Genomic DNA, 54,032 nt, shown 5'->3' with positions numbered 1-54,032 from the left:
GCCCGACGACACGACGCCGCCCGGCGAGTTGATGTAGATCGAGATCTCCTTGCTGGGATTCTCGGATTCCAAGAACAGGAGCTGCGCGCAGACGACGCTGGCCATGCCGTCATTGACGGGACCGACCAGGAAAATGATGCGCTCCTTGAGGAGGCGCGAATAGATGTCGTAGGAGCGTTCGCCGCGATTGGTCTGCTCGACCACCATCGGCACGAGGTAGTTGTTGTAGATCTCGACTGGATCCCGGTCTCTCATCATCCACTCTCAAAGATGTTGCGGGCGGCCCGACGCGACGCGCGCCTGGCGACCTGGCGTCGCCGAGCCGGCGACGGGCCGACTCACGGATAGGCGATCTTAGCGAGTGGGCCGGTTCTGGCAAACCGTTCCGACGCCAAGCGCCGGAACGACTCGCCAAATCCTTTCCATCGCTTAGTCGCGACGGCCCTTGAGCTCCGCCTCACCCTCTTCGGCGAACTTCTCAGGGGAAACCTTGCGCTCCGCCACCTTCGCACGCTCGAGGATGAAGTCGACGACCTTTTCCTCGTAAAGCGGGGCGCGGAGCTGGTTGAGGGCTTCGGGCGAGCGCTGATAGTACTCGATCACCTGCTGCTGCTGGCCGGGATAACGCTGCGCCTCCTGGATGAGAGCGCGGCTCAATTCCTCGTTCGGCACCTGGATATTATTCTGGCGACCGACTTCGGAGAGCAGCAAGCCCAACTTCACGCGGCGCGCGGCGATGTCGCGGTATTCCTTCTTCAGCTCGTCTTCGCTCTTGCCCTTGTCCTCTTCGTCCAATCGGCCGGCCTTCATATCGGCTTCGATCTGCTGCCAGATGGCGCCGAATTCGGCCTCGACCAGAACCTCAGGCAAGGTGAAATCGTGATTGTCGGCCAAAACGTCAAGGAGCTTCCGCTTCACGCGGGCACGGGAGACCGAACCGTATTCGCGCTCGATACGCTCGCGGGCCTGCTTCTTCAACTCGGCCAGGTCGGTGAGGCCCAGGGATTTCGCCAGTTCGTCATCGACCGGCACGTCCTTCAGCACGCGCACTTCCTGCACCGTGACGGCGAATTCAGCCTCCTTGCCGGCGAGATCGGTATTGCCGTATTCGGCCGGGAAAGTGACCTTCACGGTCTTCTTGTCGCCCTTCTTCACGCCGATGAGCTGCTCTTCAAAGCCCGGAATGAAGCTGCCCGAACCCAGTTCGAGATAATGGCCGTCAGCCTTGCCGCCTTCAAATTCGACGCCGCCGATCGAGCCCACGAAATCGATCACCGCGATGTCGCCGCTCTTGGCCGCATAATCATCAGCGGCGGTTTCCGACGCGCGCTGGCGCTTGGCGATGCGCTTCAGGCTGTCATCGACTTCGCTTTCCGGCACCTCGACCGAGACACGCTCAAGCGAAACGGTGGTGAAATCCATCGGCGCGATTTCGGGGATGACTTCCAGCGCCACCGAGAATTCGAGATCGGCATCGGCTTTGAACTCGCCGACGAGTTCGACCTTGGGCTGACCGGCGGGACGCAGGCTGCGCTCGGTGAAGAGCTGCTGCGAGCTCTGCTGCACGCTCTCTTCCAGAACCTCGCCCAAGACTGATTGCTCGTAGCGCTGCTTCAGCAGCGTCATCGGCACCTTGCCGGGGCGGAAGCCGGGGATCTTCAGCTTGTGGCCGAGCTCGTTGAGCTTGCCGTCGACCTTCTCGCGCAACTGGGCAGCCGGGACGGCGATCTTGTATTCCCGCTTCAGACCCTGGTTCAGGGTTTCGGTGACCTGCATGACAGTACACTTTCAGAACTGGAGGTTTATCTAACGGCGATCGACTGGGACCACGGCTGCTCTTGGCGCTCAAGGAAACGACCTCAACCCGATCTCGTTCGCGGGTCCCCCTCGGATTCCGGGACCATTGACGAGATTGGTGCGGGCGGAGGGATTTGAACCCACACGACTTGCGTCACGGGAACCTAAATCCCGCGCGTCTACCAATTTCGCCACGCCCGCGAAGGTCGTTAGAGCTGCCACAGCATAGCTCGCGGCCCCGGCATATCACCGGGTCCGGGGCGGGGATGTAGCCCACCTAACCCCGCGTCACAAGCGAAAAAGACCCCGGATGGCGGCCCTGTCAACCATGCTGGAGGCCCGCGGGGAACCCGTCCCAGCGCAGCCGTAGCCAACGCCCGCGATCACCGACCCCCTCGCCGACCTCCCGCCAGCCCAAACGGGCATAAAAAGCCCGGGCCGAAACATTCACCTCATCGACCTTGAGCTCCAGCGGCCCCCGGTCCAGCGCCTGAATTGCGGCCAATAGGGCACGGCCGGCACCGCGCTTTTGCTGGGCCGGGAGAATGTACAGAGAATGGATGAAGTTTTCATTCCAATACACTGAAACAAAACCAATTATTACTCGATCCAGCAAGCAAACCCGCTGTTCCTCGCCAGCGCAAGCGCGAAAATAGGCCGCCCTGTCCCGGGAAGTCGCCGGTTCGTCAGGGAAAGCCGCGGCGAGGGCCGCGTCATAGACCAGCGCGCATTCCTCCGCGTCCGCCGGTCCGGCCAGCCGCACCTCGATGACGGGATGGTTCATGATTCCAGGAGGCGACGGATTTCGGGAATACGTTCCGGGAGATCCTCGGCAATAAGGCCCGGCCCGGCGGCAAAGCCGGCCTCGCTGTGGAACCAGACGGCCGCAGCGGCAGCCTCGAAGGCCGGCATCCCTTGTGCCAGCAGCCCCAGGACCAGCCCGGCCAGGACGTCGCCCGAGCCTGCCGTGGCCAGATGGGGGCTCGCTTCCCGGTTGATGAGGAGCCTGACCTGTTGCGCATCGCCGATGGCGGAGGGCGGTTGAGCGATGACCGTATCCGCCCCCTTGAGCACGATCGTGCAGCGGGAGCGCTCGGCCGCGAGCCGTGCCCGCTCGGCTTTGCCCAGTTCCACGTCAAGATCGGGAAAGAGGCGGGCGAACTCGCCCTCATGCGGCGTGAGGACAACATCCGCTCGGCCGAGACCAAAAAGCTCCTGGGGACGGTCGGCAAAGGCGGTCAATCCACCGCCATCGATCACGGCCGCGCGGGCGCTGGCCAAAGCATTCAGCACCGCCTCGCGCGTGGCGTCGTCCGGCAGCATGCCGGAGCCCACCAGCAAGGCGGTGATGCGGCTGTCCATCAGGATCTCGACCACATCCTCGGCGCGCGCTGCCGGCTTGGCAATGAGGCCCGGCTGATCGGCCATGTAGAGGGGCAACACCTCGGCCGGTGCTGCCACCGTCAGCATACCGGCGCCAATCCGCCGCGCGGCGCGCGCGGCGAGGCGCCCTGCCCCCGGCATCGCCTGGCTACCGAAGACCAGCGCATGGCCGCGGCTGTATTTGTGATCGAGCGCGCCGACGCGGGGCAGATGCATCAGCCAGACATCGAGCCCGTTGGCGCGAATATCGACCGCAGAGCGCGACTGTGCCTCGCGGCCGCAAGCGGCATCGAAACCGAGCGGTGCAACGACGAGACGGCCAGCATGCAGGCGTCCCGGCAGCAACAGGTGCCCCGGTTTCGGCCAACCGAAAGTCACCGTATCGCTGGCCGCGAAGGCCGCCCCGAGTACCTGGCCGGTATCGGCCGAAATGCCGCTGGGGATATCGACGGCAACAACCGGTAACGAAAGCTGGCGGCAGCGATGAATCGCCGCGACCGCCATGTCATCCAGTGGCCGATCCAGACCGATGCCAAAGAGCGCATCGATTACGAGGCTCTCCGGCGCGAGCGCGGTGGCAAGAGTTGCGTGATTCATCGGCAGGGTCGTGCCTTGCCAGCCCGCAGCAGCTTTCGCCGCGTCGTTGCGATAACCATCGACGGGGCGCATCGCCAGCAAGGTGACGTCGCGGCCGGCCTGACGCAGGAGCTCCGCGACAATGAAGCCATCGCCGCCATTATTGCCCGGCCCGCAAAGCACCGTGACTTTATGCCCGGGCCAAAATTGCTGGACATGATCGGCGACGGCGCGGCCCGCGTCCCGCATCAATGCGAAACTGTCGACACCGCGATCGAAGAGAGCCTGCTCGGCAGCACGCATTTGAGCGCTGGTCAGCACCAGATCGAGCGGGCCGGACATGTTCTTTGCATCCGGTGCCATCGGCGGCGCTCAGTTGATCACGGTGCGGCAGAATTCCTCGCTGTAGCGCGCGCGGATCTTGTCGCACATCTCCTGCGCCTCCTTGAGGGTCGCAAAAGGGCCGGCGTAGATGCGATAGGCGTCGGAACGGCCACCGATGATGAAGGGCCGCATCTCGTATTTCAGGTTCGCGAGCAACGAGCGATACTTCTCGACCAGACCGTCATAGGCCGTGCGTGCGGATTCTGGCGTCCCCCGCTCACCCAGCCAGACACGGAAGACCTTCGGCTTGGGCGAGGTGATCTCGGCCAAGGGTAGCAATGGCTCCACGCCCTCGACCGTCAGGTCTTCGGATTCCGGCGCCGTCTCTTCCTCAGCCGGCGCCGCATTCTCATCGGCCGCAGCCTGCTCGTCGACAGCCGGCTCCTCCACCGGCGCTTCGCTGGATTCGTCAGCATGTGCGTCCGTTTCGTCAGCATGCGCATCCGCGGTTTCCGCCGGCTGCGTTTCCACCGGTTGCTCGGCCTCGGCATGGGCTGCGGGGGCGTGGGCTGCGGGCGTTTCGGAAACTGCCGCCTCTTCCGTCGCTTCAACCGCCTGCTCGTCCTCCAATACCCCCGTCGCCGAGGCGACGCCCTGCGCCACTGTTTCCGCAGCCGGCTCTGCCGCAGGTTCCGGCGCATGAGACTCTGCCGCTTCCGGCGTTCCTTCGTGGGAATCGGCGGCGGGCGGTGGCGTGGCGGGTTCGGCCGGTTCTTCCGCGCCCTGCGCTTCCGCCGACTGCGTTTCCGCCGGCTGTGTTTCCACCGGCTGCTCTTCTGCCGCATGAGAGTCTGAGGTGGCGGGTTCGGCAGCGTGGGATTCGGCAGGAGCGGTAGCGTCAGCGGCCTGTGCGTCGTGCGCAGGCGCGGCGGGCGTTTCCGCGGGCTCGGCGGGCATTTCTGCGGGCTCGTCCGATGCCGCCGCTTCCGGCGCTTTCGGCTTGGGCAATTCGGTCAGCTTCTGCCTGGCGTTGAGGTTGCCGGCCGCCGCGGCCTTTTCCAGCCATTGATAGGCCAGATCGGAATTCTGCTGGACGCCGCGCCCGGTACGATAAAGCTCGGCAAGATCGATTTGTGCCTCGGGAAGTCCCGCCTCGGCCGCCTTGGCGATCCAATAGGCTGCCTGCTTGTCGTCCATGGCGACGCCCACGCCTTGCGCATAGAGCAGGCCGAGATTGTACTGCCCCTGAACGCTGTTCGCCTCCGCCGCCGCGGTCCACAGCTTGGCTGTTTGGGCTGGATCGCGCGGGACACCCTCGCCCCGCATATACTGAACGCCGAGATTGAACTGGGCGGTGGCATTGCCCCCCTCAGCCGCCTGCTGCCAATAGGCGATCGCCTTGCTCTGGTCCTTGGCGACGCCGCGCCCTTCGGCATAAAGCATCGCGAGGTTGTTCATCGCCGGGGCGAATCCCTGCTCGGCGGAGGCCTCGTACCATTTGCGCGCGCCTTCCAGATCGGCTTTGGTGCCGCGGCCGCTTTCCAGGAGCAAGCCCAAGCCATGCTGTGCCCGTTTGTCGCCGGTAAGCGCCGCCTTCTGCCATTCGGCATAAGCCTGCTCGAAGGCACCGGCATTGAACGCATCGAGACCGGTGCCGTAATCGGCCCGTGCCGGGGTCGCGGAAAGCAAATGGAGGCCAAGCAGTGCCACGGCCGCAGCAATCACGCCCCGTCCCATGCCTGAGCGTCCCCCGGTAAAGCGCGTACCGCACCGGATGGCTGCGGTCGCCAGAGCGAATCGATTCCATATCATGGCGGTCAATATGCCGCCCGGCGCGGGGCGGCGCAACGCGGGCCGATGTCCCAATGTGGGCCTGGGCAACAGGCTTTAATGCCGTGCGTCGCGACCAGGATCCACAGGAGAGACAATCTGGGCGAAGGTTCCCGGTGCCAGGGGCCCGGCATGGTGGTGCACCATGCGCCACCCACCCGCCTCGCTGGCAAAGACGTTGGTGCAGGCGAAATGAGCCTTTCCGACCATTTCGATGCCGCAGACGATGCCAAGGCCCCCCACCAGGGCCATCTGCCGCGGGACGAAGGTCATGTCAGGAATGGCCCCATGGCTGAAAATCTCGGTCCAACTGGCGACGATCTCGCCCCTGGTCAGGATCGGCGGCCAGCCCGGATGACAGCAGAAGACCGGTGTGTTTTCAGCCCAGAGGGCCTCCATCGCATCGGCATCAGCCTCAGCAAAGGCTCGGTAAAAAGCGTCATTGGCGGATTGATAGGTCGTCTTGTCGGTGGTCAGCCGCGAAATGGTCATCGCCGGTATCCCTGAACGGGTGTCGCCACCGCCAGTCTAGCCTCAGATGTGGCTGGCACCACCATTCTGCGTGCCACCGCCCGCGCCGCCCGCGCCACCCTTGCCACTACCACCACGCCCGGTGCTGCCACGATCACGGCCGTCACCGCCCCGGTCCCCCGGCCCGTCATCGCCTTCCTCTATGCCCGCTTCGTCCTCGACGGGCAAATTGAGCGCCGCGAAGCCGGGTGGCAGTGACCTGACCGGGGCGCGCTGGGTGGCGCAATCCGGCGAGACCGTCACCTGCATACCGGTCATCGCCATCTGGCTACCCCCTGCACCACCGCAGGCACTGATTTCGACCGCGCCGGAAATGACGTTCACCTCGGTACGACCATCCGGCCAGACAAAGATCACCAATTCTGTCCCACGGATCACCATGGTGGCTGTCGGTGTCTTGAGGCGCACATTTTCCTCGGTCGTCATGTGGCCGCCGACATAGCGGAACGCCCCCACGGCGAAGGACATCTCGCCCGCACCTTCCGTGCTGCTGGGATCGTAGACGAAATCGTCCAGCCGCACTTCGGCGCCCGGTCCCACATCGATGCGCGTTGCATCGAGGAATTGGAGGGAGGTCGCACCCGTGGCGCCCGTCGCCACGGTATCAAGCGCGAATACCTTGTCGCGATAGCGAATGGCGCGGAGCTGGGCGGCGCCGTCCGGGCGCGCCACGGCATCCCGATATTCGCGCTGGACGACGGCGCCGATTTCCTTTTCCGCCGCCGCACCCGCGGAAGCCATGCATGCCGGTCCGGCCGCAATCAACAGCAAGGCGCAAAGAGCGCGCGGAGAAACGACGCGCCCGAAGGCGCCAATACCTGATTTCATGATCTTTTCTAACTTGCGACCGAGGGCGGCGGGAGGCCAACCATTGCCGGTTAGTCGCCGCTCTCCCGCTCCGGGTTCAATCGATGCGCCGCTATGTGCGGCCGGTCACTCATACATGACCGGCAGACTGTCCCATTCGCTGATCTGGGTGCCGTTCCAGGCGGCCAGCACCAATTCCGGCGCGCGCTCGGGCAGATGGTCAAGGACCATCACACAGAGTATCGCTGCAAGAGCCAGCCAATGTTTGTATTTGCGCGCCATATTGGTGCCTTTGGTGAAAAGCGCGGCCACGAGGCAACCGCTTCACCCAAGCAATATGCGGCTGAACTCGTTAATTTGCTGTGACCGAGGACACAGGGAAGGTCCAAAAAAAACGGCCGACCCGGTTGGGGTCGGCCTCGGATGAAATCAACAGTTCGGTTGAACTGAGAGATTTGAGCTAGAGGTTGTCATCTCCATTTTCATTCGGATCAGTCTCCGAGGCAGGCGGCTCTGGATCCGGCGCAGGCGGATCCGGTTCGGGGTCTGTGCCCTCGTCGCCGCGATTTTTGCCTTCCTTGTCGCCGGGGCCGCCGCCTTCGCCGCCGTCACCCCCGTCGCCGCCATCATCACCGCCGGCAGCCGTCGCAAAATCGGCAAGATCGGCCGGGACGTCGAGATCGGTCACATCCGTCACCGGACGCGAGGTCGTCACCACGGCCTGGCAGGTGAGCGGCACGATGACACGTTGACCGGCGGTGGCCATGGCCGCCACCGGCTTGTCGCAAGGTTGAACTTCCACGGCACCTTCGATCACATTGATCTCGGTGGTACCGTCCAGGCCGACAAAGATGATCAGTTCCGTCCCGCGGATGGTCATCGTCGAGGTCGGCGTGATCAGCTTAACGTTCTCTTCCGATTTCATGTTGCCGCCGACATAGCGGAAAGCACCGACCGCCATGGAAATCTTGCCGGCGCCGATGGCGCTGATGGGGTCGAAGACGAAATCGTCCAGCTTGACCATGGCATTGGGCCCCACATCGAAGCGGGTTTCGTCGAGGAAACGCATCGAGGTGGCACCCTCCTCGCCGGTCTCGACCGTATCGAGGGCCATGACCTGGTCCTGGAAGCGGATCTCGCGGGCATCCGCGCCGCCATCCGGCGTCGCCACGGCGCCCTTGTAATCCTCCAGAATCACGTTGCCGATCGTATCGGCTGAAGCGCTGGAACAAAGGAACGCGGCAAATGTCGAGATCGCCAGCGAGCATGCCGCCGGGCGGATAATGGCCGGCCAGAAACCGCTGGAACGGCGTGCACTAATCAGCAAGGACTTCATGGCGTCGTTACCTCCAGTCGAAGCAGATGGCCGCACAGGTCATCCGCCGCAGCCGCGCGGATCGCCGGCGCGGCATGTTGCGTTATTGACACTCATTGTTAACGAATTAATAACGAATTTTATTCTTTGTCCGGATGCCAATCCAGTGACGGCGCACACGAATCAATACAAAATACTGTGCGCTCGCCCGCTTCGCAAAATTTTAGGGAGCAAACGCTTACCCGGGCCGTGCTTGACCTGATCGATCTTGCGCCGCAACATCGCCCCCGTTTCGTTCCCCCACCCGCGCCGAAAGGACCAGCCGCATGATCGGCCGCCTCAACCATGTCGCCATCGCCGTGCCGGACCTCACCCAGGCGACGGCCCTTTATCGCGACACGCTGGGGGCCAAGGTTTCCGCGCCCGTGGCACAACCTAAGCACGGCGTTACCGTGGTTTTCGTTGAATTGCCCAATACCAAGATCGAATTGCTGCACCCCCTTGGCGAAGCATCACCCATCGCCGGCTATCTGGAGCGCAACCCTGCCGGCGGCATCCACCACGTCTGCTATGAGGTTGACGATATCCTCGCCGCCCGGGATCGCCTGAAGGCGGCGGGTGCGCGGGTGCTGGGCGATGGCGAGCCCAAGATCGGCGCCCATGACAAGCCGGTTCTGTTCCTGCACCCCAAGGACTTCCTCGGCACGTTGGTGGAACTGGAACAGGCATAGGCACCCGATCATGACCGGCATCGCATCGCAGTTCTTCATCTTCCTGATCATCTGGTGGCTGGCCTTGTTCGCCGTCCTGCCCTGGGGCGTACGCCGCCAGGAAAGCGACGAGGTGGGCCATGATCCCGGGGCCCCAGCCAATCCGATGCTACTGAAGAAGGCCGCTATCACCACGGTGATTGCCGTCGTGATCTGGGGCGCCTATTTCATCGCCTCCCACTATTTCGGTTTGTCGATCCTGGAACTGACCGGCGTCGCCAGGCCTGCCTAGGGAAAGTGGTGTGAGGCATCAGATATGAGTGGTTACTGCCGCGTGGCGCCCGGGCACGAATTTCATGGCCCCTATCATGCCGGCCATTACGGCTTTCCAATCGCGGATGACGATCTGCTGTTCGAGCGCCTGGTATTGGAGATCAATCAGGCCGGCCTGTCCTGGCTGACCATCCTGAAGAAGCAGGATTCCTTCCGCGCCGCCTACAGCAATTTCGAGATCGCCAAGGTGGCCCGTTATGGCGACAAGCAGCGCGCACGCCTGCTCAACGATGCGGGCATCATCCGCAACCGGCTGAAGGTGGATGCCTCGATCGAGAACGCCAAACGCATTCAGGCGCTGCAACGCAGCCACGGCTCGTTCGCGTCATGGCTCGCCGAGCATCATCCGCTGGCCAAGCCAGATTGGGTCAAGCTGTTCAAGCGGGAATTCGTCTTCACCGGCGGCGAAATCGTGGGCGAATTCCTGATGTCGATCGGCTATCTGCCCGGCGCCCATGCCGAGGATTGCCCGGTCTATCGGAAGATCGCGCGGCAGAAACCGGCCTGGATCCAGGCGGCGGCCAAAGGAATGAAGTACTAGCCCCGGTCGTCCCCCCCCCCCCCGGTCGCCCGGGCCACAAATGGAAAGAGGCAGACCCATCGGATCTGCCTCTCGGACCTACAAATCGAGGTCCCCCCCCACCGCAATCAATTTCGTCAGTGTCGTCCCAGAACTTGGACCGTGCGGTCGCTTTTTTATGGCCTTGCTTTGGCAGTCGCGCCAGCTCCCCTAGCCAGCGGACAGAACCCTAACCAAAATTTTTCCCGAAGTCACGGGAGCATTTCACAAAAATGGCACTTTTCATTTGGACAAACTCAGGCGGCACAGCCTTCCTCTCGATCTGGACGCACATGGCGAATTATGTGAATTTTCATTATTTTATAAATAGATAGATCGATTTCGAAAGATGGCGTGACAATCCCGTCCCGATCATCTTTTTCGAATCATTTTCGCTTTGGTCATCGCCAGGTGCGAATGCGGATCAAAGAACGGCACAGATTCGCGGAACGTCATCCCGATTATCGTCCGCTAAACGGAAGCCCCGGCGGCAAGTGCTCTCGCATCGCCACCACCAGACGAAGTCGCCGGCCGCTCCGCCGGCGAAAGCATTCGCAACCAGTCATTCAACTGCGCCAGTTCCGCATCGGGCTTTTCTTCACCCACATCGAGCCTGCCTGCGTAGATGACGCCATTGTCGCCATCAAGCGTCAGAAAATCGCCGGGGCTGAAACGATGGCCGCCAATGGCGCAGGACATGCCATCAGGAGCAATGGAGAGCGCATCGCATCCGACCAGACAAACCTTGTTCAACTGGCGTGCGATAACGGCCTCATGCGACGTTCTACCTCCATGGGCGGTGAGGATCGCCACCGCGGCATTCATGCCAGCGATATCGTCAGTGGTGGTGTCATTTCTTACCAGAATCGCGTCTACGCCCTGCCCGGCCCAGGCAACAGCCGCCTCGGCGGTGAGTGCGATCCGCCCGGAGGCCACGCCAATGCCGGCGGATTTGGCAGTCGCCAAAGGTTCCCCAACCACGCCGAGCAAGCGCCTCCGGGTCAGCTTCTCCCAGGGAACGTTACCAAGGCGATTGACGGCTTCGCGTGGCTCGATCAAACCTTGCCGGGCCAAGTCGACGGCGATCTTCACAGCGGCCCAATCCGTGCGCTTGGCGCGACGGGTCTGCAACAGAAAGACTTTGCCGTTCTCGATGGTAAACTCAAAATCCTGCACGTCACCAAATGCAAGCTCCAGGCGTTCGCGAATGGCCATCAGGTGCTGAAAGGCATCCGGCAGGAGAGCCTGCAGCGTATCCGCCGCATCGACAGGATAGCGGCCCGAAACGACATCCTCACCCTGCGCGTTGAAGAGGAATTCCATATAAAGCTCGTTCGAGCCATCGGCTGGATTGCGCGTGAAACCAACGCCGGAGCCCGATCCGCTGCCGGCATTGCCAAACACCATCCGCTGTATGGTCACGGCTGTGCCGGTCAGGCCGTCCAGATTGTTGAGCCGGCGATAAGTCACCGCCCGTTCGCTTTCCCAGGAGCGGAAGACCGCTTCCACCGCCCCGGTCAGCTGCTCCATGGGATCCTCAGGGAAAGGCTCGCCAACCAATTCATGGAAATGGTGGAGTTGCGCCAGCGTGAGCGTCCGCAAGGCAAGCGTATCCAGATCACCGACAACTTCCGCGCCGGAAATACCGAGGGCCTCGTCCCTCAAGGCATCGAAGCCGGTCGCCGGCACTCCTTTGACCACCTCCGCAAAAGACTGCACAAGACGGCGCAGCGAATCCCATGCCAGGCGCGGCTTTCCAGTCACGGCAATGAGTCCGGGCAGGGTCCGCGTCGTCAGCCCGATATTGAGCAGCGTTTCCATCATGCCTGGCATCGACGCCGCGGCACCGGAGCGAACCGATAGAAGCAAGGGCCTGCGCTGGTCGCCGAACGACAAGCCGGAAAGATTTTCGAGACGGCGTACATGGGTCAGCAATTGTTCCGGCAGGTCACCGTTTATTGCGTGGCCGTGCTGAATCCAGTGCCGGCAGAATCCGGTCGACAGCACAAAAGCCGGCGGCACCGGCAAATCAAGAGCCGCCAAACGCATGAGGTTAAACGCCTTGTTTCCGACCTCGGGCAACAAATCTTCGGCTGGCGGCGGGGTATCGCTGTCGATCGGGTAGATCTTTGGTTTCATGGCATCAACCTTTCAAGCGCCCTTCCAGGACATGATCGCTGAGCGTGAGACCGGCATGCATCAACGAATCACCAACCGCCTCGAGATTGGCCGCGATCTCGTGTTCCAGCAGCAAGCCGCGCGCATCCAGCGGTGATTTCACGAGTGATTCGAGCGCTTCGCGCGCAACGGCGTCGGTCGCATGCTCCATGTCGCGCAAGCAATCGACCAAGGTCAGAAGATCGCGCACGTCCTCGCGGGCAGCGCCGCGGTGGAGATGAATGGACAGCGACAGCGCCCGGACATAATCCTCCACGCCGGAAACCAATTGACGCACCAGTTCCACGATTGGTCTTTGCGCGGTCAGGCGCATGTGCGGCGGCAGCAGACTGATGGTGAACATCACTTCTTCCAAGGCATCGGCTGCATCGTCGGCGTGAACCAGCACACTCCGCCATACCGGCTCGGCACCATTGCGTGCCACGAGCGTCCGGACTTGATTGACCAATCGGTCGGCATCGCTTTCCCATGCCTTGGCACGACGGCGGTACGTGAGCCGATCCTCCGGCGTGATGCTTTCGATCCGCATGATGGCGGCCTGAATAAGATCCACCAGATCATGCAGAAGCGCAGCGTGGTCGAGCGCAAAAACCAGGACTTGGTCGGATGCCGTCTGCATGCGCGCCATCAAATCCGCGCGAATCTGCTGGGCGACGAACTCGGCGCTCCGCTGCGCCATCAGCGCTTCGGTACAGGTGCGAAACACATTGCGCATGAAGGATTGGGTGTCGGCGTCGCCCAAAACCTGGTCCAGCGGTCGGCCGATGCCCAGGTTCTTGCCTGCGCCCTCAAGCGCTGCGAAGATTAAATTCTCGCCGCCCAGCTTGAGAAAGCCGCGATGCCCGATCCGCTGATCGGCGGCCCATCCGAGAAGCTCCAGCGCCGCGGCCTTGCTCATGAAATTGCGCAGACGTTTGCGCGCCTTATTCCAATCAATGAGAAAAACCAGCGCCGCACCGATCGCTGACAATGCGGCATCGCGCTGCTTTGCATCCTTGGCGGTAAGGACGCCCGTTGTCTGATAAAATTCATCTTCTTCGAGCCCCGCAACGTGCCGCTGGCGCGTATCGGCCCAGCGCATGCCGGTGCCTTTCAGTCGGTCCTTGAAAAAACGCAACCGGCGGGCATGCACGTCCGTATAGGTGAGACTAACGGTCAACTCATCGACATGCACCACCAGGACATGGGCATCAGTGGTACCGATATCGTTCTGAATGACCAAGCCATCCTGGGTCCGCGTAGCCGTCGTTCCAAGCCCGGGATGATCAAACTTGAGCGGCGCGGTCCGGTTTAGGCCACCCATGAAGGCCATGATGGGTGCTCGATCAGCATTGGTTATGCGATAGACCCGGGCACCATCGATCGATTCTTCGGCAATGCTCGCCTGGAGAGCATTCAAGCCCTTGTGCATATCCATCAAAAGCAAGTGCAGAGAGTCAGCCGACTGCCTCTTCGCATGAGTCAACTCGCTGACCAGGCCGGCGGGAAGCATATCGCCGTCCATCGCCGGCAATTTCGAAAGGGCCTGAAAACGCGCCTGAAAACCCCCGTGAAGCGCACCGTTTGCGGCGCCCTCACCGCTCGCTGCAAACGGAGCCAGCATGGTCGAAAGATCGGCGAGGACCAGATCGAGAGCCGCCTTGACCCCGGGAATATGATAATAGGCGCCTTGTCGGGTGGCCCCTTCCGAGCCGGACTTCAAAAACGAAGCATCTATTCCCGCCAGACGCGGAATCTCGATCGCGCCAGTCGGTCTGCTGCCCGGATGATCGGCTTGTGACGCGGCACTTTGCAGCCAGGAAAGCACTGCCTTGATGCGGTCGTTGGCTGAAAGGGCGCGATCGATCAGATCCGGCAGGAGCAACGCGGTCTCTTCAAGCGCCTCGGCGATCAATGTTTTCTGTACCATCGCGTCAGTCCGTCAATGGAAGGTGAGATTGCCCCGTGCGATCACGCAACGACATGATAGCCGGCGTCGATGAAAGTGATGTTCCCCGTAATGTTAGCGGCGAGGTCGCTAACCAGGAATGCGGCCATTGCGCCCACATCGCCGACATCAGCCAACTGACGGGCGGGCGCGCGCCGTGCCGTGGCATCCACCAGTGCGGAAAATTCCGGAATGCCAGACGCCGCGCGTGTCACGATTGGCCCCGGCGAGAGCACATTGACGCGAATGCCGCACGGACCGAGTTCATTTGCCATGTAAATCGCCGCGCATTCCAACGCGGCCTTCACCGGCCCCATCAGGCCGTAATTGTCGACCACCTTCTCCGCGCCATAATACGAGACGGTCAATAAAGCGCCGCCCGACGCCATGAGCGGTTCGGCGAGGCGCGCCATACGCAGGAAAGAGTGGCAGGAGATATCCATCGCACGCGCAAATCCGTCGCGCGAACTATCGATCAGGCGGCCATTGAGATCAACCTTGGGTGCATAGGCGATGGAATGCAGGAGAAAATCGAGCCGACCGTATCGTTGCGCAATGGCATCGAAAGTGGCCGAAAGCTGCTCCGGCTGCTCGACATCGCACGGCAAGACCAATTCCGCGCCAAGTTCCGACGCCAGAGGCGCCACATAGCTATGGGCCTTGTCGTTGAGATAGGTGACCGCCAGGCTGGCACCCGCCTGGCGAAACGCCTTCGCGCAGCCATAGGCAATGCTGCGATCATTCGCTATTCCGACTACCAAACCGATCTTATTCGCAAGGCTCAGCATTTCTGTGTCTATGCCTCCAGAACATAAGCGCCGGGGGCCGCGCCAAGGCCGGGGGGCAAAACCGCCGCAGGTATGACGCCGGTACTCGAGTGGCGCCGCAGCCAATCACTCCATGCCGGCCACCAGGAACCCTCTTGCGCTGGCTCCCTGCCGATCCAGCTACCGGGATCGAGGTATGGTTCGAAAGGGCCACTGGTCGACAGACGATAGTGCCGCCTGGCATGCCCCGGTTCGCTGACAATGCCGGCGTTATGGCCACCATTTGTCAGCACAAACGTGACTTCGGCGCGACTGAGCAGGCGAATCTTGTAAACTGATTGCCACGGCGCCACATGATCGGTCTCTGTACCGACGGCGAAGATCGGCGTACGGATATCGGACAGAACGACGGGCCGCCGATCGACCAGGTAATGCCCCTGGGCAAGCTCGTTCCTGATGAAAAGACGGCGCAGGTATTCCGCATGCATGTGTTGCGGTAACCGCGTGACATCGGCATTCCAGGCAGTGATATCCGTACCACTGTCTCGCTCTCCCAGCAGATATTGCCGGACGAAGCGATTCCAAATCAGATCGTTGGCACGGAGCAGTTTGAAAGCGGCTGACATCTCCGCCCCGTCGAGATAGCCGCGCTGCCACATGACATCCTCGAGGAACGCCACCTGATCTTCGCTGGTAAAGACCTGAATTGGGCCGGCCTCGGTAAAGTCGGTCTGCGCGGCAAGGAGTGTCATGCTGGCCAGCCGCCCATCGTTGTCGCGCGCCATACGCGCCGCATCGATGGCAAGCAGCGTGCCGCCCAGGCAGTAACCACATCCATGAACCGCTGCGCCAGGGCGAATGGCGGCAATCGCCTCCAGCGCGCACGCTATGCCCTGCTGTCGGTAATCGTCCATGCTCCAATGCCGGTGAGCCGAGCCGGGATTGCGCCAGCTGATCATGAAGACGGTAAAGCCCGATGCCACCAGATGGCGCACCACCGAATTGTGTTCCGTCAGATCGAGGACGTAATATTTCATGATCCAGGCCGGAACGATCAGGATTGGCTCGCGCGCAACCTCGGCAGTCATCGGCGCATATTGGATGAGTTCCATATGCTCGTTTCGATAGACAACCACGCCGGGCGTGGCCGCCAGATCGTGACCTATCTTGAAGCTCCGCTGCGGAAGCACCGCTTCGCCGGCCGGCGACCCCAAATGGAGATCATCGATCAGATTTGCAAAGCCGCGCCGCAGATTCGCGCCTTGACTGACGAGTGTGGTGCGCAAAACTTCCGGATTGCAGATCGGCTGGTTGGCGGGAGATATAAAGTCAAGATATTGGCGCGCCAGGAAAGCAAGTACCCGTTGATGGCTCGCCTTCACGCCGCTGACGCTGCCGGTGGCCACGCCCCACCATTCCTCCCAACGCAGGTAGCTTTGATAGAAAACGCTAAAGGGTGTTGCCTGCCAGTCCGGCGCCGAAAAACGGCGATCCGTGGGGGCCGGTTGCGAACCTTCCTCGCTGGGCAGGAATTGACGCCCGACGGCATCAAGATCTGCGAGCTGGATCTCGCAGATCTTGAGCCACAATTCCATCCGCAACCCAGGCGCGTTCGCAAGATGCAACAGCCAGTCGGTGAGGGCGAGCGACACAATTGTCGGGCTGAACGATCCGGTTAATTGCCCCTGCAAGGCGTGCAAGAATCTATCAAGATCGGCAAGCTTCGGCGCTTCAGGACGCGACAAATCTAGTGCCATGGCCGCGGAGGAAGGATCGGCACCTTTCTGCTGGGTTGCCACCGCACCCGCCGTGTGGGCAATGCCGTCGTCCATCTCTCACTTACCCCACGAATATGGTGGGCCAAGGATCTGCCCCCGGAATGTCCGGTACAGCAGCTTGATTGCGGATTTATGGCTGGCGACCGGACAGCAAGAAGATTTCGTCAAAAATCGACGAAAAAATCATAATGCGGTTAATATATTGATATAGATCAATTTTTATAGAGAAAATGGGGCGAGTGACGGGGCACGATCCCGCAACCTCTAGAATCACAATCTAGCGCTCTAACCAATTGAGCTACACCCGCCACCGGGGGCCGCCGCGGCCCTGTCTCCAGGGTCACCAGCCATGCCGGCAGCGATGTAGCCGACCCCTCCCCGCCCGTCAAGGATTAGAGGGGGCGCCCCGGTTACCGGGCATAGCCCTACCTGTCGCCCTGATATAACTATTCGTCGCCTGGAGCCTGTCACAGGGCGGCGCCGGACCTAAACTGCGAAACCGTTCCGGGCTGGGCGATCCCAGGCCCGGTAGTTCATTTTTCTCGGGGAAGACCAATGCTTCAGCTTGCCAGCGGCATGAGCCGCCTGGGTACCGAATCCGCTTTCGAAGTCCTGGCCCGCGCCAATGCCTTGCGCGCCCAGGGCCGCAGCATCGTCGCCCTCTCGATCGGCCAGCCCGATTTTCAGACCCCGGCCCATATCGTCGAAGCCGGCATCAAGGCCCTGCGCGACGGCCATCATGGCTATACTCCGGCCAACGGCATTCCGGAAGTGCGCCAGGCCGTGGCTGACGACCTCAACAAGCGTCATGGCATCAATACGGTCGATCCCAACAACGTGCTGATCGTGCCGGGCGGCAAGGTCACCATGTTCTTCGCCATCATGATGTTCGGCGAGCCGGGCGCGGAGATCATCTATCCGAACCCAGGTTTCCCGATCTATGAATCGACCATCAAATTTTCCGGCGCGACACCGGTGCCGCTTCCGCTCCTCGAGGAGAACGGCTTCGGCTTCAAGGCCGAGGACGTGCTCTCGCGCATCACGCCGAAGACCCGCCTCATCATCGTCAATTCGCCCGCCAATCCGACCGGCGGCATCGTCGAGAAGGACGAGATCGACAAGCTGGTGAAGGGCCTGGAGCAGCATCCGAACGTCGCCATCATGTCGGACGAGATCTATTCCGAGATGCTCTATGACGGCAAGGTGCATACCTCGTTCCTCAAGTATCCGCAGATCGCCGATCGTCTGATCATGCTGGATGGCTGGTCCAAGACCTATGCCATGACCGGCTGGCGCATGGGCTATTCGGTCTGGCCGAAGAGCCTCATCGAGCATGCGACGCGCCTGTGCATCAACGTGCATTCCTGCGTCAACGCCTCGGCGCAATGGGCGGGCCTCGCGGCCCTCACCGGTCCGAAGGACGAGGTTGCCAAGATGATGGTGGCCTTCGACGAGCGCCGCCGCTTCACCGTGGCCGAACTCAACAAGCTGCCGGGCGTGTCCTGCATCACGCCCTATGGCGCCTTCTATGCCTTCCCGAACATCAAGGGGACCGGCTTTAAATCCAAGGCGCTGGAAGTGGCGCTGCTGGACGAGGCTGGTGTTGCCAGCATCGCCGGCACCAGCTTCGGCGCCTATGGCGAGGGGTATCTCCGCATCTCCTACGCCAATTCGATCGAAAATATCGGCGAGGCGATCAAGCGCATCGGCGGCTTCCTGGAGAAGCGCAAGGCTGCGTAAGCCCTTATCGACCCAGTTTCAGGTAAAACGGGCGGGATGTCGGAAGACATCCCGCCCGCTGCGTTTCAGCTTTTAAGAACGGCCGCAGCGGCCGCTTCGCCAGCAGACATGGCCCCCTCGAACCAGCCGGCACCTTCCGGCGCCGTGTCCGAGGTCGCAAAGGCCAAGCGCCCGCCGCCTTGCCACACTTCATGCGCAAAGCTGTCGACGATATCGGCCGGCGGCCCGACCCAGGTACCACGTGCCCAGGGATCGCCGCACCAATCGTGCCAGTCCCAGCCGATGAGTTCCGCCTCCGGCAAGAGGCGCTGCAGCGTATCGACGACATCGGCACGGCGGTCCGGATGCCAGGTGCCGTCATCGAGGCCGAAGCCGACAGCCAGGGTATGGCCGGCGCCATCCTCGAAAGCCGTGAAGAGCCATTGCAATCCAGCGCCACCGCCTGTCGCCAGGACGCCAGGTGCGACACCGGCGATGCGAAGCCACAATTTGACGGCACGGCCGTCATGGCCACGGGCGGCGACCTGTGCTTGTTGCGGCGTCAACGCGTTCCCGAAATCGATTCCGCCGAGCGTATTGACCGGCAAAGCGACGATGGCAGCACCGGCCCGCAAGATCCTGCCATCGCGTGCCGTCACGACAATGGAGTCATCGTTCCGGCGAATGCTCACGACGGGAAAGCCAAGATGGAGGTCGGCACCAGAGGCAGCAATCATCCGCTCGACGAGCGGTGTCACACCCGGCGACAAGGTGTGTGTCAGCACCTGCATGATGCTCTCGGGCGTGCCATCGACATAGCCACAGGAGGCAAGCAATTCGCCGGCCGAGACGCTCGCCGGATCGCCGGAACCGGAAACGGTCCACCACGACATGAGCTGGGCACGCGTCGGCGCCGCGACGGCATGACGCTGGAAATACGCGGCCAGGCTGATACCCAGCAACGGTCTGCCGGCGACATCATCGGCTCGCCCGGCCTTGATGCGCTTGGCATCCACCGCGATCTGGGCAATGACACGGTCATAGTCTGAACGTTCGGCGGCAGAGACCGGTGCGTCCTCACGCAAGGTTGTGCCGTCATGCCATCGCCGATGCCGGACCGGAACGGTCTCGACCAGATCTATGCCGTGCCGCCGGCAAGCCTCCTGCATGCGCCTGTGCCAGGGCGTGATCCAGGAACCGCCGAATTCGAGCACCTTACCCCCGCCGCCGAAAGCTCGGGTAAAACCTCGGCCGCCGACCCGATCGGCCGCTTCCAGAAGGGCGATGCGATGCCCGGCAGAGCCGAGAATTTCGGCGGCGTGTGCGCCTGCAAGACCGGCGCCGATGATCAGAAAATCGTATTCCATGGCGGCGATGCTGCCCGTCCGCGTCAGGCTTAACAATGGTAAAAAATTGGTTGCCTCAGATTTGAACACAGCCGCCTAATAAACAGGCATCGACCGCCATGCCATATCTTGTTATCGTGTTAAATCAAACACTTAAAGAGTGGCACGCGCCTTGCTCAATCGCGCCGGCACCCTCGTCGTGAGGCAGTTGAGTACCGGCAACCAAAATTGGGGAATCCCATGAAGAAAATCGAAGCCATCATCAAGCCGTTCAAGCTCGATGAAGTGAAAGACGCCCTCCACGAGGTTGGCATCCAGGGTATCACCGTGACCGAGGCCAAGGGTTTCGGCCGCCAGAAGGGTCACACCGAACTCTATCGCGGTGCTGAATACGTCGTCGATTTTCTGCCGAAGATGAAGATCGAAGTGGTGCTGGACGATGCCCTCGTCGAGCGTGCCATCGAAGCCATCCGCCAGGCTGCCGCGACCGGCCGCATCGGCGACGGCAAGATTTTCGTCACCAACATCGAAGAAGTCGTCCGCATCCGCACCGGTGAACGCGGCCTGGACGCGATCTAACAGAAACCCAAAACATTACCTGAGAAACGCAAGGAAACACCCATGTCCGACATTAAGACAGTGCTTGGCCTGATCAAGGAACACGACGTGAAATACGTCGATTTCCGCTTCACCGATCCCCTCGGCCAGTGGCACCATCTCGCTCATCACGTCTCGACCGTGAATGAGGACCTGCTGACCGAAGGCGTCATGTTCGACGGCTCGTCGATCGCGGGTTGGAAAGCCATCAACGAGAGCGACATGACGCTGGCCCCGGATCTCGGCACCGCCGTGCTCGATCCCTTCGCCGCGCAGACCTCGCTCATCATCTATTGCGACATTCTGGAGCCGCTGACGGGTCAGAATTACGGCCGCGACCCGCGCTCGATCGCCAAGCGCGCCGAAGCCTATGTGAAGAGCTCGGGCGTGGGCGATACCGTCTATGTAGGCCCCGAAGCCGAGTTCTTCGTGTTCGACGACGTGCGCTACAAAGTCTCGATGAACAAGACCTCGGTCGAGTTCACCTCGGAAGAAGCGCCCTATGTCACCGACAAGCGTTTCGAGGAAGGCAATCACGGCCACCGCATGAAGGTAAAGGGTGGTTACTTCCCGGTGGCGCCGCTGGATTCCGCCGGCGATCTCCGTGCCGAGATGTTGACGACCCTCGCCGCGATGGGCGTCGAAGTCGAAAAGCATCACCACGAAGTGGCACCGTCGCAGCATGAGCTGGGCGTGAAGTTCGGCACGCTGGTGCAGTGCGCCGACGCGATGCAGAAGTACAAGTATGTCGTGAAGAACGTCGCGCACGCCTATGGCAAGACCGCGACCTTCATGCCGAAGCCCGTCAAGGGCGATAACGGTTCGGGCATGCACGTGCATCAGTCGATCTGGAAGAACGGCCAGCCGCTGTTCGCCGGTAACGGCTATGCGGATCTCTCCGAGACCTGCCTGTTCTATATCGGCGGCATCATCAAGCACGCGAAGGCGCTCAATGCCTTCACGAACCCGTCGACCAACAGCTACAAGCGCCTCATCCCCGGCTTCGAAGCGCCGGTGCTGCTGGCCTATTCCTCGCGCAACCGTTCGGCCTCCTGCCGTATCCCCTATACGGCCAGCCCGAAAGGCAAGCGCGTCGAGGTCCGCTTCCCGGACCCGACCGCCAACGTCTACCTCGCTTTCGCAGCGATGGTGATGGCCGGTCTCGACGGTATCGCCAACAAGATCCATCCGGGCGATCCGATGGACAAGAACCTCTACGACCTTCCGCCGGAAGAACTGAAGCAGGTTCCGACCGTCTGCGGATCGTTGCGCGAAGCGCTTGAAGCCCTCAACGCCGACCACAGCTTCCTGCTGAAGGGCGACGTCTTCACGAAGGACTTCATCGATTCCTATCTCGAACTGAAGTGGGAAGAGGTCTACGCCCTCGAGCACACCCCGCATCCGATCGAGTTCCAGATGTATTACTCTTCTTAAGAGATCCTTGCGGCAGTAAGAACTGAAGCGGCTGGGGCAACCCAGCCGCCTTTTTTTGTGCATTGCGGAGGATCATCCTCCTATGACTTACGCGAATGAGGCCTTTAAGGAACCATTCACTAAAATTGATCAAGATCAGGGTCAGGCATCGTAAGGGGAGAAACGATGAACACCCGCATGTCCTTGCGCACCCGCTTGTTGATCGCCGGCATTGCTGCCGTCGCCGCCATTGTCGTGACCGCCGCCGTCGGCTTGTTTGGCATGATGCGCAGCAATGAGGGATTGGAAGCTTCCATTACGGCAACCAGTGCCGTCCTGCATCAGAAGCAAGCGGACATGATGCATGATGCCTTGCGCGCGGACGTGCTCTTTTCCCTCGTTACCGGACCCTATGGGAGCCCGGAGGATCAGGAGACCATTCGCGTCGACCTTGCAGATCACGTCGCCAGCTTTGATAAATCGATTGGCACCCTGCGGGGACTGGACCTGCCGCCCGATCTCCGCAAGGCGGTCGAAGACGTGCTGCCAGCCCTGGAAGCCTACATCACCTCCGCCAAGGAGATTACCGAATCCGGGTTGAAGGATACCGTCGCTGGGCGCGAGCGTTTCCCAGAATTCATGAAGGCCTTCTCTGATCTGGAGGAGCGCCTTGAAGTACTCGGCGAAAATATCGAACGCTTCGGCAACAGCGCCGGCAACAACGCCCTGACAACAAACGGCCAACTGATCGTCACGCTGCTGGTTGTCTCGGTCTTCGCCACGATTCTGCTGATCGCGGTCAATTGGATCACGGCCGGCCAGATCTCGCGACCCATTCTTGGCATGGTCAGCGCCATGCAGCGTTTGGCCGGCGGCGACCGCGCGATCGAAGTGCCGGGCCTTGGGCGCGGCGACGAGGTCGGCCGCATGGCCGAGGCCGTGCAGGTCTTCAAGGACAATGCCCTTGAAGCCGACCGTCTCACGTCGGCGCAATCCCACGACCAGAAGATGCGCGAGGAACGCACGCGGCAATTGGAGACCCTGTGCCGGGATTTCGACCGACAGGTGACTCAGCGACTGCAGGCGGTCATCGCCGCCGTGGGTGAAATGGAAGGAACCGCGCAATCCATGTCGCGCGTGGCGGAGAATACCGCCGCGGAAGCCAATCAGGTCAGCCATACATCTGAGGCGGCGAGCGGCAGCGTCAACGCCGTGGCGGCCGCCACGGAAGAGCTCGCCGCCTCGATCGCCGAGATCGGCCAGCAGATGTCCCGCTCGCGCGAGATCGCCGGACAAGCCGCCAATCAGGCGGTTGCCACCAATGCCCAGATCAAGCAATTGGCCGAAGCGGCTCAGAAGATCGGCGCCGTGGTGCAGCTCATCACCGATATCGCCAGCCAGACCAATCTCCTTGCCCTCAACGCCACGATCGAAGCGGCGCGTGCGGGCGAGGCCGGCAAGGGTTTCGCCGTCGTGGCCTCCGAGGTGAAGAACCTCGCCACCCAGACCGGAAAGGCGACCGACGAGATATCGCAGCAGATCAATGGAATTCAGAGCGAGACGGGACAGGCCGTGAAGGCTATCGAAAACATCGCCGGCACGATCGACGAGATCAACCAGATCACCAGCGGCGTCGCTGCCGCTGTCGAGGAGCAGAGCGCCGCCACCAAGGAAATCGCGCGCAGCGTCGAGCAGGCGGCAAGCGGCAATCAGGACATGTCGACCCGCATCGCCACGGTCACGAACGCTGCGAATGAAACCGGCGTCGCTGCCGGCCAATTGCTGGGCTCCAGCAGCTCGCTTGCCAAGGAGGCCCAAGACCTCCGTCAGGAGATCGAGCGCTTCCTCTCGACGATCAGGGCGATATAGGCGTCAGCCGCGGTAGCTCGCGGCGACCTTGCAGTAATGCTCGGCCGAATAGCCGAAATAGGCCATTTCCTTTTCCGACAGCGGACGCATCAGCTTGGCGGGTGAGCCGGCCCAGAGTTCGCCCTTCCTGACGCGCTTGCCCGGCGTCACCAGGGCACCGGCCGCCACCATACCCCCGCTCTCGACCACGACGCCGTCCATGATGCAGGCTTTCATGCCGATGAAGGCGCCGTCTTCGATCGTGCAGGCATGCAGCAAGGCCATATGACCGATGGTGACGTCGGCGCCGATCACGGCTTTGGTACCGGCAGCTCCTTCACGTTCATGATTGACGTGAATGACCGTGCCGTCCTGAACATTGGTGCGGGCGCCGACACGGATCGAATTGGAGTCGCCCCTGAGCACACAGCCGAACCAGATCGAGGCCTCAGGCCCGATCTCGACATCGCCGATGACGACCGCATTTGCCGCAATGAAGGCATCGCCGGCGATCTTCGGAAGAATGCCCTTGTAGGGCAGGATCATGCCGCTCATCTCGCGCTCCTTCAGAGATCCAGCATCAATCGGATGTTCTGCACGGCGGCACCTGAGGCGCCCTTGCCCAGATTGTCGAGCCGCGCGACCAAAACCGCCTGACGTGCCTCTTCATTGGCGAAGACACGCAGTTCCAGCCGGTCGGTGTCGTTGAGCGCTTCCGGCTCCAATTTGCCGCTGGCTTCGGCATCGATCACCTTCACCAGATCAGCACCGGCAAAATGCTGCGCCATCGCTGCCTTGAGGTCCGCAGCCTTGGGCTTTCCCGGCAGCGTCTCGAGATGAAGCGGGATCGAGACCAGCATGCCCTGCCGGAAATGACCGACCGATGGCACAAAAAGCGGGCGCCGCGTGAGTCCGGCATATTTCATGAGTTCGGGAACATGCTTGTGCGAGAGACCGAGCGCATAGAGTTCGAAGGCGGGGCCGCCATCTTTCTCATGGGCTTCGATCATGGCCTTGCCGCCGCCGGAATAACCACTCACCGCATTGACGGTGATGGGATAATCGGCCGGCAAAAGGCCCGCCTCGGTCAATGGGCGCAGCAAAGCGATGGCGCCGGTCGGGTAGCAGCCGGGATTGGAGACCAGCCGGGCCTTTGCGATCGCCTCGGCATGGCCTTTCTCCAATTCAGGGAAGCCATAGGCCCAGTTTGGCGCCACGCGATGCGCCGTGCTGGCGTCCAGCATCTTGGGCGCCTTGTCGCCGAGTTCGGCAGCCAGCGCCACGGATTCCTTGGCGGCATCGTCGGGCAGGCACAGTACCACCAGATCGACTTCCGCCATGATCGCGCGGCGCGCCGCCGGGTCCTTGCGCTTGTCGCCGGTGAGGCTCTTGAGTTCGATGCCAGGGACATGCGCCAGGCGGTCCCGGATACCCAGACCCGTGGTGCCAGCTTCGCCGTCGATGAAAACTTTCGCCATCTCCACCCTCTCGTTATCCGGCTGGATATTGCCCAAAGAAAAAGGGGTGCGCCAGAGCGCACCCCTTTGCCAATTCGATTTGGCCTGTGCGCTTAGCGCTTCGAGAACTGGAAGCTGCGGCGCGCCTTGGCGCGGCCGTACTTCTTACGCTCGACGGTACGGCTGTCGCGGGTCAGGAAGCCTTCGGCCTTCAGAGCACCACGCAAATCCGGCTCGAAATAGGTCAGCGCCTTGCTGATGCCGTGACGGACGGCACCGGCCTGGCCCGAGAGACCGCCGCCAGTGACCGTCACGTTGACGTCGAACTGGCCGGCACGGTTCACGATGCCGAAGGGCTGGTTGATCATCATGCGCAGCACGGGACGGGCGAAATAGACCGTCACGTCACGGCCATTGACCGTGATCTTGCCGTTACCCGGCTTGATCCAAACACGGGCGATGGCGTCCTTGCGCTTGCCGGTCGCATAGGCGCGGCCCTGAGCGTCAACCTTGCGCTCGTATTTCGGCGCGGTCACGGCTTCGGCATTCACGACACCACGGGTGGCGGCGCCGAGATCCTTCAGGTCGGAAATCTTCTGCGGTTCTTGCGCCATGATTACGCAATCCTCTTGTTCTTCGGGTTCATCGCCGCGACGTCGAGCGTCACCGGCTGCTGGCCCTCATGCGGATGAGCGGTGCCGGCATAGACGCGCAGGTTCTTCATCTGCTGGCGACCGAGCGGGCCGCGGGGGACCATGCGCTCGACGGCCTTGATGATCAGGCGCTCAGGATGCTTGCCGCCCAGGATCTTGCCCCAGCTGCGCTCCTTGATGCCGCCCGGATGACCAGTGTGATAATAGAAAATCTTGTCTTCAAGCTTGTTGCCGGTGACGCGCACCTTGTCGGCATTGATGACAATGATGTTGTCGCCGCAATCGACATGCGGCGTAAAAGTCGTCTTGTGCTTACCGCGCAGATGGTTGGCGACGATCGACGCCAGACGGCCCAGAACGACGCCTTCGGCATCGATCAGAACCCACTTCTTCACCACCTCGGCCGGCTTGGCGGAATAGGTCTTCATGACTCATCACTCAAGCGTAATTGCCGTCGAAGGGCCCACCCCTTCGCTCTCTGGCGGGGGTGATACAGAGCACCGCGCGACCTGTCAACGGGTATGTTCGCAGCGACCTCGCGTATATCAATGAAATCAATTACTTAAATAAACGGTACCATAATACCAGAACACATCTCTATGTTGTTCTGGACTTTTTCGAAGACCCTGTCAATTATGCTGCAAATCAATCACTTAAGGTAGGGAATGGTGCCGAAAGTGGAGTACGGGGCGCTTTCGGACGAGGCGCTGGCACAACAATTCATGCCCCGGATCGCAGTCCCGGACCATGAAAAATGGCTGGCGGAGGATCTCGCTCTCTCCGTCCCTGTTCAGCAATCCAGGAATGCGCAGCTGAACGTCCGCTACGGCCCGGGGGCACGTCAGGTGCTGGACATCTTCCCGGCCCGGGCCGCCAACGCCCCAATCCTGGTCTGGATCCATGGCGGCTATTGGCGGGCCCTTTCCAAGGACCATTACAGTTTCATCGCCCCGCCCTTCCTGGCGGCGGGGGCAGCGGTCGTGCTGATCAATTACGACCTCTGTCCGAATGTCGACCTGCCCACCCTCCTCGCCCAGACTCGCGCGGCCCTGCATTGGGTGCGGGTCCATGCTGCGGAAATGGGGGGTAATGCGGACCGTCTTGTCCTTGCCGGCAATTCCGCCGGTGCACATATTTGTGCCATGGCTCTCCAATATTCAGATGCTGCGGATTGCGCGCCGATCTCGGCCATCCGCGCCGCCGCTTTCATTACCGGCATCTATGATCTCAGCCCGATTCCGCGCATCCAGGTACGCGATGAGGTGCATCTGACGCCGGACCAGATCCCCGGCCTGTCGCCCCTTGCTCTGCCCATCACACATCCATTGCCCAGCGTCGTCGCCGTGGGCGCCGACGAACCCGAGATGTGGATCGAACAATCCGAGATGTATCATGCGAGGCTGGTAGCCGCCGGCAGTGTGTCGAAATACCTGTGCGTTCCCGGCCGGCATCACTTTTCCATTACGCGCGACCTGGCCAATGCCGAGGCGCCGCTCACCCGCGCCATGATCGGATTGCTGCAGGCATGATCGACCGACCGAAATCAGCCAATGCGGTCTATGACCGCCTGGGCGTTGGCTATGATCGTACCCGCCGCGCGGATCCGACACTGGCCGCCGCCATCGCGCGGCTCCTTGATGTGCGGCATCCCGAGCCCGTGCTTGATATCGGCTGCGGCACCGGCAATTACACGATCGCCGTCGCCGACCGGAATGTGATGGCGATCGGCCTGGATCAATCCACTCTGATGCTGCGGCGCGCACGCGCCAAGGAACCGCGCATCGAGTGGGTGGCCGGCCAGGCCGAGGCCCTGCCCTTTGCCGACAATAGCTTCGCTGGCGTCTTCTGCACGATGACGCTGCATCACCTGCAGGATTTTGAATCCGTCTTTGCCGAGATCGCGCGCGTGCTGCGGCCGGGAGCGCGCTTCGTCGCCTTCACTGCCTTCCCCGAGCAGGCGCGGCAATTCTGGCTCAATGCCTATTTTCCGGAACTGATGCGCCGCGCAGCCGATCGCATGCCGGGACGTGACCGGATCGAAGCCGCCTTCAAAGGAAGCGGCCTGCGTGTCGCCGAGATCGAACAATTCAACGTGCCGAGGGACCCGATCGATTTTGTCCTCTATTGCGGCAGGCACCGGCCCGAGGTCTATTTCGACGCCAAAGTGCGCGGCAATATCTTTGCCTTCACGCCCCTCGATCTGGCGCAGGAAGTCGGCACCGGATTGGCGCGGCTCGACGAGGATCTCAGCAGCGGTCGCTTTGCCGAGGTGGCGGCCAGCTTCGACGACACGATGGGGGATTATGTGCTTCTGGTGGCCGAGAAAGCGGCCTAGCCGGCGAAAGCCCGCCCGAGTGGCATCAGCCGCAATCCCTTCCTGAGATGCCGATAGGGCAAGGTGCTGTTATCGACCGGGTTATCGCCGGCCGCCGCGACGATCAAAATCTCGGAAGCGATCGGCTGGAAATCGGCGCGGAAATGCACCGAGCTCTTCAATGCCAATACCTTCTGCTGCGCCGGTTCGACACCCAGGTGCCGCAGCATCGCCTGATCCGCCGCCTGCTGTTTGCGGCTGGTCACCACGATCTTCGTGCCGCCGATACCCAAGAGCGCCATCGGCCCCAGTTGCATATGATTGCCGCGATAGAAAGGCCCCGTCGCCTTGAAACTGCCATCGCCCAGGGCCAACACCTCGAAGCGGCCGCTGAGTTTCTCCAGACCCGGTGAGCCGCACCAGGCGCCGATCGCGCGCTCGAAGGAATTATGCAGGCCCGCCTCATGAGCGATCCGCGCGGTCTCGGGGTCATAGAGATTGGCAAAGACCGCACCCTCCGCCTTCAGACGGATGAGCGCCTCCAGGAGATCGACGGAATCCGAATTGCCGCCGGCGCCGGGATTATCCTGGGTGTCGGCCAGGATGACCGGGCGGCCGCTGAGGCCTTTCAGCATGGCATGGGCAACAGCCTCGTCCTTGCTCCATATCTTGCCGGCGAAATCCCGCTCGGCGGATTTGAGAGCTCCTATCAGATTGTCGGCGACCCGGTCCGCCGCCGCTTGGGTCTCGCCATAGGCGACGATCGCCGGCCCGCATTCATGGATGTCCGCAGGGGGAAAGCCGAAGGCGAAGGAGGCACTCGCGGCTGCATTGCGCGTCTCGCTGGCCGCGACCTCGCCATAGAGCGCCATCGCGGGATCGATGAGCGTGCATTGCCACGGCAAAGGCACCAGAAAATCGGCGCGGCGCATCGCCTTGGCCAATGGCCCCTGCTTCAGCAGCCGGTCGATCACCTCCGCCGAACGAGCGCCTGTCTCGGCAAGATCGACATGCGGATAGGTACGGCAGACCACCAGGGCCGAAGCATGCCGAACCATACGTTCGGTGAGATTGGCATGAAGATCCAGGCTGACGACGATCGGCATGTCAGGTCCGACGATCTTGCGGATGCGCTCCAGCAACTCGCCCTCGCCGTCCTCCAGATGCTCGGCCACCATGGCGCCGTGGAGATCGAGATAGATCGCATCCAGCCTGGACAGCGCCTTGATGCCGGAAACGAGATCGCCGGCAATGCGCTCATAGGCATCGCGCATCACATTCGCCGAGGGCGATGCCGAGCACCAAAGCAGCGGCAATAACTCATGTCCCGCCGCCTTCGCCTGTTCAATGAAGCCAGGCAGAGGCAGATTGATACCGCGGAAGACCTCGAACAGCGCATCGCCGGTGGTGAGTCCCGGCCAACCATCGGCCATCTCGAAATCCGCGAAGCCTGCCTTCACCGGAGCAAAGGTATTCGTTTCGTGCTGGAAACCGCCGATCGCAATGCGCGCCATGGCAGAGGCTGCCTTCCCTTGGTTGCTTGCCCTGGCTCAGAAACCACCACGAATTGGGAAGATAATCAACACTTGGCGGCGTTTCGGGAATGTGAAATTCTCCGCTCCGCCATAGGGTTTTGGGGGATGGACGACTCGATATGGCTCAAGCAGCGATCTTCATGATCGAAGATGTCGATACCGCCACTCAGCACGCAGCGACCGCGATTGCCGAGATGGCGATGCGCGACATCTCGCCGACGCCCGGCAATTTCTGCGTCTGGTATCACTATCTCGCGGGCACGACACCGGCCTTGCGGCAAGATCTCGACGCTCTGCTGAGCAATGGCAAGGTCGTTTCCGGCAGCCAGATGCAGGCCTTGTTCGACAAATATTTCCGCGAGAACGGGGGTGGCGAGACAATCCAGTCGACCGGCGATGAATTGCAGGCCACTCTTATCGACGTCATCAAGCAGGTCAGTCAGGCCGGGCTGGATGCCAAGGCTTTCGGCGCCACGCTGAACAAGGCCAGCGGCTCACTGGGCGAGGCCAGGATCGATACCGGCTCCATGCGCGAACTGGTTGGCGAACTCATCGCCGCCACCAAGCTGATCGGCCAGAAGAACCAGGCATTGGAAGCACAGCTCAAGGCCAGTTCCACCCGGATGAGCTTGCTTCAATCGCGCCTGGAAACGGCGCGGCGCGAAGCCCTGACCGATGCGCTGACCGGTATCGGCAATCGCAAGAGCTTCGATGTCGCCCTCCAGTTCCGCGCCCATCAGGCCGCTGAGCAGCGCAGCGACCTTTGCCTGATGCTGCTCGACATCGACCATTTCAAGAAATTCAATGATGAATTCGGTCACCGTGTCGGTGATCAGGTCCTGAAGATCGTCGGATCAAAATTGAAGGCAAGCACCGTGGGCGCCGACGCGGCTGCGCGCTATGGCGGCGAGGAATTCGCCCTGTTGATGCCGCAGACCGGACTGACCGATGCACTCGATCGCGCTGACCGCCTGCGCGTCAATCTCGGCAGCCATTACCTCAAGAACCGCACCACCGGGCAAAGTTACGGCACCGTCACCGTTTCGATCGGTGTCGCGCGCTATCGGTCGGGCGAACAATTGGAAGAATTCGTTACCCGCGCCGATCAGGCGCTTTATCGCGCCAAGAGCGAAGGCCGTAACCGCGTCGTCGCCGAATCCAACACGTTACGGTAAGGCGATCAGCCGGTTGGAGAAGCTGTTCGGTCGATCGCCGCTGTTTGGATAATGCCGTGCAAGGATCGAGCTCAAGGCCTGGATGGCGGTGATGAAACCCGCCTCCAGTTCACCTTTGCGCACCTGCGCCGTGAAATCATCGACGACGCGTTGCCAGGCCCCTTCCCCCACCTTCTGGTGAATATCGCCATCGGCGATGATCTCGACGTGATGTTCGGCGAGGCTGACGAAGAAAAGAACTGCATTGCGCTCGGGTGTCGCGGCAAGGCCGAATTCGAGAAACGACGCGTGTGCAAGGCGTCGCACCGCATTGGCCTTCATCATCCGGGGTGTCAGCCGATCACCGAGCGGCGTCAGTTCCGCCACAATCACGAGAACGAGGAAGGCAAGAAACTCGGCCGCCAGGATTTCCCCGGTGCTGGTCCAGGGAAGAAAACCCCAGCCGATTATACCTGCGAGGAAGGCACCGAGAATCGCCAGCATCAATCCTGACGCCCGATACTCATCGGCGCGCGGAGCGATCATGGCGACCAGCTCCGCCCGCGATGACAACTCGGCCTTGGCAATTTCCGCCTCGATCCGCGCCAGGGCCGCGGCATCCAACCGCCTTCTTACCATCTGCCGCTCGCTCCACCGCCGCCGAAGGAACCACCTCTGCCCGAGAAACCGCCACTGGACCGGCCGGATGAGAAGCCGCCTCCCGTACCGCCACTGCTCTGCGCCAGATACCAGGAATATCGGTTGAGCTTCTTGTCCCAGCGACGGCGCAGACGCATGACGAAGAAGAGACCGATAAAGAGGATGGGAAAGAAGAACGGCAACACCTTGTCGGCGATGGTCGACCAGTTTGTGCCGCCATCCACATGCTTCATGACTGTGAGGTAGCTGCCATCTAGCACGGCAAGAATGGCATCGACACCCGCCTCCACACCCTCTTCCATCTCTCCAGCCTTGAAATGGGGGATGATGTCGTTGCGGATGACGCGGCTGGCCGTTGCGTCGGGAAAATCCCCTTCAAGGCCGTAGCCCACCTCGATGCGGAGCTCCCGCTCGTTGGGTGCAATCAGGAAGATGATGCCGTTGTTCTTTCCAGCCTGACCAATCTCCCAGCCGCGCCCCAGCATCAGGCCCCAATCCTCGATCGGGCGGCCCATGAGATCTGGCAATGTGACGACGACAATTTGGTTGGCGGTCGTTTTCTCATGAGCGTCAAGCTTGGCCGTGATATCTGCTTCGGCTTGCGGTGAGAGAATCTCGGCGCGGTCGACGACGCGACCGGAAAGTGCCGGCAGGGTCATCTCCTGGGCCAAAGCCGGCGACATGACGACGAGGAGCATCAGCCCCAGCAAATACCGCAATATTGCTACCCCTCGCCGCAGCATGATCAGTTTGTATTGCCCGTGGTTCCGAAATCGACCTTCGGTACTTCCATTTTCTCGGGCTCGATCTCCAGTTGCTGCATCGGCTCGCGGTCCGGATAGAGGAAGCGCTTCCACAACACACCGGGAAATGTTTTGAGTTCCGTATTGTACATCCGCACCGCCTCGATGAAATCGCGGCGCGCCACGGCAATGCGGTTTTCGGTGCCTTCCAACTGATCCTGCAGGGTGCGGAAATTTTCGGTCGCCTGCAATTGCGGGTATTGCTCGGCGATCACCATCAGGCGCGAGAGTGCCGAGGTAAGCGCACCTTGATTGGATTCGAAGGCGCGCATGGCATCGGGATTGGTAAGAATGTCGGCAGGAAGCTGCATCGTTCCCACCTTGGCACGCGCCTGCACGACCGATTCCAGGGTCGATTTCTCGAAATCGGCCGCGCCCTTTACCGTCGCCACCAGATTGGGGACCAATTCGGCACGCCGTTGATACTGGTTGAGCACCTGTGCCCAGGCGGCGCTGGCGCTTTCTTCCTTCGTCGGGATGGCATTGATGCCGGTCGCCGCCCAGGCGATGACGGCTACGAGGAGTCCCAGGATCACCAGACCGGCGATGCGCATTCTGTTCTCTCTCGCTCGGGTTACGATTTCCAGTGCGGCGGGATGGTGCGCGCATAATAAGGCAATGCTTCGATGCGGTCCATCCAGGCGCGCACCTTGGCCGGCATGTCGGCGCGAGCAATGCCGAGGCCGGGTGCGCGCTCGTCGGCGCGCTGCGCCATGCGGACATAGGGATAGGCCGCGTAATCAGCGAGCCCCAGAGCTTCATAAAGAAAGTCGCCTTTCAGTCCCTTTTCCAGGCGTGATAGTTCATCCATCATCTGCTTGCGCGCAGTTTGGCTCTTCTCGGGATCACGCTCGGCCGGGGTCAGATAGACCGCTTGTTCAACCAGTTCGCCACTGGTGGTAGCCAGGTAATTGTCTGCCTCATTGACCATGCGGCGCACAATGGCGCGGCCATGGATATCTTTCGGCAGCAAGGGCCGCTCCGGATAGCGCTCCTCCAGATATTCAATAATCGCCGAGGATTCCCAGAGAGGAAAGCCCTCGTCGAGAATGGCCGGCACGCGGCCGCGCGGATTGATCGCGAGGAAAGCCGGCGTCTTGGTGTCGTCATTGTCGAAACTCAGGCGCTTGGCTTCGAACGGAACGCCCTTGTGTTCGAGGGCGAGCCAGACTTTCCAGGCAAAGGGCGAACCGGAACCGAAGAAGAAAGTGAGCGACATGATTGTTCCTTGAGTTAGATATCAGCAAAGACGTGGGTTTCGGCCTGGCCGCCGGGATGGGTGACAGCACCCTTCTCCGCCGTGCCGACCGTTTGCGCATATTTCCAGAGCGCCCCCGATTGGTAATCGGTCTTGCGCGGCCGCCAGGATTTGCGGCGCTCGGAGAGTTCTGTATCGGCAAGATCGACCGAAATTTCGCCGGTCTCGGCATTGATGGTGATCATGTCACCGTCCTTCAGCAGACCGATCGGGCCGCCTACCGCCGCCTCCGGCCCGACATGGCCGATGCAGAATCCGCGCGTGGCGCCTGAGAAACGGCCATCGGTGATGAGCGCCACCTTGTCGCCCATACCCTGACCGTAGAGGGCCGCCGTGGTCGAGAGCATCTCGCGCATGCCAGGCCCACCCTTGGGCCCCTCATAGCGGATCACCAGCACCTCGCCTTCCTTATAGGTGCGTTTGTCCACTGCCTTGAAGGCATCCTCTTCGCAATCGAAACAGCGTGCCGGGCCGGTGAAAACCAGATTCTTCATACCGGCAATCTTCACGATCGCACCTTCCGGTGCCAGATTTCCGCGCAGACCGACGACGCCGCCCGTGGTGGAGAGCGGGTTCGATACCGGGCGGATGACATCCTGATCGGAAGGCAGCATATAGCCCGCAAGATTCTCGGCGATGGTCTTGCCGGTCACGGTCAGGCAATCGCCATGCAGATAACCACCGTCGAGCAACGCCTTGAGCAGAACGGGCACGCCGCCGATATCGAACATGTCCTTGGCGACATAACGGCCGCCGGGCTTGAGATCGGCGATATAGGGCGTGTCGCGGAAGATCTTGCAAACATCGTGCAGATCGAATTCGATGCCGCATTCATGGGCGATGGCCGGCAGATGCAAACCGGCATTGGTCGAACCGCCCGAGGCTGCGACCACGCGCGCAGCATTCTCCAGCGATTTCCGTGTCACGATATCGCGCGGGCGGATATTGCGGGCAATGAGGTCCATCACCTGCTGTCCCGAGGCCTCGGCATAGGCATCTCGGCTTTCATAGGGCGCCGGTGCACCGGCGGAACCAGGAATGGCAAGACCGATCGCCTCGGAGACGCAGGCCATGGTGTTGGCCGTGAACTGGCCACCGCAGGAGCCGGCCGAGGGGCAGGCCACGCATTCGATATCGTGCAGATCTTCATCCGACATGGTGCCGGCGGAATGCTTGCCGACCGCCTCGAACACATCCTGCACGGTGATGTCCTTGCCCTTGTAGCGGCCGGGCAGGATCGAGCCGCCATACATGAAGACGGAGGGCACATTGAGGCGCACCATCGCCATCATCAATCCGGGCAGCGATTTGTCGCAGCCGGCAAGGCCGACGATCGCGTCGTAGCAATGGCCGCGCATGGTGAGTTCGACCGAATCCGCGATCACTTCGCGGCTCACCAGCGAGGATTTCATGCCGGCATGGCCCATGGCGATGCCGTCGGTCACGGTGATGGTGGTAAATTCGCGCGGTGTTCCACCAGCCGCCTTGACGCCCTTCTTCACCGCCTGCGCCTGTCGCATCAGCGAGATGTTGCAGGGGGCCGCCTCGTTCCAGGTTGTCGCCACGCCAACAAAGGGCTGGGCGATCTCCTTTTCGGTCATGCCCATGGCGTAGTAATAGGAGCGATGCGGTGCGGATTGCGGCCCCACCGAGACATAGCGGCTGGGCAGTTTCGATTTGTCGAAGCGTTCGGCGGTCATGGGCTGAAATCCTCGCCAGCAATACGGTGACTGGGACGCGGCAATTGCCAGCACGATAGTGTTGCGACAGGTGTTTCGACCATACCTTTTTGTGCATGGCGCTACGCGGCGCGTCTCTGCCGTAAATTATTCCGCGCTGCAATATGAACAGTCAGGGCGCCACGCCGGCCCAATCAATCTTGCCCGGCATACCCGGGGGCCCAAACGATAAGGGCTCCAGCGGAATCTGAACCAGATAGAATTGCGAAACCGGCGACATGTCGCTGATGATGAAACGGAAATCGGCCTCCGCGCCCGGTGCCACCTCGCTGCCGCTGAAACCCAGTGAATCTTCCGGTTCGTCGTAACGCTGGAGATGGGGAAAGCTGCTCGCCGGATAGGCTTCACCAAGGGTCGAGTTCTGCCCGAAGCTCAACCCATCGGTATAAGGCGAGCGTCGCGTCGAAACTTCGCGCAACTCCATCTGGTAGTTGCGCCAGGTCCGGTCGCTGCGATTGCGCACGATCTTGCGCATGGCAAAGGCGGTGAGATGTTGCGTGCCGACCCGATTGCCAAAACCGCGTCCGAAGCCCCGGATGACGAGGATAATATGCCGCTTGGGATCGGTGACTTCCTCGACCACGGTGATCGGGTCGTCGAGTGTACCTGTGCCGGTGACCGAGAGGAGCCGGAAGCCGCCCTCCTCGTCGGAGAAGATCAATCCCAAATGCTGAATGGGCTCCGCCAAAGCAGACGGCACCACCCCCAGCAGCAGGGTGGCAAGAACCATCAAGCCGCAGATTGCCGGGGCGCGATGCATCCCGCCATTATGACGGCCCGGTTACAGGCTGCAAGGTGGCTCAGATGGCCGCAAGACGGTCCAGGGCTTGCTGCAGCTTCCCTTGCATCTGCTCGATTTCCACCAGCCGCAGGCGTTGTTCCTCGACCACTTCCGGATCGGCCTTGGCCACGAATTGGGCATTGCCGAGCTTCTTGGCGATTTTCTCGGCTTCCCCGGCGGCCTTGTCGAAATCCTTCTTGAGGCGGGCGCGTTCCTTGTCGACGTCGATGATCCCGGCCAGCGGCAGCAGGACGGTCGCCTCATCGATCACAATCTGCGCGGCTCCCTTGGGGCCATCCCCGGAGAGCAGATCGATGCGGTCAATCCGGGCCAGGCGGCGGATGAGATCGCCATAGGCGCCGAGGCGCGCCTGTGTCCGGTCGTTGGCATCGCGCAGCATGATCGGAATCTGGGCGCCAGGCGGCACGTTCATCTCGGCGCGCAGGGTGCGGATTTCGGAGACAAGGCGGATCACCCAATCAAGATCGGCACCGGCCTCGACATCGATCGCGAGCTTGGAAAATTCCGGCCAGGGCTCGCCAATCAGCAGTTTGGTATTGCCTTCGCCGAGCTGCGGCCACAATTCCTCGGTGATATAGGGCATGAAAGGATGGAGGAGGTGGAGGAGTTGCCCCAGCACCCAGGCGGTGCAGGCGCGCGTCTCGGCCTTCAGCTTCTCGTCGTCGCCCTGAATGATCGGCTTGGTAAATTCGACATACCAATCGCAGAACTCGTTCCAGATACAGCGATAGAGCGCCGAGGCCGCGTCGTTGTAGCGATACTGCGCCATCGCCTGGTCGATCGCCTGGGCGCAACTCGCAAGACGTCCGATCATCCAGCGATTGACCGGCGCCGTCACTTTGGCAGGATCGAAATCGGGATCGGCCTTGCATTCATTCATCAGGCAGAAGCGGGTCGCGTTCCAGAGCTTGGTCGCGAAGTTGCGATAACCCTCGACGCGCTGCTCGGACATCTTGATGTCCCGTCCCTGTGCCGCCAAGGCCGTCAGGGTGAAGCGCAGGGCGTCGCAGCCGTATTTGTCGATGAGGTCGAGGGGGTCGATCACGTTCCCTTTCGACTTCGACATCTTCTGACCGTGCTCATCGCGCACCAGGGCATGGATGTAGACCGTGCGGAACGGCACATCGCCCATGAAATGAATGCCCATCATCATCATGCGAGCGACCCAGAAGAAGATGATATCGAAGCCGGTGACCAGCACATCGCCAGGATAATAGCGCGCAAGCTCGGGAGTCTGATCGGGCCAGCCCAAAGTCGAGAAGGGCCAGAGCGCCGAGGAGAACCAGGTGTCGAGCACGTCGGGATCGCGCGTGAGTTCGACATCCTTGCCGTAATGCTTCAGCGCCGCGGCTTTTGCCTCGGCCTCGTCGAGCGCCACGAAAATCTCGCCATCGGGACCGAACCAGGCCGGAATCTGGTGGCCCCACCACAACTGACGCGAGATGCACCAGGGCTGGATGTTGCGCATCCAGTCGAAATAGGTGTTTTCCCATTGCTTGGGCACGAAGACGGTCCTGCCCTCTTCCACCGCCTTGATCGCCGGCTGCGCCAGGGTATGCGCATCGCAATACCATTGGTCGGTAAGCCAGGGCTCGATCACAACGCCCGAGCGATCGCCTTCAGGGCGCGTCATCAGATGGTCATCGATCTTTTCGAGAAGGCCTAAAGCCTCGATATCGGCGACCACCTGCTTGCGCGCCACGTCGCGGTCAAGGCCGCGATAGGGCTCGGGCACGTTCTCGTTAAGCTTAGCGTCACGGTCGAGGATGTTGATCATCTCGAGCCCATGCCGCTTGCCGACTTCAAAATCGTTGAAGTCGTGAGCCGGCGTGATCTTGACGGCGCCGCTGCCGGTTGCGGGATCGGCATATTCATCGGCGACCACGGGAATGCGACGGCCGACCAGCGGCAGGATCAGAAACTTGCCGACGAGATCCTTGTAGCGCTCATCTTCCGGATTCACGGCGACGGCGGTGTCGCCCAGCATTGTCTCGGGACGTGTCGTCGCCACGGTGAGGAAGCGGCCTTCCTGTCCCTCGACTGGATACTTGAAATGCCAGAGATGGCCCTTGTGCTCCTTCTGCACGACCTCGAGATCGGAGATCGCGGTATGCAGCTTGGGATCCCAGTTCACCAGCCGCTTGTCGCGGTAGATGAGACCCTGGCGGTAGAGATCGACAAAGACCTTGCGGACGGCGTTATTGAGACCCTCGTCCATGGTAAAGCGTTCGCGCGGCCAATCGGGCGAAGCACCGAGGCGGCGAAGCTGGCGCGTGATGGTGCCGCCGGATTCCGCCTTCCACTCCCAGACCTTTTCCAGGAACTTCTCGCGCCCGAGATCGGTGCGCTTGATGCCCTGCTCGGCCAATTGCCGCTCGACCACCATTTGGGTGGCGATACCGGCATGATCGGTGCCCGGCTGCCACAATGCATCGCGCCCCTTCATGCGCTGATAGCGCGTGAGGATGTCCTGCAACGTGAAGGTCAGCGCATGGCCCATATGAAGGCTCCCCGTCACATTGGGCGGGGGCATCATGATGGTATAGGGCGCCTTGTTTGAGGTCGGATGGGCCGCAAAGGCCCCGGCCTTTTCCCAGGCGTCGTAATGCTTCTTCTCAACCTCGGCGGGTTGAAACGTCTTTTCCAGCATCGCTGGCCAACCTTCATGTCCGGAATAAACGAGGATTGCCGGGTGTTATAGCGATCCCGGGCAAGTAGTCAAAGGGGGCGGGAATCCGCCGAAATCAGCTCAGTTCGGCCTTGCGGGAGAGGCGTTCGACCTCACGGCGCACCAGCCGCTCGACGATTTCCTGCAGGTGCTCGTCCAGCCATTCCTTCAACATCGGCTCAACCGCCTGACGGACCAGGGTTTCGACCAGCAGGCCATCCAGGGTCTGGTTGCGCGGTATCGCTGAGGATGCCTTGCGTGCGACCAACTGGGCCATGGTGGCGGCACTGGCCGCGGCAACGTCGGGGGAAACCAACTCCGAATCCGGTCCTGTACTGACCACGGCACCGGACGGCACGGCCGCAAAGCCATCATCCGGACTGGAGGCCGCGTCGGCCTCTTCCAGCTCGATCTCTTCGGGCTCTGGTTCTTCAGGCTCGGGCTGTTCAAGCTTAGGCGCCGCAGCCATGGGCGCCTCGGTTTCGAGCGCCATTGGCGCTGGAGATTCCGGCTCGGGCTCGGGTTCCGGCATGGGTTCCGGCTCGGCGACAGGGGCCGGCGGTTCGTCCATGGCGACGTCAAGCGGCGGTGGAGGCGCGACTGGCGCCGGTTCCGGCGCCTCCTCCTTCAACTCCACCACATTGCTCTCGCCGACGACCATGTCCGTCAGGACAAGGGCATCGTCGTCATCTTCCTCGGCATGGCCGTTCGCCGCCGGAGCCGCCGCTTCTTCTTTCGGCTCGCCGTCTTCGGAAATGATACGCCGGATGGAGGCAAGGATTTCCTCCATCGACGGTTCTTGATTGCCCTTGGCGTCCGCCATTCACCAATCCCTGACCGGGTCACCTTCATGCCGGGCGCCATGGCCCAACATCGATCGTCTTGCGTCGTCTGCCTCAAGCCTCGGTGAACTGACGCACCACATCCCCAGAAGCGCTCTTCGAGCGATCCTCCTGGAAGCAATTGGTGTGCCGAGCCGAGTCGCTCCCAGCTATGTCGGTTATCCTAACGTCTTTATTGGCATTTCTCAAGAAATGGGAAGAGCCGGCCCCGCTCGCACTAGATGTAGCCAGGTCGATGCGAGCCCTTTCCAGCCTTGGCCGGCACGAAACGGGCCTATTCGACCGAGGGACCGGTCCCGATGAACTTGTTGCGGACGGCGTCATAATGCTCGGTCGGATCGTAGATTCCGACGTCCAGAGCAAGCTCCTGCGCGGTCAGGCGACCGACGGCCGAGAGAACGGCATAGCGGGCAGCCACCGCGGTGGTCTGGGCTTCGACCAGGCTCACCTTGGCATTGAGAGCTTCCAGCTCGGCATCAAGGACGTCGAGGACGGTACGGGCTCCCACCAACTGTTCCTGCTTGACGCCATCCAGCGCGACTTCGGTGGCGCGCACCTGTTCCTCAAAGGAAACGATCTGCGCCTCGGCGGTTTCGAGGGCCTGCCAGGAATCGACAGCCGTCTGCTCGCTGGAGCGGCTGGCTTCTTCAATCTGTCGCCGGCTCTGATGATAGAGCTGCTTGGCGCGGCGCACGCGCGCATCCGGCGCGCCGGCCTGATAGAGCGGCACACGCAACACGCCCAAAATCTGCCCCTCGTCATAGGAGCCGTCGCTGCTGCTCTGCTCTTCGTTGCGGAACCATGAACCTTCCAGCGAAACGGTCGGCAGCATTTCCGAGAACGCAACGTCGATATCGTCCTTCACGGCCTCGGCCAGATATTTCGCCGAGACCACGATCGGCGCATTGGCGGCTTGCGCCACGGTCTCATCACGGCTGGCCGGCAGCGACAATTTTTCGGTCGGCATGGTGAGGTCGACCGGCTCCTGACCGATCACCTGACGATAGATGGCGATCGAGGCCGTGAGATTGCCTTCCGCCTCGATACGCCCGGCAACGGCGCCCTGCAAACGCGATTCGGCCTGGGCGACGTCGGTGCGAGTGACTTCGCCCGCTTCAAAGCGGTCGCGCGTCGCCTGGAGCTGGGTGGCGATGACTTCTTCGTTGTTGCGGTTGAGTTCTAGCACCGCCTTGTCGCGCACAACCTGCATGTAAGCGCGTACGGCCTGGAACAGCACATCCTGCTCAGACGTCCGAAGATCGGCGCGGCCGGAGAGCACGCGCTTTTCAGCCGCGGATGTGCTGGATACCGTTTCGAAGCCATTGAAGATCGGCTGCGTGACGGTGACGCCATAGCTGCGCGGCTCGAAATCATCGTCCAGCAATTGCGGCGTGTTCTGATCGACCCAGGTCTTGCCGGCCTGGACCTGACCGATCACCGACGGCCGCCAGCCGCTCAACGCTTCGGGCACGCTTTCATCGACAGCACGCAGAGAGGCGCGCGCCGCTTCCAGCGTCGGATTGCCCATATAGGCCTGCGCCAGGGCTTCATTGAGATCGACGGCCTGGGCCGTGGCGGCGCCTGCGCTCGACAACAGGACGGCAAGAATGCCGCTGACCAGGTTCTTCGAGATTCGCCGCTTCATGACCGTCACCCGTTCTTTCGTGTTCATCCCAAACCCTTGCTATCTCAGTAACGCCGCATCGAGGGATCGATCTCGCTCGCCCAGGCATCGATGCCACCGGCAAGGTTCACCGCATTGTCGAATCCCTGCTGGCGCAGCCAGAGGGTAGCATGGAAACTACGCGCCCCATGATGACAGATCACGACCAGGGGCGCCTCATCGGCACCGAGTTCTGCGCTGCGCGCCGGCAGTTCGCTCAGCGGAATAAGGACGCTGCGCTCGATCCGGCAGATGTCGTGTTCCCACGGTTCGCGTACATCCAGCATCGCCACCGGCGCACCCGACGCGATCATATCGCGCAACGCGGCAACACCGATTTGCAAGCCGTCCGGATTTTGCATCACGCGACCGCCGGCCTCAGAAAGTGAAGCCGCGGGGCTTGGCAAAGCCGGGCAGCATGTAGACATTGGCGTCGAACAGCACGCGCGAAGACAGATTGCCGGCCGCCTTGGTAGACAGGATGGCACGGCCGATACCGCCCTGGGCTTGCACGGCGGCGAGACGACCGCCTTCGGCCAGTTGTTGCGCAAGGGCCGGCGGCACCTCTTCGATAGCGCCTTCGATCAGGATCGCTTTATAGGGTGCCCGCGCCGCATAACCTTCGGTCAGCGGGCCGGCCACACATTCCACCGGACGCGCGACATTGACACCGCCCAGGGAACGCCGTGCCGCATCGAGGAGCTTGTAATCACTCTCCAGCGCCGTCACCGCGCCACCCAGCATCGCCGCCAAGGCAGCGCCATAACCGGTATTGGCACCGACCACGAGGACAGCATCGCCATCGGCGATCTGCAGCGCCTGCAGCAGCCGCGCCAGCACCATCGGTTCCATCATGTAGCGGCCGCCGCCCAGCGGCAGGTCGTCGTCGAGATAGGCGCGGGCGCGCAATTCGGCCGGCGCGAAAAGCTCTCGCGGCAGATCGGCCAGTGCCGCCAGAAGCGATTCGTCGGTCACCTTGTTGGTGCGAATCTGACCATCCACCATGAAGCGCCGCGCCGCGGCGAAATCGCTTGTTGCTGCCGTAACCATGAGCTTGGCCCCTACCGGATCGACCTACCGGAAACCCGTGAAATGAAACTTGTCCCGCGCCCCAGATCCCATCGGACTCTGCGCGCCAGCCCAATGCCTTGGACCTAGTCGCGATATATAGCGGGATTGCCGCAGCGCGACAAGAAGAGCAGGCGGCGCCCCCTGCATCGTTAAAATAGGCATCGTTAAAATAGGCATCGTTAAAATACCAGGCATTGCCGAAGAACGATTCGTCACCAATTGGTCACTGTATCGTGTGGGTTTCCGCCGCACTTGACCCTGCCCACCCCCTGGCTCTATACGTCCCCTCGCCTTCTGGCGCCCGCAGGGATGTTCGCGGGCCGGGGAACCGCCCGGCCATCCGATTGAGATCGGACCGATGTCCTGCCATGCGCTCTGGGGCCCGGTGGCAGAGTGGCCATGCAGAGGACTGCAAATCCTCGTACGTCGGTTCGATTCCGGCCCGGGCCTCCACCCTTCCCCTGTATCAAGACTGGGTATCAAGACTGGGCCGATCGCCTCGAGCGCGCAGCATCCCGCGCATGCATTCCGAAAACTCTGCCGCGCGCACAAAGAAAAAACCCCGCAGCCAAAGCTGCGGGGTTCTGTTCTTCGGAAGTCCGAGTGGCTTACTCGGCGTATTCGACTTCGTCCGGGGTCGCTTCGACCGGCATGGTCGCACCGACATACTGCACCAGCTCGCCTTGCGCGGCGACGATACGGTAATTGGCGAAGGTCTCGAACGTGCGAGCCGAGATCAGATCGTCCTTCGAGAGGAAGAGATCGTTCGCGGCATCGAGCAGATCGAGCAGGCCGCGCTGGCCGATATCGAACTGCTGCTGATAGACGTCGACGGTCTGCTGGTTGGCATCAACCTGCTTGCCGAGGTTCTCGACGCTTTCCTGCTGGGTCTGACGATCGGCCCAGGAAACGCGCACGTCTTCCTCAACTTCGCGCTCGCGCTGACGAAGCTGCTCGAGCTGTTCGTTGATGTGCTCCTTGAATTCCTTGGAGCGAGCAATATCCGCACCGCCGCGATAGAGGTTGTAGTTCACAACCACCAAGGCCGCCGCGTTATAGGTCTGCTCTTCACGGCCGTTGTTCCAGCGGTTCGCATTGCCGGTCACCTCGAGGTTGACCTCCGGCCAGAACACCGAATCTTCCTTGTCCAGCTCGGCTTCGGCGACGTCGATGTCGTGCTTCTCGAGACGGATCTTCGGGTTCATCTGCATGCCGCGCGCGACCGACTGGTCGACATCGGCCGGGATCGGCATGTCGGCACCGGTTGCAACCGGTTGCAGATCCTGCGCCGGCGCACCGACCACGCGAACGAAAGTCGCCTGGGCGTTGCGCAGATCGCCCTGGATCTGGATGAGGCTGGAACGCGCCGTCGCGAGACGGGCTTCAGCCTGGCGGACGTCGGCGATGTTGCCGCCGCCGAGTTCAGCGCGCGACTGGACGAGGCCCAAAATCTCTTCGTGCTTGGCCACGTTCACTTCGGCGTTGGTCACGCGCTCCTGGTGGCGCAGCACGTCGAGATACACTTCGACGGCATCGAGCGACTGCACTTGCGCCAGATCCTGGATACGCTCGGCCTGCGACTTGATGCGGCCCTGCTGGCGCTCGACTTCGCTATCGGTGAAGCCACCGTCGAAGATGCGCTGCGTCAGGCTGACCTGCGCGTCGCGGCGAACCAGCCAGCGGCCGTTGTCGTGCGGGCCCTGGTCCAAGGCGGCGTCGGGACGATCTACGCCGCCGTTTTCCGAAAATTCCGGCCCGATGCTGAATTCAGCGTCGATCTGCGGCAGATAGAGGCCGCGCGCCTGACGGAGTTCATGGTCGATCGAGCGGCGATTCTTGACCTGCTCGCCCACCGTCGGGTTGGTGGTTACGACGAGCTGGATCGCTTCCTGGAGCGACATTGCCTGTGCGCCAGTGCTCCCCATGCCGATGGTCATACCGACTACGGCGCTCAGCAGCAGCGCCTTCGAGATGCGCGTCCGCGATACTTCAATCATGCGTCTACCCCCAATGAGATGGTTCCCCGCCCACAAACACGTCCCCGATTCGTGCACGGGATAACAACGGTTCAGCGTCGTTAAACATATTTTAAGGCAATTCCACGAAACGTTTCTACCCGATTTACTACGTTGATGCAGCAACTTTTTCTAATGTCTTAGATGTCCGTTTCGCGTCAGTTAGCGCTCGGTAAGTGCCTGTTCCCGGGCCTTCAGGATCGGCTTCAGCAGATACTCTAGGACTGTTTTCTTGCCAGTCAGAATATCAACCGACGCGGTCATACCCGGAATGATCGGCAGATTCTCGCCTTCCTTGCCCACCAGATAGCTCTTATCGGTGCGCAGGCGGACTCGGAAATACAACTCTTTCTTTTCGTTTTCAATAGCGTCGGCGCTGATATCCTCGACCACGCCATCGAGGCCGCCATAAATGCTGAAGTCATAAGCGGTGATCTTAACCTTGGCCGGCTGGCCCGGTGCGATGAAACCGCGGTCCTGGGGACGGATCTGAGCCTCGATCAGAAGATTGTCCTCGATAGGAACAATTTCCATGATGTCCTGGGCTGGCTGGATGACACCGCCGATGGTGCGGATCTTGATATCCTTGACCGTGCCGTTGACCGGCGAGGTCACTTCGGTACGGCGAACCTTGGCGCCGGCATCCTTCATCGATTCCCGAACGGTGGCGAGATCGGATTGGTGCTTGGCCAGTTCCTGGGCGGCCTGGGCGCGGTAGGTCGCGACTGCTTCTTCCCGCTTGGATTGTGCGCCTTCCAGCGCCGCGACCGCGCCCGGCCGCTCGGCCTGGGCGTTCTCGATATCGGCCTGGAATTGCTGTACCTGCTGCTGGGCTTCCAGCACTTCGTTTTCGCCGGCGCCACCCGCCGCGCGCAGCTTGATGAGGTTGTCGAGACGCTTTTGCGCCGTGCCGATCAGGCTGCGGGCCGATTTGATCTTGGTGTCGATGGCGCGAATCTGCTGCTGGCGCTGGTTGACGTCATCGTTGAGCGTCGCCTGCTGCGAGCGCAGCTGCGCGAAGCGCACGGTGAATTGCGCCTTTTCGGAATCGATCTTTTCCGGCGCCTTTTCCAGCACGTCGGGCGGGAACGGAATTTCCTCCGGCGTCTGCACGCCGGCGATCTCGGCCTTGAGACGCGCCACGGCGGCGGCGGCGATGTAATAACGCTGCGTCAGTTCGGCGAGGCTGGCCACCGCGGTATCGTTGCGGATGATGAGAATCGGCTGGCCCTTTTCGACCAGCTCGCCATCGCGCACTTTCATGTCTTCGAGAATGCCGCCGTCGAGACTCTGAATGACCTGAGTCTGGCTGGAGGGCACAACCTTGGCTTCGCCGCGCGTGATGACGTCGAGCACGGCGAAATGCGACCAGGTCACGAAGGCGACGGCGACCAGCAAGATCGCGACCAGCAACACATGGCCGAACATCCTTGTGCCTTCGCGTTCGGCGGAAGCCGGATCGACCCAAAGGTCCTTGTTGGTTATCGACATAATTACTTAACCTTCATTGGCGCGGATGCGCCCCTTCATGAGCGCGTCAAGCACGCCCGCTTTCGGTCCGTCCGCCACCACCTTGCCGCGGTCGAGCACGATCAGGCGATCGACCAGCGACAGCATCGAATTGCGATGCGTCACCAGCAGCATGGTCTTGCCATGAGCGATTTCGCCAAGCCGTGCCTTGAAGGCGTTCTCGGTCGAGTTGTCCATCGACGACGTCGGTTCGTCGAGCAGCAGGATCGGCGGATTGAGCAGCATGGCTCGCGCCACCGCCACCGATTGCCGCTGCCCGCCGGAGAGATAACGACCATTCTCGCCGACCGGCATGTCATAGCCGGAGGGGTGCTGCCGCACGAATTGATCGACGCCGGCAAGGGTCGCCGCGCGGATGACCGATTCCTCGTCGACGTAAGGCGCGCCAAGCGTGATGTTGTCCTTGACCGAGCCGAAGAAGAGATGCGGATCCTGCAGCACGCAGCCGACCGATTGCCGGAGATCGGTGGGATCGAGCTGGCGGATATCGACGCCATCGACCAGCACCGCGCCCTCGGTCGGCTCGAAGAGGCCGAGAACCAGGCGTTCGATCGTGGTCTTGCCGGAGCCGATGCGCCCGACGATACCGACACGCTCGCCCGGCTGGATGCGGAACGAGACGCCTTCCAGGGCATTGGTCTGCGCATTCGGGTATTTGAAGACGACGTTGCGGAACTCGATGGCGCCTTCGATCACCGGGCGGCGCAGGAACACCTTGCCCACCGGACGCTCGATGGGGAGTGCCATCAGGCGGTTGAGACCCTGCAGCGAGGTCCAGGATTGATGGAACCGCACGATGAGGCCGGCGATCTGGCCCAGGGGCGCCATGGCGCGGCTGGTCAGCATCGAGGCGGCGACCATCGCGCCGGTGGTGAGCGGCGCCACATCCGAGGCCGGGTCGTGATTGAAGATCTTGTAGCAGCCGACCAGGATGACGCCCGCGAAAGCGAGGTTGGACGACATCATCACGAAATTGACCGCGATCGTGGACCAGAAGCGCGAGGTCTTGGCCGATTCCGACGAGGCCGCGACGTAACCGTCCCAATCGCGCTGCAACTGGCCCTCGGCCGAGGTGGCCTTGATCATGTCGAGACCGTTGATGGCTTCGACCAGGGTCGCATGCTTCTGGGCGCTTTCGCGGTAGGAGCGCTCGACCGCCTTCTTCATCGGGAACTGCACCAGGATCGAAACCGCGATGACGATCGGGATCAGGATTGCGGGCACCACCGCCACTTCGCCGGCGATCACGAAGATGATCACCAGGAAGATGATGACGAAGGGAAGATCGATGATGGCCGAGAGCGTCGCCGAGGTGAAGAAGTCGCGCAGCGTCTCATAGGATTGGATATTGCTGGCAAAGGCACCGGCCGATTGCGGCCCTGCCGACATGCGGATCGAAAGGATCTGCTGGAACAGTGCCGAGGAAACCTTGCGGTCGAGCGATTTCCCCGCCATGTCGAGGAAATAGGCGCGCAGGGTCCGCAGGCCGAAATCGAAACCGAAGACCAGCAGCACGCCGAAGGCAAGCATCAGCAAGGTGTCTTCGGCCTTGTTGGGAACGACGCGGTCATAGACCTGCATCGAAAAGAGCGAGGTGCCGATGGTGAAGAAATTGATCAGCAGCGCCGCGACGATCACCTCGAAATAGACCGGGGTGTAGCGCATGACGGCACCCCAGAACCAGTTCTGGGGCTTGGCCTCGCTGATGTCGGACGAGCGCGTGTCGAGGCGGATCTTCGGGCGCACCACCAGCATGTGGCCGGTATAGAGATCGACCAATTGCGAGACCGGGATGGAATGCGAGCCGTCCATCGTGTCGGGCGTCGCCACCTCGACCTTGCCGTCCTTCGGCACCGAGAGCAGCACGCAGGCCTTGCGGTCCTTCAGCAGCAGCACCGCCGGCAAGGTCATGGAATCGACCTGGTCGAGGCGCTTCTTGACCTTGTTGGCGGCCAGGCCGATGCGGTCGGCCGCGCGCAGGAAGATGTCCGGATTGATGCCCTCCTCGCCGATGGGAAGGCCATGGGCGATGGCGGCGGGCGAGCGCGGATTGCTGAAAATGCGCGTGAGGATGACGAGGCAGGCCAGCAGCGGATCTTCGCGCATGACCGGGCCGGAATATTCGGCGGGCGGACCCGCCGGCGCCTGGGTCGCAACGGCCCCACCCGGGGTATCGGCACCCTGCGGGGCCGGGCGCATCTGTGGCGGAACGGCGCCGCCATTCCCGCCACCGCTAGCCGCATTGCCTCCGGCAGCGGTCGCGGCGGCCATGGCTGCCTGCAACTTGGCGGCGGCTTCTTGTGAAAGTGGCATAGCCGGGTTGGCTGGGGCTGGTTTCGGAGGCTCGGGCGCCTTCGCGGCCGGCGCTGCCTTGGGGGGCGCGGCCTTGGCCGGCGTGGCGGTGGCAGCGGTCCCGGCGCCTACACCGGAAGCCGTCGCCGCGGCGGGAGTTGTGACATTGCCGGCTGCGGGGGACCCGGGCTTGGAGCCGGTATTGGGGCTTGACGACATGACGCTAAGTCCAATTCTTTCAGGGCGTTCCGGGGGCGTCTTTTACCATATTCAGCCCGGTTGATAAGACCGGGCGTTGTGATCTTTTCATCGAAGGACGCAAAAAGTGATCAAGCTCACCTTCCGCGCCGCAGCAAAATTCGCCAGAACACAGGATAAACGAATTTAGTTAACCCGGGGTTGCAGGGGGCCTCGGATCTCAGGCCGATTCCACCAGGCCGAGGCGTCGCAGCAAGGGCAGAGTCTGGCCGATAAACGTCTCGGCCTGAGTCTTCAGTCGCGCCTTGGCTGCCGCCGGTTCGGTGACGGCCTTGCCGTCCTGGGAAACCTGGAAGCCGCGCTTGGTCATGTTTCCCTGCAGCTTGGTGGCCAATCCTTCCACCGTGGCGGCGCCGGCCAGGCATTCGAGGAGCGCCAGCACATCGCTGGCCGCGATCTGCAATGCGGCGCCGGTCACGGGACTGGCCAGGGTGGCGGCGATCCCCTTCTCCGCCGCCTTTTGCAACAGGATCGCGTTGGATTTCAGCGTGGCGCGCTGGCGCGGCACACCGCCCTCGCCTTTGCCCCCCTCGCGCGATTTGGGGCCGCCGGATTTGACCAGCGGCGCCGGCTGGAAATTCCTGGCCGCGGGCGTCAGCGTGCCGGTGGCGGTGAGGATCATCATCAGGCGCGCAAAATCCTGCGCCTTGCCGCCGGCCTGGGTGAAGGCCAAGGCAAAATCGCCTTCCGTAGCGGCGCCGGCGACCAGCACCTCCTTCAGCGCATCGAATTGCGGAATATCGAAGGTGACGGTGCCGCGCGGCACCTTGATGCTGGGCTTGAGATCGCCGAGCGATTTCTGCGCCACCAGGGGAAAGCGCGCCAGTTGCGCCCGCATCTCGCGGGGGCCCAGCCGGGCATGACCGCGCACGAAGACGTCGCGGCGGAATCTCTGATTGACCAGGAAATCATGGAGCAGCGCACGCAGGCGCGGATCCGTCTCGGCCGCCATCAGCTTGCGCGCCTCGTCGCCCAGCACCAGATCGTCGTGGTTTTCGATGAGCGTCGCCGCCCCCACGTAATCCAGTTTGGCGCGCGCCATTTCATCGGCGACGTCGGGCGCATAGAAGGCGTTCCAATCGCCGTTGAGATATTCATGGGCCAGGTAATTGCCGGGCTTGCGCGCAAGGCCCGCCAGCGCCTTGTCGATTTGCGGCGCCGTGGCGAAATAGCCCGATTTCAATTTGGCGAGACCGCCGATGCGATCGAAGGCGGCGCGGGCGCGGTTGCTGGAATCGCCGCTGCCCACACGCGCCAGCTCGCTGGCCAGGCGTTGCAGCGGCGCCTCGACCGCCCAGCCCGGCAGGGTGTTGTAGCTGTTATAGACCAGGCCGCCGGGCAGCAAGCGATCGAAGACGATGCGCTGCATGGCACGCCGCGCCTCTTCCGGGATCCAGCTATAGATGCCGTGAAAGGCGATGAAGTCGAATTTGTCGAGGCCGCGCGCGATGCCGATACCCGCCGCATCGGCGGCGATGTCCTGGAAGCTCGCCTCGACGAAGCTGAGATTGGCGAGGCCCAGCTCGCGCGCCCGCCGCTGCGCGTAATCCACCTGCGCCGGATTGAAATCCACGCCGACGAAGCGGCCTTCCGGAAAGGCCGCCGCGAAGATGCTGATGGAATGGCCGAGGCCACAGCCGAGCTCGAGATAGGAAAAAGGCTCATCCAGCGGCCGCGGCAGGCAGCCCTTCAAGGCGGCCACGTAATTGATCCAGACCGGCCCCTGCTCGCGGAACACATTGTCGGTATAGAGCGTGTCGGTCACGTAACCCTGCGACCACACCGAAGACATCGCCATGAAGTCCGGGCTCCCCTTCCCGTTTTGGCCGCGCCAGGTCGCTGCCCCGGTCATCCGGGCTGCCCACCCCTTGCGTCATGGCCGGGCGAAGACCCGGCCATCCACCGCCGCTTCAGACCCGGCTTTCAATCGTTGTAGGAAGATAGGCAGTCTTGGTTAAGCAAAAGTTTAAACCGCACCAAGTCCCGTCCACACAAAGAAAAAGGGCGGGACCCGAAGGCCCCGCCCTACAACTGTAGGCGTCTTATTCAGATTATTCGACGTCTATCGTGTTCTGGACAAAAACCGTTGCCCCACCACTGGTGTATTGAGCAAACGTCAATCCATGAATGAGGGTGTTGCTCGGATCGTTGACCGTAACGTTTTGCTGGAACGCGAAGCCGGTCAGATCGACTTGGTCATCGGCACCCGATGCGCCTCCGTTCCCGTCGCCGAGAATGTAGAGCACACCACCACCGCCGGTGATGTCGAGCACATCACTTGCGCTGAGCGCATTGTCATCGCCCGAATTTCCAAAGTCATCGCTTGTAGATCCGTTTCGAAGGTCGATGGCCTCAACGTTTGTCACACGGCCGATGAAGTTATTTCCCGCCCCACCATCGTTATCAATGTTGATATCGACAGGGCTTTCGAACTTCACCACATCGAACCCATCGCCACCATCGAAGGTGTCTTGACCGTCATAGACCAGCGTATCGTTACCGATCCCACCATTCAGCGTGTCGATACCCGCACCACCGATCAGGTAGTCGTTACCGCCATCGCCGAACAGCGTGTCGGCACCCGAGCCGCCGTCGATGCGGTCATCATCCGCGTCGCCATGGATGGTGTCGTTGCCACCCTGGCCGAAGATCACGTCGTTGCCGGCACCGCCATTGATGGTGTCGTCACCGCCGACCGACCCTTCCTGGGCATAGCTCTTATCGCCCGTGGTAAGGTTGGCATAGATGTCGGCCCGGATCTGCTCCGGCGTCCAACCGGCATGCGCGACATCGCCGATATAGGCGGCCCAGCCGGCATCCTTCGACCCGAAGTAGATCGAGTCACCGAGGATGGCATCGTTGCCGGCCCCACCATTGATCAGGTCGTCGCCGACCGGGAAGATGGTGGTTTCGCTGCCGCCGCTGACCAGCGCCGCAGTCAACTGCTCGGCACTGGTGATGATGAGCGGCTGACCGTAATTGTCGGTCACCGTGCCGCCCTCGACGCCCGTGCTGACTGTACCGGGTTGGAGGCTGGTGTTGTCGAAATACCGGAGCAGGTTGGCATTGGCACTGCTGGTGATGCCGATGCCATGCAACTGCACCGGCGCGTCCGCCACCATCCAGGGGTCGATCACATTGAGGGCCGGCTGGATCTCGTTGAGATCCGTATCCGCATCGTCGTCGCCGTTGTTGTCATTGCCGGCCGTGGTCGGCACGCCGTCGGTCATGAAATAGACGTGCTTCTCATAGCTGCCCGGCTGGCCGTCCATGTAGTTCTTGGCGAGCTGCAGGGCCTGCTCATAGTTGGTGAACGAGGTACCGCCACCGCCACTATTCTGACCGGCCTGCAGGTCGCTGATCTGCTGCAGCAACAGCGGCAGGTTGCCGTTGTTCAGAGTCAAGGTGATCTCGGTCGCCGCGTCACTCCCGAACGAGATCAGGGTGATGTTGAGCACGCCGTTATGCGGCAGCAACTGGTTGACGAAGTTCGTCACCGCCGATTTCAGCAGGTTCATGCGACCACCGGTATCCATGCTGGTGGACGTATCGCAGACCAGGGCCAGCGAGTAGTTCTTGCCCGGCTCGATGATCGTCTGCTTGCCACCCACATCACCGATGAGGACGTCCTTGCCGCTGGCACCGTCGACCGAGCCGTCAGGCGCGTTCGGCGAGTTGTCGACACGGTGATCGGTCGTCTGATTGCTCGTGTCGTCGACGTTTTCACCAACAACGATGTAGTTCTCGATCGGCTGGTCCTTCGTGGTGATGGTCAGCTTGGCGGTGTCGCTGTCGCCGTCGCCATCAAGCAGCTTGTACTCAATCTCCAGGCTGCCGGCCGAGCCACCCGTCTGGGTGAACTCAAAATCGCCGTTCGAGAACATCTTCATCGTGCCATGGCCCGGGATGTTGTGGGCCGTGACACCGTCGGCGGCATAGGTGTTGCCGTCGATGGTGAAGCTCTCAACCTTGCCATTCGGGAAGCCGGTGTCGACATCGGCACCCGAGGAGTCGTTGGCAACGACGTTACCCCAGATCGGCTGGCCGAAGGTCACGACCGAGTTACCGTCGTCATTGGCGTTGGGACCGTCATCGTAGATGGCGGTGGTGATCGCGCTCGATGCCGTCAGGCTGGCTGAATCCCCGTCCTTGTCGGTGATGGTCTTGGTCACATGGACGCCGGAGACGAACACGTTGGGCTCGTCATGGCTGGCCGTATTTCCATGTTCGATCGACCGCTTCTGGTCGAACTTGAGTTCGGCCCCATTGAGCGAGATGACGAACACAACCACGCCACCCGCTGTCCGGCCCTCGACGTTTGCACCGTTCTTGTAGAGGAACACTGCTTGACCGGTCAGGGTATCGACCAGACCCGTCGCTGTGCCGTCGGTGATCGGCTGGCCGTCGGCCTTCGTCAAAGCGAAGGTCGTGGTGCCGCCATCGGCACCCGCCGTCCCCGCCGGGAACCACAGGTCAACATTCAGGATGCCGGCATCGGTACCAAGGTCGGTTTCGTCAACGCTGAGGTTGAAGCTACCGGTTCCACCCGCGAGGGTCGGCATATCGTCGTCGATCCGCACGGTGACCTGGTTGGTCTCCGAGCCGCCGCTGTTGCCGGCGGTCACATCCACTTCGAAGTTGACGTCGTTTTCCTGGTTGCCGGCCGCGTGCTTGACCGGGTTGTGCAGGATCACGTCATAGGTCGAGTCCTCGGCATCGATGACCTTGAACTCGATGATCTTGTTGCTGTTGCCCGGCACGCCGTCCCAGACGATCAGATTGTCCGTGCCGTTGCCGGAGACATTGGCCGTCGTCGGGATGAGGCCGTTATGGCAGAGCAGAGCCGCCAACTGGGCATTGGACACGTTGAAGACGATCGAGCCGACTTCACCGCCCCAGTTGATGTTGAGGCCGTCGCGCGAGATCGCCTCGCTCGCCGGATTCGGCTGGCCGCCTTCCTGATGGCCACCCACGTCATCGCCATTGCCCTGGGCCGCGGCCGTATTCGGATTGGCACCGCCGGGCAGGCCGTCTTCGTCGACCGTCACGTTCTCGTCTTCGAAGTTCGGCTTGTTGACGACCTGCTTCAGCAGCTTCACCTGGAACGAGGCCGTATCGGCATCGCCATCGGCATCCGCCACCTTGTAGGAGAAGGTGACGGTCTTGTCCTGGCCCACACCGGCGGTCTGGGTGAACGAGAACTGGCCGTTCGAACCGATCGTCAGGTAACCGACGGATTCGGCCGGGTTGGCGGTCTGGCTGCCATCGGCCTTGACGTAGATCGGCTGGCCGATATCGCTGTACGAACCACTTTCGCCGCCGAGCTTGATGCCCACGATCGAAGCCGGGGTGTCGGCGCCGATCTGGTCGGCACCGCTGGTGCCGTTGTTGAAGCCGTCGGTGATGACGTTGGCCGTCACGGCGGTGTTGAGGCTGGCCACGGTGAAGAGGCCGTCATCATTCGCCTTGGGGCCGTCATCGTCGATGACGATGTCGATCTTGGCAGTGACGGTGTCGTTGTCGCCGTCCTTGGCCTCGACGCCGAACGAGAAGTTGAGGTTGTCCTCGTAGCGGATTTCG

The 54,032-nt window shown here is 61.9% G+C and carries 45 protein-coding genes and 3 tRNA genes; 11 read left to right on the top strand and 37 right to left on the bottom strand.

Going from position 1 to position 54,032, the window contains the following annotated elements:
• The 10 genes from ACE3PR_RS21250 to ACE3PR_RS21205 form a co-directional block, all read right to left on the bottom strand.
• On the bottom strand, positions 1-255 hold a 255-nt coding region (locus tag ACE3PR_RS21250), incomplete at its 3' end, for an ATP-dependent Clp protease proteolytic subunit (protein ID WP_374376307.1).
• A 174-nt stretch (positions 256-429) separates the two neighbouring features.
• A complete protein-coding gene (gene tig, locus ACE3PR_RS21245; RefSeq protein ID WP_374376305.1) occupies positions 430-1,776 on the bottom strand; it encodes a trigger factor in 1,347 nt (448 codons plus the stop codon).
• Positions 1,777-1,913: 137 nt separating this feature from the next.
• Positions 1,914-1,998: transfer RNA gene (locus tag ACE3PR_RS21240), tRNA-Leu, on the bottom strand.
• 121 nt (positions 1,999-2,119) lie between these two features.
• Positions 2,120-2,581: an N-acetyltransferase family protein gene (locus ACE3PR_RS21235; protein WP_374376303.1), complete on the bottom strand. Its 462-nt coding sequence runs from the start codon at positions 2,579-2,581 to the stop codon at positions 2,120-2,122.
• Positions 2,578-4,119, bottom strand: a complete 1,542-nt coding sequence (locus tag ACE3PR_RS21230; RefSeq protein WP_374376301.1) for an NAD(P)H-hydrate dehydratase — start codon at positions 4,117-4,119, stop codon at positions 2,578-2,580. Before ACE3PR_RS21230 ends, ACE3PR_RS21235 begins: the two co-directional genes overlap by 4 nt.
• Before the next feature lie 9 nt (positions 4,120-4,128).
• Entirely contained in the window at positions 4,129-5,817 is a 1,689-nt protein-coding gene (locus tag ACE3PR_RS21225) for an SPOR domain-containing protein (RefSeq protein ID WP_374376299.1), read from the bottom strand.
• A 150-nt stretch (positions 5,818-5,967) separates the two neighbouring features.
• The gene (locus ACE3PR_RS21220) at positions 5,968-6,402 is read right to left on the bottom strand and encodes a nuclear transport factor 2 family protein (protein WP_374376297.1); all 435 of its coding nucleotides are present in this window, start codon (positions 6,400-6,402) and stop codon (positions 5,968-5,970) included.
• A gap of 42 nt (positions 6,403-6,444) precedes the next feature.
• On the bottom strand, positions 6,445-7,269 hold the full coding sequence (locus ACE3PR_RS21215; RefSeq protein ID WP_374376295.1) for a FecR domain-containing protein: 825 nt from the start codon (positions 7,267-7,269) through the stop codon (positions 6,445-6,447).
• Between the two features lie 105 nt (positions 7,270-7,374).
• Entirely contained in the window at positions 7,375-7,560 is a 186-nt protein-coding gene (locus ACE3PR_RS21210; protein ID WP_374376293.1) for a hypothetical protein, read from the bottom strand.
• A gap of 148 nt (positions 7,561-7,708) precedes the next feature.
• Complete coding sequence (locus ACE3PR_RS21205; RefSeq protein WP_374376291.1) at positions 7,709-8,584, bottom strand: FecR domain-containing protein; 876 nt, start codon at positions 8,582-8,584, stop codon at positions 7,709-7,711.
• Positions 8,585-8,889: 305 nt separating this feature from the next.
• Between ACE3PR_RS21205 and mce the strand changes: the two genes are divergently transcribed.
• The 3 genes from mce to ACE3PR_RS21190 are packed head-to-tail and all read left to right on the top strand — an operon-like array spanning position 8,890 to position 10,147.
• On the top strand, positions 8,890-9,294 hold the full coding sequence (mce, locus tag ACE3PR_RS21200) for a methylmalonyl-CoA epimerase (RefSeq protein WP_374376289.1): 405 nt from the start codon (positions 8,890-8,892) through the stop codon (positions 9,292-9,294).
• Positions 9,295-9,304: 10 nt separating this feature from the next.
• Entirely contained in the window at positions 9,305-9,565 is a 261-nt protein-coding gene (locus ACE3PR_RS21195) for a DUF1467 family protein (protein ID WP_374376287.1), read from the top strand.
• Between the two features lie 24 nt (positions 9,566-9,589).
• A complete protein-coding gene (locus ACE3PR_RS21190) occupies positions 9,590-10,147 on the top strand; it encodes a DNA-3-methyladenine glycosylase I (protein WP_374376285.1) in 558 nt (185 codons plus the stop codon).
• Positions 10,148-10,636: 489 nt separating this feature from the next.
• On the opposite strand, the gene ACE3PR_RS21185 is transcribed toward ACE3PR_RS21190, so the two are convergent.
• The 5 genes from ACE3PR_RS21185 to ACE3PR_RS21165 all read right to left on the bottom strand — a co-directional run bounded on the left by ACE3PR_RS21185 (position 10,637) and on the right by ACE3PR_RS21165 (position 17,123).
• On the bottom strand, positions 10,637-12,304 hold the full coding sequence (locus tag ACE3PR_RS21185; RefSeq protein WP_374376283.1) for a PEP/pyruvate-binding domain-containing protein: 1,668 nt from the start codon (positions 12,302-12,304) through the stop codon (positions 10,637-10,639).
• A gap of 4 nt (positions 12,305-12,308) precedes the next feature.
• Positions 12,309-14,252 carry a hypothetical protein gene (locus ACE3PR_RS21180; RefSeq protein ID WP_374376281.1) on the bottom strand — a complete coding sequence of 648 codons (1,944 nt, stop codon included), beginning with the start codon at positions 14,250-14,252 and terminating at the stop codon, positions 12,309-12,311.
• 41 nt (positions 14,253-14,293) lie between these two features.
• A complete protein-coding gene (gene fabI / locus ACE3PR_RS21175) occupies positions 14,294-15,058 on the bottom strand; it encodes an enoyl-ACP reductase FabI (protein ID WP_374376279.1) in 765 nt (254 codons plus the stop codon).
• 8 nt (positions 15,059-15,066) lie between these two features.
• The gene (locus ACE3PR_RS21170; RefSeq protein WP_374376277.1) at positions 15,067-16,869 is read right to left on the bottom strand and encodes a PHA/PHB synthase family protein; all 1,803 of its coding nucleotides are present in this window, start codon (positions 16,867-16,869) and stop codon (positions 15,067-15,069) included.
• 177 nt (positions 16,870-17,046) lie between these two features.
• Positions 17,047-17,123: transfer RNA gene (locus ACE3PR_RS21165), tRNA-His, on the bottom strand.
• Positions 17,124-17,370: 247 nt separating this feature from the next.
• Between ACE3PR_RS21165 and ACE3PR_RS21160 the strand changes: the two genes are divergently transcribed.
• Positions 17,371-18,555, top strand: a complete 1,185-nt coding sequence (locus tag ACE3PR_RS21160) for a pyridoxal phosphate-dependent aminotransferase (RefSeq protein WP_374376275.1) — start codon at positions 17,371-17,373, stop codon at positions 18,553-18,555.
• Between the two features lie 65 nt (positions 18,556-18,620).
• Here ACE3PR_RS21160 and ACE3PR_RS21155 read toward each other — a convergent pair whose 3' ends face one another.
• Positions 18,621-19,901 (bottom strand): flavin monoamine oxidase family protein, encoded by a 1,281-nt coding sequence (locus ACE3PR_RS21155; protein WP_374376273.1) that lies wholly within the window; start codon positions 19,899-19,901, stop codon positions 18,621-18,623.
• Between the two features lie 219 nt (positions 19,902-20,120).
• Between ACE3PR_RS21155 and ACE3PR_RS21150 the strand changes: the two genes are divergently transcribed.
• From ACE3PR_RS21150 to ACE3PR_RS21140, 3 genes are all read left to right on the top strand, one after another.
• A complete protein-coding gene (locus ACE3PR_RS21150) occupies positions 20,121-20,459 on the top strand; it encodes a P-II family nitrogen regulator (RefSeq protein WP_133613898.1) in 339 nt (112 codons plus the stop codon).
• A 42-nt stretch (positions 20,460-20,501) separates the two neighbouring features.
• Positions 20,502-21,911 carry a type I glutamate--ammonia ligase gene (gene glnA / locus ACE3PR_RS21145; protein ID WP_374376271.1) on the top strand — a complete coding sequence of 470 codons (1,410 nt, stop codon included), beginning with the start codon at positions 20,502-20,504 and terminating at the stop codon, positions 21,909-21,911.
• Between the two features lie 165 nt (positions 21,912-22,076).
• Positions 22,077-23,759 carry a methyl-accepting chemotaxis protein gene (locus ACE3PR_RS21140; RefSeq protein WP_374376269.1) on the top strand — a complete coding sequence of 561 codons (1,683 nt, stop codon included), beginning with the start codon at positions 22,077-22,079 and terminating at the stop codon, positions 23,757-23,759.
• A gap of 3 nt (positions 23,760-23,762) precedes the next feature.
• On the opposite strand, the gene ACE3PR_RS21135 is transcribed toward ACE3PR_RS21140, so the two are convergent.
• From ACE3PR_RS21135 to rplM, 4 genes are all read right to left on the bottom strand, one after another.
• Positions 23,763-24,293 (bottom strand): gamma carbonic anhydrase family protein, encoded by a 531-nt coding sequence (locus ACE3PR_RS21135; protein WP_374376267.1) that lies wholly within the window; start codon positions 24,291-24,293, stop codon positions 23,763-23,765.
• An 11-nt stretch (positions 24,294-24,304) separates the two neighbouring features.
• A complete protein-coding gene (argC, locus tag ACE3PR_RS21130) occupies positions 24,305-25,216 on the bottom strand; it encodes an N-acetyl-gamma-glutamyl-phosphate reductase (RefSeq protein WP_374376265.1) in 912 nt (303 codons plus the stop codon).
• A gap of 92 nt (positions 25,217-25,308) precedes the next feature.
• Positions 25,309-25,809 (bottom strand): 30S ribosomal protein S9, encoded by a 501-nt coding sequence (gene rpsI / locus ACE3PR_RS21125; RefSeq protein WP_374376262.1) that lies wholly within the window; start codon positions 25,807-25,809, stop codon positions 25,309-25,311.
• A 2-nt stretch (positions 25,810-25,811) separates the two neighbouring features.
• Positions 25,812-26,276, bottom strand: coding sequence for a 50S ribosomal protein L13 (gene rplM / locus ACE3PR_RS21120; protein WP_374376259.1), 465 nt, complete (start codon positions 26,274-26,276; stop codon positions 25,812-25,814).
• Between the two features lie 294 nt (positions 26,277-26,570).
• Between rplM and ACE3PR_RS21115 the strand changes: the two genes are divergently transcribed.
• Positions 26,571-27,377, top strand: coding sequence for an alpha/beta hydrolase (locus ACE3PR_RS21115; RefSeq protein WP_374376257.1), 807 nt, complete (start codon positions 26,571-26,573; stop codon positions 27,375-27,377).
• Complete coding sequence (locus tag ACE3PR_RS21110; protein ID WP_374376255.1) at positions 27,374-28,183, top strand: class I SAM-dependent methyltransferase; 810 nt, start codon at positions 27,374-27,376, stop codon at positions 28,181-28,183. The genes ACE3PR_RS21115 and ACE3PR_RS21110 overlap by 4 nt, the downstream gene beginning before the upstream one ends.
• Here the strand turns inward: ACE3PR_RS21110 and ACE3PR_RS21105 are convergent.
• Positions 28,180-29,676 (bottom strand): M81 family metallopeptidase, encoded by a 1,497-nt coding sequence (locus tag ACE3PR_RS21105; RefSeq protein ID WP_374376253.1) that lies wholly within the window; start codon positions 29,674-29,676, stop codon positions 28,180-28,182. The genes ACE3PR_RS21110 and ACE3PR_RS21105 overlap by 4 nt on opposite strands.
• Positions 29,677-29,816: 140 nt before the next feature.
• Here ACE3PR_RS21105 and ACE3PR_RS21100 point away from each other — a divergent pair, with 140 nt between their 5' ends.
• Positions 29,817-30,872 carry a GGDEF domain-containing protein gene (locus ACE3PR_RS21100; protein WP_374376251.1) on the top strand — a complete coding sequence of 352 codons (1,056 nt, stop codon included), beginning with the start codon at positions 29,817-29,819 and terminating at the stop codon, positions 30,870-30,872.
• On the opposite strand, the gene ACE3PR_RS21095 is transcribed toward ACE3PR_RS21100, so the two are convergent.
• From ACE3PR_RS21095 to ACE3PR_RS21045, 11 genes are all read right to left on the bottom strand, one after another.
• A complete protein-coding gene (locus ACE3PR_RS21095; protein WP_374376249.1) occupies positions 30,864-31,490 on the bottom strand; it encodes a TPM domain-containing protein in 627 nt (208 codons plus the stop codon). The two genes, ACE3PR_RS21100 and ACE3PR_RS21095, sit on opposite strands and share 9 nt — an antisense overlap.
• Positions 31,484-32,230: a YgcG family protein gene (locus tag ACE3PR_RS21090; protein ID WP_374376246.1), complete on the bottom strand. Its 747-nt coding sequence runs from the start codon at positions 32,228-32,230 to the stop codon at positions 31,484-31,486. Before ACE3PR_RS21090 ends, ACE3PR_RS21095 begins: the two co-directional genes overlap by 7 nt.
• 26 nt (positions 32,231-32,256) lie before the next feature.
• A complete protein-coding gene (locus ACE3PR_RS21085) occupies positions 32,257-32,868 on the bottom strand; it encodes a LemA family protein (protein WP_374376244.1) in 612 nt (203 codons plus the stop codon).
• Between the two features lie 20 nt (positions 32,869-32,888).
• The gene (locus ACE3PR_RS21080) at positions 32,889-33,533 is read right to left on the bottom strand and encodes a glutathione S-transferase family protein (protein WP_374376241.1); all 645 of its coding nucleotides are present in this window, start codon (positions 33,531-33,533) and stop codon (positions 32,889-32,891) included.
• Positions 33,534-33,547: 14 nt separating this feature from the next.
• Positions 33,548-35,272: a dihydroxy-acid dehydratase gene (gene ilvD / locus ACE3PR_RS21075; protein WP_374376239.1), complete on the bottom strand. Its 1,725-nt coding sequence runs from the start codon at positions 35,270-35,272 to the stop codon at positions 33,548-33,550.
• 151 nt (positions 35,273-35,423) lie between these two features.
• A complete protein-coding gene (locus ACE3PR_RS21070; protein WP_374376237.1) occupies positions 35,424-36,041 on the bottom strand; it encodes a hypothetical protein in 618 nt (205 codons plus the stop codon).
• A gap of 70 nt (positions 36,042-36,111) precedes the next feature.
• A complete protein-coding gene (locus ACE3PR_RS21065) occupies positions 36,112-38,763 on the bottom strand; it encodes a valine--tRNA ligase (RefSeq protein ID WP_374376232.1) in 2,652 nt (883 codons plus the stop codon).
• A 94-nt stretch (positions 38,764-38,857) separates the two neighbouring features.
• Complete coding sequence (locus tag ACE3PR_RS21060) at positions 38,858-39,604, bottom strand: DUF2497 domain-containing protein (RefSeq protein ID WP_374376229.1); 747 nt, start codon at positions 39,602-39,604, stop codon at positions 38,858-38,860.
• Positions 39,605-39,897: 293 nt separating this feature from the next.
• Positions 39,898-41,295, bottom strand: coding sequence for a TolC family outer membrane protein (locus ACE3PR_RS21055; protein WP_374376226.1), 1,398 nt, complete (start codon positions 41,293-41,295; stop codon positions 39,898-39,900).
• A gap of 17 nt (positions 41,296-41,312) precedes the next feature.
• The gene (locus ACE3PR_RS21050; RefSeq protein WP_374376224.1) at positions 41,313-41,648 is read right to left on the bottom strand and encodes a rhodanese-like domain-containing protein; all 336 of its coding nucleotides are present in this window, start codon (positions 41,646-41,648) and stop codon (positions 41,313-41,315) included.
• A 16-nt stretch (positions 41,649-41,664) separates the two neighbouring features.
• Positions 41,665-42,336, bottom strand: coding sequence for a protein-L-isoaspartate O-methyltransferase (locus ACE3PR_RS21045; RefSeq protein ID WP_374376221.1), 672 nt, complete (start codon positions 42,334-42,336; stop codon positions 41,665-41,667).
• A 400-nt stretch (positions 42,337-42,736) separates the two neighbouring features.
• Between ACE3PR_RS21045 and ACE3PR_RS21040 the strand changes: the two genes are divergently transcribed.
• Positions 42,737-42,810, top strand: a tRNA-Cys gene (locus ACE3PR_RS21040).
• A gap of 155 nt (positions 42,811-42,965) precedes the next feature.
• On the opposite strand, the gene ACE3PR_RS21035 is transcribed toward ACE3PR_RS21040, so the two are convergent.
• From ACE3PR_RS21035 to ACE3PR_RS21015, 5 genes are all read right to left on the bottom strand, one after another.
• Complete coding sequence (locus tag ACE3PR_RS21035; protein WP_374376219.1) at positions 42,966-44,354, bottom strand: TolC family outer membrane protein; 1,389 nt, start codon at positions 44,352-44,354, stop codon at positions 42,966-42,968.
• Positions 44,355-44,534: 180 nt separating this feature from the next.
• Positions 44,535-45,863 carry an HlyD family type I secretion periplasmic adaptor subunit gene (locus tag ACE3PR_RS21030; protein ID WP_374376216.1) on the bottom strand — a complete coding sequence of 443 codons (1,329 nt, stop codon included), beginning with the start codon at positions 45,861-45,863 and terminating at the stop codon, positions 44,535-44,537.
• Between the two features lie 6 nt (positions 45,864-45,869).
• A complete protein-coding gene (locus ACE3PR_RS21025) occupies positions 45,870-48,215 on the bottom strand; it encodes a type I secretion system permease/ATPase (RefSeq protein ID WP_374376213.1) in 2,346 nt (781 codons plus the stop codon).
• Positions 48,216-48,612: 397 nt separating this feature from the next.
• The gene (locus ACE3PR_RS21020) at positions 48,613-50,250 is read right to left on the bottom strand and encodes a methyltransferase regulatory domain-containing protein (protein WP_374376211.1); all 1,638 of its coding nucleotides are present in this window, start codon (positions 50,248-50,250) and stop codon (positions 48,613-48,615) included.
• Positions 50,251-50,503: 253 nt separating this feature from the next.
• Positions 50,504-54,032 (bottom strand): DUF5801 repeats-in-toxin domain-containing protein (locus ACE3PR_RS21015; RefSeq protein ID WP_374376209.1); only part of this gene is annotated, 3,529 nt, incomplete at its 5' end.

The sequence above is a fragment of the Dongia sp. genome (genome assembly GCF_041909655.1).
Lineage (GTDB): Bacteria > Pseudomonadota > Alphaproteobacteria > Dongiales > Dongiaceae > Dongia.
The sequence above is the reverse complement of the archived record's forward strand: the minus strand, read 5'-3'. Positions and strand labels throughout refer to the sequence as shown.

What these genes read in the sequence shown, in the direction of transcription:
- ACE3PR_RS21050 (WP_374376224.1), bottom strand. Translation starts at nt 41,648, where the DNA reads ATGCAAAATCCGGACGGCTTGCAAATCGGTGTTGCCGCGTTGCGCGAT.
- ACE3PR_RS21025 (WP_374376213.1), bottom strand. Translation starts at nt 48,215, where the DNA reads ATGCCACTTTCACAAGAAGCCGCCGCCAAGTTGCAGGCAGCCATGGCC.
- ACE3PR_RS21055 (WP_374376226.1), bottom strand. Translation starts at nt 41,295, where the DNA reads ATGAACACGAAAGAACGGGTGACGGTCATGAAGCGGCGAATCTCGAAG.
- ACE3PR_RS21180 (WP_374376281.1), bottom strand. Translation starts at nt 14,252, where the DNA reads ATGGTACAGAAAACATTGATCGCCGAGGCGCTTGAAGAGACCGCGTTG.
- ACE3PR_RS21060 (WP_374376229.1), bottom strand. Translation starts at nt 39,604, where the DNA reads ATGGCGGACGCCAAGGGCAATCAAGAACCGTCGATGGAGGAAATCCTT.
- ACE3PR_RS21225 (WP_374376299.1), bottom strand. Translation starts at nt 5,817, where the DNA reads ATGGGACGGGGCGTGATTGCTGCGGCCGTGGCACTGCTTGGCCTCCAT.
- ACE3PR_RS21110 (WP_374376255.1), top strand. Translation starts at nt 27,374, where the DNA reads ATGATCGACCGACCGAAATCAGCCAATGCGGTCTATGACCGCCTGGGC.
- glnA (WP_374376271.1), top strand. Translation starts at nt 20,502, where the DNA reads ATGTCCGACATTAAGACAGTGCTTGGCCTGATCAAGGAACACGACGTG.
- ACE3PR_RS21235 (WP_374376303.1), bottom strand. Translation starts at nt 2,581, where the DNA reads ATGAACCATCCCGTCATCGAGGTGCGGCTGGCCGGACCGGCGGACGCG.
- ACE3PR_RS21190 (WP_374376285.1), top strand. Translation starts at nt 9,590, where the DNA reads ATGAGTGGTTACTGCCGCGTGGCGCCCGGGCACGAATTTCATGGCCCC.
- ACE3PR_RS21205 (WP_374376291.1), bottom strand. Translation starts at nt 8,584, where the DNA reads ATGAAGTCCTTGCTGATTAGTGCACGCCGTTCCAGCGGTTTCTGGCCG.
- ACE3PR_RS21035 (WP_374376219.1), bottom strand. Translation starts at nt 44,354, where the DNA reads ATGATTGAAGTATCGCGGACGCGCATCTCGAAGGCGCTGCTGCTGAGC.
- ACE3PR_RS21215 (WP_374376295.1), bottom strand. Translation starts at nt 7,269, where the DNA reads ATGAAATCAGGTATTGGCGCCTTCGGGCGCGTCGTTTCTCCGCGCGCT.
- ACE3PR_RS21095 (WP_374376249.1), bottom strand. Translation starts at nt 31,490, where the DNA reads ATGGTAAGAAGGCGGTTGGATGCCGCGGCCCTGGCGCGGATCGAGGCG.
- ACE3PR_RS21230 (WP_374376301.1), bottom strand. Translation starts at nt 4,119, where the DNA reads ATGGCACCGGATGCAAAGAACATGTCCGGCCCGCTCGATCTGGTGCTG.
- ACE3PR_RS21085 (WP_374376244.1), bottom strand. Translation starts at nt 32,868, where the DNA reads ATGCGCATCGCCGGTCTGGTGATCCTGGGACTCCTCGTAGCCGTCATC.
- ACE3PR_RS21140 (WP_374376269.1), top strand. Translation starts at nt 22,077, where the DNA reads ATGAACACCCGCATGTCCTTGCGCACCCGCTTGTTGATCGCCGGCATT.
- fabI (WP_374376279.1), bottom strand. Translation starts at nt 15,058, where the DNA reads ATGCTGAGCCTTGCGAATAAGATCGGTTTGGTAGTCGGAATAGCGAAT.
- ACE3PR_RS21135 (WP_374376267.1), bottom strand. Translation starts at nt 24,293, where the DNA reads ATGAGCGGCATGATCCTGCCCTACAAGGGCATTCTTCCGAAGATCGCC.
- ACE3PR_RS21170 (WP_374376277.1), bottom strand. Translation starts at nt 16,869, where the DNA reads ATGGACGACGGCATTGCCCACACGGCGGGTGCGGTGGCAACCCAGCAG.
- ACE3PR_RS21115 (WP_374376257.1), top strand. Translation starts at nt 26,571, where the DNA reads ATGCCCCGGATCGCAGTCCCGGACCATGAAAAATGGCTGGCGGAGGAT.
- ilvD (WP_374376239.1), bottom strand. Translation starts at nt 35,272, where the DNA reads ATGACCGCCGAACGCTTCGACAAATCGAAACTGCCCAGCCGCTATGTC.
- rpsI (WP_374376262.1), bottom strand. Translation starts at nt 25,809, where the DNA reads ATGGCGCAAGAACCGCAGAAGATTTCCGACCTGAAGGATCTCGGCGCC.
- ACE3PR_RS21020 (WP_374376211.1), bottom strand. Translation starts at nt 50,250, where the DNA reads ATGGCGATGTCTTCGGTGTGGTCGCAGGGTTACGTGACCGACACGCTC.
- ACE3PR_RS21220 (WP_374376297.1), bottom strand. Translation starts at nt 6,402, where the DNA reads ATGACCATTTCGCGGCTGACCACCGACAAGACGACCTATCAATCCGCC.
- rplM (WP_374376259.1), bottom strand. Translation starts at nt 26,276, where the DNA reads ATGAAGACCTATTCCGCCAAGCCGGCCGAGGTGGTGAAGAAGTGGGTT.
- ACE3PR_RS21105 (WP_374376253.1), bottom strand. Translation starts at nt 29,676, where the DNA reads ATGGCGCGCATTGCGATCGGCGGTTTCCAGCACGAAACGAATACCTTT.
- ACE3PR_RS21155 (WP_374376273.1), bottom strand. Translation starts at nt 19,901, where the DNA reads ATGGAATACGATTTTCTGATCATCGGCGCCGGTCTTGCAGGCGCACAC.
- ACE3PR_RS21080 (WP_374376241.1), bottom strand. Translation starts at nt 33,533, where the DNA reads ATGTCGCTCACTTTCTTCTTCGGTTCCGGTTCGCCCTTTGCCTGGAAA.
- ACE3PR_RS21030 (WP_374376216.1), bottom strand. Translation starts at nt 45,863, where the DNA reads ATGTCGATAACCAACAAGGACCTTTGGGTCGATCCGGCTTCCGCCGAA.
- ACE3PR_RS21160 (WP_374376275.1), top strand. Translation starts at nt 17,371, where the DNA reads ATGCTTCAGCTTGCCAGCGGCATGAGCCGCCTGGGTACCGAATCCGCT.
- ACE3PR_RS21070 (WP_374376237.1), bottom strand. Translation starts at nt 36,041, where the DNA reads ATGGTTCTTGCCACCCTGCTGCTGGGGGTGGTGCCGTCTGCTTTGGCG.
- ACE3PR_RS21065 (WP_374376232.1), bottom strand. Translation starts at nt 38,763, where the DNA reads ATGCTGGAAAAGACGTTTCAACCCGCCGAGGTTGAGAAGAAGCATTAC.
- argC (WP_374376265.1), bottom strand. Translation starts at nt 25,216, where the DNA reads ATGGCGAAAGTTTTCATCGACGGCGAAGCTGGCACCACGGGTCTGGGT.
- ACE3PR_RS21100 (WP_374376251.1), top strand. Translation starts at nt 29,817, where the DNA reads ATGGCTCAAGCAGCGATCTTCATGATCGAAGATGTCGATACCGCCACT.
- mce (WP_374376289.1), top strand. Translation starts at nt 8,890, where the DNA reads ATGATCGGCCGCCTCAACCATGTCGCCATCGCCGTGCCGGACCTCACC.
- tig (WP_374376305.1), bottom strand. Translation starts at nt 1,776, where the DNA reads ATGCAGGTCACCGAAACCCTGAACCAGGGTCTGAAGCGGGAATACAAG.
- ACE3PR_RS21195 (WP_374376287.1), top strand. Translation starts at nt 9,305, where the DNA reads ATGACCGGCATCGCATCGCAGTTCTTCATCTTCCTGATCATCTGGTGG.
- ACE3PR_RS21045 (WP_374376221.1), bottom strand. Translation starts at nt 42,336, where the DNA reads ATGGTTACGGCAGCAACAAGCGATTTCGCCGCGGCGCGGCGCTTCATG.
- ACE3PR_RS21185 (WP_374376283.1), bottom strand. Translation starts at nt 12,304, where the DNA reads ATGAAACCAAAGATCTACCCGATCGACAGCGATACCCCGCCGCCAGCC.
- ACE3PR_RS21150 (WP_133613898.1), top strand. Translation starts at nt 20,121, where the DNA reads ATGAAGAAAATCGAAGCCATCATCAAGCCGTTCAAGCTCGATGAAGTG.